The organism is Mucilaginibacter pocheonensis (genome assembly GCF_031456535.1).
GTDB lineage: Bacteria > Bacteroidota > Bacteroidia > Sphingobacteriales > Sphingobacteriaceae > Mucilaginibacter > Mucilaginibacter pocheonensis.
Genome location: NZ_JAVDUU010000002.1, coordinates 749,731 through 807,401, shown reverse-complemented (window position 1 = coordinate 807,401; position 57,671 = coordinate 749,731). Strand labels below are relative to the sequence as shown.

Sequence of the window (57,671 nt, the reverse complement as noted above, 5' to 3'; positions counted from 1 at the left end):
CCGGCTGCCATCGCAACCCACGAGCCATTTGCCTTCAAAAGATTGCCCGCCTGATTGAACAATTACTCCATCCGCTGTTTGATGAAAACCGGTTACGGCAAGCCCGCGCCTGATCTTTACACCCAGGGTTTCCGCACGACGGGTCAGCACCGTTTCAAGTTCCGCCATTTCAGAAATTAAACTTGTATCGGTTGAGCCTGGCAGGCGGTACGCCCACTGTGAGGTGTCAATATCGCTGTCATGAAACGGGATGCCTGCAAAGTGCCCCACCTGCCGGCGAGGCCCCTTTATGGCATTTTGATGGGGATTTTTAAGGTGTTTATGTATTTCAAGTTCATTTAGCAATCCCCGGCGGTAAAACGCTTCAATAGTAGGCGCCGAAAGCCCCCGTATCCCAAAAGGAAGTTGCTTTAATGGCGAGTGCGGATCCACTGCCTTTTCCAGTATCAGGACCGAGCATTTAGCCAGGGCCAGTTCACAGGCGAGGAACAGACCTACAGGACCTGCGCCGGAAATGATCACATCGTAAATAATATCAATTTGCTCGGGTTTATTGCTTTCAAGTGTTGCTTTCATATAAAATGATTGAAACACAAAATTGTGGAATGCACCCGTGTCAGGCTTGTATAAACGCGACAAAATCTTTGCTTACCGCCTGTTTGCCTTTTTTGGCTTTCCGCGCGAAGGCGGCCGGTGTAGTGCCACTGTAACGCTTGAATTCCCTGCTTAGGTGGGATTGATCGGTATAGCCCAGCTCATGAGCTAAGCCGGCTATGTTAGAATCTGGATAAAGCCATAACCGGTTTCGTACCTGCTCAAAGCGCATTAAACCCGACACATCTTTAACCGTATAGCCCGAAGATTGCTTGAAGTTCCTTTCCAGCGTACGAACCGTTGCATGGGCCGCCGCCGCTACCTGGCTCACCGGGATGCTGCCGTTTGCTTCACGCATAGCAACTCCAGCTTTGAATAACATACTGTCAACAGCGATCGTTGAACGCGCATTCACAAAATACTGTTTTACCTGTGCCAGCGCTTCATCTATCCTGCCAGCATGAATCCACTTGTTCAACAGGGGTTGGAGTTGGGCGATGGGATGCTCAAATATGCGCACCTCGTCTTTACCAGACAGCAGCCCGAGCAAATCAAACACCGTCCACGGGAAGCATCTGATGCCGATGATCTCCAGGCGGTTTTTAGTGTAAAAAACAACCGGCTGATTGAGCAGCCCCATCATAAATGGTGATGGCAATGAGTGCACTTCTCCATTGTAAGCAACGCTGCAGCCGCTTCCAAAATGAAAAATAATTTCGGCGTAGCCATCGGGCTGCACCTCAAAACTTGATTGCATTTCTCCAAAATCGCCTGTGTTGTACCAAAAGCATTTTATAGTATCCCGCAGCTCTTCAGGAGGTTCAAATTCTTGGTGCTGCATTTTGAAAGGTAGCATATCGGGACGTGTTGGATACAAGTACGCAGAAAAGTAACAATGCAGTATTTCAGACCTTATTCCGAAAACCTATTGGGGAATCTTGACTGTAACGGAGTTAAATAAACTTTGTAAAGAATAAAACCACGTTAGCGGTTCGGTCTTTCTTTTATTAATTCCAAACACCATTCATTTCTGTCAAAATAATTGGCTTTCCATCGGTAACTATAATAGTATGTTCGTGTTGTGCCATAAAGCCGCCTTTATTTCCCACCATTGTCCAGCCGTCATTTAGGGTTTCAGCATAGGTTGATGTTGTTGAAATAAATGTTTCAATTGCAACGACAGCGTTTTTTCTGAATCGTGCCTGGTTAAACCTGTTTTTATAGTTTGCTATTTCGCCTGGTTCTTCGTGAAGGCTTCTGCCTATTCCGTGCCCTGTTAAGTTTTTAATTACTTTGTAACCACCTTTCTTGGCCTCCGTTTCAATCAGGTGACCTATATCTGAAATGCGAACGCCGCCTTTTATATTATAGATTGCTTTACGCAGGATCTGTTTTGAAGCGTCTACGAGTTTTTGATGTTGGTTAATGTCCTCCCCAAGTACAAAAGAGCTGCCATTGTCTGACCAAAAGCCGTTAAGTTCGGCCGAGACGTCGATATTAACCAAATCACCTTCTTTCAGTATTCTGTTGTCGGACGGGATACCGTGACAAAATTCATTGTTTACGCTTATGCAGGTACACCCCGGAAAGCCATAGGTTAGGTATGGTGCAGATTTTGCCCCGAAATCCATAAGGATCTTCGCCCCATAGTTGTCTAATTGCTTTGTTGTCATACCGGGTTGAGCATAGTTTCTCATTTCTTTTAATGTACAGGCAACGGCTTCACTTGCCTTTTCCATCCCGAGTAATTCAGTTTCCTTTGTGATTGACATATTCGTTTTTGTTACTGAAGTTCAAATTTAGCTCAAAAATTCTAATAGGAATTTCAAATTTCATTAAAAAGCACAACCAATTGAATGCTGCTGATCTCAAGCATCTTATACATTTTGAAAAGCAGTACATAGCATGTGGCTTTTAGATATATATATTTATCTTCGCTAAATCACCAGAAAACTTAAAAATAAAGTCAGTATAGAGCCTTATATTATATGTATCATCACGAAAGCTATAAGAAACATGAAGAATGGTATAATAAGCATTTTCCATCAGAAGAAGCAAAGGTTGCAGTGCTGAAGAGCATTAACCAAGGCACTATCAACAACTGGTTACAAAGCATATTTTTTTCGTGTATTGATCCTTTATTAAAAGCCGGGGAGTTAAGCTGGCTTACAATAGGTGATGCCTATGGATTTGATGCAAACTATATTTTAAACGCCGGAACAAAAAATGTAGAAGCAAGTGATCTGAATGACGATTTTTTGAAAATAGCGAAAGAAAACAATATCATTGACAGGCACTCGGCTCAAAATGCCGAAAATCTTGCTTTTCGGGATAATACATTTGATTATGTGCTTTGTAAAGAAACCTATCATCACTTTCCAAGGCCATACGCTGCTTTATATGAAATGATTAGGGTTGCTAAAAAAGGGATGGTTATTATTGAGCCTCAGGATCCTATTATCAAGATGCCTTCGTTATTAGCGATGCTTAATATCGTAAATAAGTTTAACCCTGCTCTGATGAAAAAGATATGGAAAAATCAAATTTCATATGAGCCGGTTGGCAATTTTATTTATAAGGTGAGCGAGCGTGAGTTTATCAAATTTGCAGCCGGGCTTAATTTGCCCGCGGTCGCCTTTAAACAGATAAATCCACACTTTTACTCGGAAAAGACCGCTAATTTAAAAGCCTCAAATACAGAAAAGGGATTCAGGAAAATAAAATTCAGGAAAAATATTGCGGACTGGTTAGTTAAGCTTACAATTATTCCCGGGCAGGTACTATCTACCATTGTTTTTAAAGAACTTCCTGATGCCGAATTGACTCATACTTTGGAAAAATCCGGGTACCGTATAGTAACCATTCCTAAAAATCCGTATTTGTAAGTTAGGTAGTACGCTGTTCTATTTGTTAATAATTGTTCAATTCTTTCCACTCGTTCAATTATTAAAATCCCGGCGAATTAAGTTGCTTATTTTGAATCTTTTTGTATTCGGCAATCTGCTATTTAACATAAATCTGCATTGGTTGGTAAAAGGTGACGAAGATCACACCAGAACCTATAGTACCATCATCCCATGAGCTAATCATACGGTATAATTTTGTTTAACCGATGAATGAAGGATTTCAATTTCGATAAATGCGGCGGCGGTTTCCAGCAATGAAAGAAACCCTGGTTGACTGAACCGGAAGGCCCGGTTCCGTTTTTTGAAAGGGAACTTTTATTCTCATAAAATCATGGTCATGTTAGGTACACTCAATGAAAGCCAGATTGAAAGCTTATTAAAGGAACAGGTTATTGGAAGAATAGCCTGTCATCTGCAAGGTGAAACGTACATCGTTCCGATAAACTATGTTTACAAGGACGGCTATATCTATGGTCATTCCGCGTTAGGAAAAAAAATCAGAATGATGCGTGCGAACCCGGCGGTTTGTTTTGAAGTGGAGCACATTTACAACGTTTTTCGCTGGCAAACCGTAATCGCCAAAGGAATGTTTGAGGAAATTACGGATATGGAAGAAAAACAACAGGCAATGCAAGGGATCATCCACCGCATCATGCCCCTCGTTTCCAGCCCTGAAGGACATCCTTCACATGGAATCACCGAAAAAGATAGTGATGTGGGAACAACGGTTGAACTTATCCTGTATCGTATCAAACTGAGTGAGATGTCCGGGCGGTTTGAACAAAATTGATTGCTTTCGATTTATCTTTTAGCACTTCCGATACTTTTTAAAGCTCAATCGAGTCCTGCTCGCGCTACTGAAAGGTGTTGACGAAGGCGCCCCCCTATTTCTTTTTATATCCGGTAGCTCTTCGGGCTTATATCCGCTGGTGAGCGGACGTAGGCTTAGTCCTGCTCTTACTACAAGTTGATTTAGAGGATGTTAGGAAATATTTTCATTAATTTGGTTATATTAGCGTTGCCCACTAAATCCGGAGCGGGATATAAGAATTTGTTATCGGTTGTAGAATAGCCATTCGACAATTATTAAACCTTGCAAGAGAAATGTTTCAACAATTTTATAAGCCCCACCCGGCATTAAAGGAGTTTGTCAACAACATCATGATCCACGAGGTTAAGCTTGATGCTATCCACACGCCCCGCGCTTTTCCGATCCCTCCACTCCCTGAACATTGCCTGATGTTTTATGTACGAGACGCGATTGACGTAGAAGATCCTATTACAAAAGAAAGGAGATCTATGCCTTCTTCCATTGTGATTGGCCCCAATCTCAATAGACATATTATGATTCCGGGGCGTCATCATTTAATGATAAAGGTTGGATTTCAGGCCGGGGGATTATACCGTCTTCTGGGTATTCCTATGAGTGAGCTGTTATGTAACGATGAATTTGACGGGTTGGATTTGCTGGGGAGCGAAATGAACGAAGTGAATGACCGGTTAGGGGAGGCTGTTTCTTTTTTCGAAATGAAAACGATCGTTGAAGAATTCCTGCTTAGGCGTTCAGCTAAGCTAAAACAATTGTTACCTATTGATCATGTTCTCCCGTTGCTAATTAAAGAACAGGGATTACTCAAAATAGACCTACTGGCATCCGAGGCCTGTTTAAGCATCCGCCAATTTGAAAGGGTATTTCAGCAACGAATAGGATTATCGCCCAAACACTTTTCGCGTCTGGTAAGATTTGCGCAGGCTTGGATCATCAAAGAACAGCATCCAGGCATTAGCTGGATAAAGGTTGCAAATGAATGCAGGTATTTTGACCAAATGCACCTGATTCGCGACTTCCGTGAATTTGCCGGTGCTAACCCTTCCGTTATTGAACAAGAGCTTTTGGAATCACAGACGAAATTTTTTAACAGACTCTTTCATTAAGATGTCGTTTTTATACTATGCTTTGCCGAATCAGTAGGGTAATTTTACGAAAAAGCATCAGATATGAAAAAAACATTGTTAACCATTACGGTCTTATTGACTAACGGGCTCATTTTTGCTCAGGATCGTTCAAAAGATGAAGCAGCTATCAATAAACAGGTTGATGCTATAGTATATAGTTGGAACCATCACAATTACAATGATTTGAAAAACTATGCGACAGAACATACCGACTGGGTGAACGTTGTGGGCATGTGGTGGAAAGGTAGAAAGGAATCACAATACGCGCACCAGGCATATCATAATACGATATTTAAAACATCGGTATGTGAGAAAAGATCTGTTGAAATCCGGTTTTTAACAAAAGATGTGGCTTTAGCACACATCGTGTGGCATTTTTACGATCCGCAGAATACTCCGTTGCCCGACGGGAAAAATCCCGGTCCCACCGATGGCCTGGCAACCGTGGTGTATGTGAAACAACACGGGAAATGGTTAATGGAGGCTGGCGAAAATGTTGTAATTGACACGGCAGCACAACAGTTTGATCCGGTGAAACAAATGCCGAAGAATTAAGAATAATAAAGTATTGTTCTAACAATCTTATGATCATCTTACATCCATCACAGCAAAAAGATAAGTACATAGGACGGACTGATCATTAAATAGCCATCAACAATATCATATCTTCCACACGCCCCGCACACAAACCTAAGAATGTCCGAAAAAGTTTCATCTCTTGTAAAATCACAAACAAACTTTCAATTTACATAGCTTTAATTGACAATATACATGAAAACGAAAGGCTTCTGCGTATATTCTACGTTGTGTTAACCCCTCTTTGAAAGCAGTCCGGGCGTGAACAGGCATGGTTTTTCGCCCATCAAAATACACTTAATAAATTCTATCTCCTATATTTGCTTTATGAAGCTATGGATCAGCAGAATATTCTTAATGACAGGACTTGTCCTGTTGCTGTTCCATAATATTGTTGCTCATCACCATGATGATGACCATGAAGATCATATCACCCATCATGACAACGATGTGCTGGAGCATGCAAAGGTAGATCATATCTTTTCTCCGCAGGTTTACCATTTCGACGGCTTGCAAGCCATCATACCTGATTTAGCTTATCGACCGGAATATAGCTTTGTGCGGTTCCCGCTGGTGCTTCACATTCAGCCAATGATTTTACCCGACGAGCCATATCCGCCCGGCTGGACTACGGATCAAACCATTCTTCGCGGCCCTCCTTCCAACTGTTAATCTTGCTGTCTATACAGCAATAGGCTATGCCTTGTCTTTTCTGAACATTAACAGCTAAATCTTCTCCTTCATGTTGAATAAAATAATCGAGTTTTCCGTAAGGAATAAACTTATCATCGGTCTGTTTATCCTGGGGCTTATTGGCTTTGGTATTTACGAGGTCAGCCGCCTGCCCATAGATGCCGTCCCGGATATTACCGATAACCAGGTACAGATCATTACCCGTACACCCTCATTGGGAGCTCCCGATGTAGAACGGCTCATTTCTTTTCCTATAGAACAAAGCTGCCGTAATATCCCGGACGTTAAAGAGATCCGCAGCTTCTCCCGCTTCGGCTTATCCGTGGTCACCATCGTATTTGAAGACAAGGCCGATGTGTATTGGGCGCGTCAGCAGGTGAGCGAGCGGCTGAACGACATTGCTACGCAAATCCCTATCGAATTTGGTAAGCCCGAAATGGCACCGGTAACAACCGGTTTAGGGGAGATCTATCAATACGCGGTACGCGCCAAGGCCGGTTACGAAAAGAAATATGACGCGATGGCTTTGCGCACCATACAGGACTGGATCGTACGTAAGCAATTGCTTGGCCTGCCCGGCGTAGCCGATGTCGGCAGCTTTGGCGGCTACCTCAAGCAATATGAAATATCGGTTAACCCCGATAGATTGAAAGCTCATAACGTAACCATCACCGACGTCTTTGCGGCACTACAAAAGAACAATAACAATACCGGCGGAGCTTATATTGAGCGCGGGCCAACAGTATTGTTTATCCGTAGTGAGGGACTGGTGAGCTCGCTTGATGATATTGGCAGCATCGTTGTAAAAAATCTGCCGAACGGTACTCCTTTGCTGATCCGGGATGTAGGCGAAGTTGGTCTTGACCATGCCACCCGCTACGGTGCCATGACCTGGAACGGCAGGCAGGAAGTGTCCGGCGCGGTGGTGATGATGCTCAAAGGAGCAAACAGCAACGAAGTGATCAAAAACATCAAGGATAAGGTAGCTCAGATTCAAAAGACCTTACCCGAAGGTGTCGTGATCGACGCATTTTTAGATCGCACCAAAATGGTGAATAATGCCATTAGTACGGTAGAGCATAACCTGTTGGAAGGGATGGCTATCGTATTGATCGTACTGATCATCTTCCTGGGTAATTTCAGGGCAGGTTTATTGGTGGCCTCTGTAATCCCGCTGGCTATGCTGATCGCGGTTATCTTAATGAACGTATTTGGCGTTTCAGGAAACCTGATGAGCCTGGGCGCATTGGATTTTGGCCTAATCGTTGATGGGGCGGTGATCATCGTGGAAGCGATCATGCATGAAGTTTATGGGAAAAAGCAGGACAAGATCAATCCCGATGAAATGAATACCGAAGTAATTACCGTATCCACACGGATGCAGAATGTCGCTGTATTTGGCGGCTTGATTATCCTCATAGTTTACATCCCCATTTTTACGCTGCAAGGTATTGAAGGCAAAATGTTTAAGCCAATGGCGCAAACAGTGTCCTTCGCGCTTATCGGGGCGTTCATTCTCTCATTGACCTATGTGCCGATGATGAGCAGTATATTCCTGAGCCGTAAAGGCAAACACGAAAAGAACTGGTCGGACAGGATGATGGATTTTTTATTGAAGCACTACCAATACCTGCTGCAAAGGGTGATCAAACATCCCAAAATGGTGATAGCTATTGCCTCAGTTTCCTTTATCATTGCCGTATTTGTGCTAACCCGGTTAGGTGGCGAGTTTATTCCCAAATTAGAAGAAGGCGATTTTGCGGTAGAAACCAGGGTACTGACCGGCAGTAGCCTCCAAACATCTGTAAAGGCGGTATCAGCAGGCTCCCGTATCCTGTTGAGCAAATTTCCGGAAGTGGAGCAGGTGGTTGGTAAAACCGGTAGTTCGGAGATCCCGACCGACCCGATGCCGATTGATGCCAGTGATATGATGGTGATTCTGAAAGACAAAAGCCAGTGGACATCCGCCAAAACCTTTGACGAACTGACCACTAAAATGTCTAAAGAACTGGAGGCGGTACCGGGTGTAACTTTTGGTTTCCAATACCCGGTGCAGATGCGCTTTAACGAGCTGATGACTGGTGCCCGGCAGGACGTGGTTTGCAAGATCTTTGGCGATAACCTGGATACCCTGGCGCTTTTTGCAAAAAAGCTGGGCGCGATCGCGGGTGGTATTAAAGGAGCACGGGATATTTACGTGGAAAGTATCACAGGTATGCCGCAGATCGTGATCAGGTATAACCGGGCATCCATTGCCGAATATGGTCTGAATGTGGAAGATATAAACCGCGTGGTGAATACCGCATTTGCCGGGCAGAGCAGCGGTACGATTTACGAGGGTGAAAAAAGATTTGACCTCGTGGTACGCCTGGCTGGTGAACAGCGCAAGCAATTGAGTGATGTTCAGGATTTGCTCATCCCTACACCCAGCGGATCACAGGTGCCCCTACAACAAGTAGCCGATGTAAAGATTGAAGAAGGCCCCAACCAGATCCAGCGCGAAAATGCGCAGCGGCGGATCATTATTGGCTTCAACGTATTAGGTCGGGATGTGCAAAGCATGGTAGAAGAATTGCAGCAAAAGGTAAACACACAGATCAAACTGCCGCCGGGTTATTATACCACTTACGGCGGTGCCTTTGAGAACCTGAACGCAGCTAAACAACGGCTGACCATCGCTGTTCCGGTATCTTTATTATTGATCTTACTCATGCTCTACCTGGCCTTTGGTTCGGTCAAACACGGGCTGCTCATTTTTTCCGCCGTTCCCCTATCTGCTATCGGTGGTATCCTGGCCTTAGTGGTCAGAGGAATGCCGTTCAGCATCAGTGCCGGGGTCGGCTTTATAGCCTTGTTTGGCGTAGCAGTATTGAATGGATTGGTACTGATCTCCGAGTTTAACCGTCTGCGGGCGGCCGGTTGGGATGACCTTCGGGCTATTGTATTTGAAGGCACCAAAATGCGGTTGCGTCCCGTACTCATGACCGCCTCGGTAGCTTCATTGGGTTTTCTGCCAATGGCGTTAAGCAATGGTTCAGGCGCTGAAGTGCAGCGGCCCCTGGCCACCGTGGTAATAGGTGGTTTAATGACCGCCACCTTGCTCACCTTGTTTGTCCTGCCTATTTTATATATCCTGTTTGAGAAAGGAAAGTCTATGAAAATTCCTGTTAAGCCTGCCGTTATTCTGCTACTGGGTTTTTGCGGCCTGTTTGCCGGAAAAGCGACAGCACAAACACCCATCACGCTGAAAGCGGCCATTGATACGGCAATTAAAAACAACCTGAACCTGAAAAGCGAAAGGCTGAATGCCGACTACCTAAAGAAGAATACCGGAACAGCAGTTGCAATTCCCAAAACCAGCATTTCAGGGGAATATGGTAACATCAACAGTGCCTATACCGATAACCGGCTGTCGGTGGTGCAATCTGTTAATTTCCCTACGGTTTATACCCGGCAGAAGGCTTTGCTGAATGCCGAATTTCAGGCCGGCGAACTCAATGTAAACCTGCAGCGGCACGAACTTGAACGGATGGTTACCGAAAGCTTTTATCAGATCCTTTACCTGGAACAGAAACGACAATTGCTGCTGAGTATGGACAGCACGTATGCCGTGTTTGTTAAAAACGCGACCCTGCGTTTTGAAAAGGGAGAAAGTAATATCCTGGAAAAAACAACAGCCGAAACCCAGCGGGGGCAGATAGCAAGGCAAACCGAAATGGTGGACGCGGATCTGGCTGTTGCCCATGACCGTTTCCGGGTTTTATTAAATACCCCGGCGAATTACCGGCCGGAAGCTGCGGCATTTAAACTGCCATTACCTGTAATTACAGATACCGCATTGAGCCGGCATCCACAGGTATTATACCTCAGCCAGCAGCAACATATCTCCAAAGCCCAAACACAATTAGAAAAATCAAAACTATTGCCGGATCTCAACCTCGGTTATTATAATCAAAGTTTCAAAGGGACGCAGCTGATCAATGGTGTTGACCGCTATTACGGTAACAGTAATCGTTTTTCATCTGTCCAGCTTGGCGTTTCCGTGCCACTGTTCTTCGGCGCACAAAAAAACAAGGTCAGCGCGTCCCGTATCAAAGAACAGCAGGCGCAGGTGGATTATCAATCCGGCGTACAAGCCCTGCAAAGCCGTTATAATCAGGCGGCGGCGGAGGTCGGCAAGTATCAAAAGCTGGTTGACTATTATGAAAAGACAGGACTGCCCAGTGCCGGACTGATCCTGAAAACAGCTAACCTGCAATTCTCCGGCGGACAGATCAATTACCTCGAATACGTATTGCTCATTAACCAGGCTACCGCGCTCCGCAGTGAATACACAGATGCGGTTAACAACCTTAACCAGGCCATTATTCAAATCAATTCCCTTCAAAACAAATAACCATGAACCCAACTATAAAAACATATATACATCAGTCGGCTATAATGCTCGTAACATTAGCACTGTTTTCCTGTGGTTACCAACCAGATAAAACGGAAACCAAGACTGCTGAAACAGCGGCAAAGACGAACAGCACAACAGTAACGTTGACCGATGCCCAGCTGAAAACAGCGGGGATTGATACCGGCCATGCGGGTAAACGTGCGGTGGCTACCACCCTGAAAGTAACCGGGGCAATTGATGTACCGCCACAAAATATGGTGAGCATCAGTTTCCCGATGGGCGGCTATTTAAAATCCAGTCAGTTATTGCCGGGGATGCATGTGAGCCGTGGTGAAACCATTGCCCTGATGGAAGACCAGCAGTTTATCCAGTTGCAGCAGGATTACCTGACGGCTAAAGCAAAGCTGAATTATGCGCAAAAAGATTTTGAGCGCCAGCGTGACCTGAACCAGAGCAAGGCGAACAGCGACAAGATATTCCAGCAGGCCCAGGCCGATTATGAAAGCCAGAAGATCCTGGTCAGCGCATTAGCTGAAAAGCTGCGTCTGATCGGCCTGAATCCGGCGAAGGTAACGGATGGTAATATCACCCGCAGCGCGGCAGTCCGCTCACCGATTGATGGCTATGTGAGCAAGGTGAATGTCAACATAGGTAAATATGTGAACCCAAGTGATGTATTGTTTGAGATTGTTGACCCGAGAGATATTCACCTCGCTCTGGATGTCTTTGAAAAGGATGTACCTTTATTGCACAACGGCCAAAAAGTGATCGCTTATACCAATAGCAGCCCTGATAAAAAGTATATCTGTAAGATTGTTCTGATTGGTAAAGACCTGACCGACCAGCGCAAGACAGAAGTGCATTGCCATTTTGAGCAGTATGATAAGAACCTGCTTCCGGGAACTTTTATGAATGCGGAAATTGAGGTGACCGAGAATAATGCACTGACCCTGCCGGAAGAAGCGATAGTGAACTATGAAAACAAAAGCTATGCTTTTAAGGTAAAGGGTAAGAACAGTTTTGAAATGATGGAAGTAAAAACAGGGATCATAAAAGATGGCTTTGTAGAATTGAGTGCAAGCAGTGCAGAATTACGCAGCCAGATCTTTGTGACCAAAGGCGCTTATAGCCTGCTCATGAAAATGAAAAATACCGGGGAGGATGAATAATAAATTCTCCGCATCAACGGAGCCTTTCGTAGCTGAAGAACCAGGTATTTGCCGGGCTTTATTTGCGGGATCCATCAGCCTATGGGTGACGCTTTACCGGGTGGGACACACATCCGGCATAAATATCCCTGAAAGCTGGATTGGTGATGCTGCCTGTATAAATAGCATTATTGTTTTTTAAGACCATAATTCCCATTTTCCTACAGATTTAGAACGTATTTATGGTCGGCTCATTTGCTGTAGTGATCTGGCCATATCAACAGGCTGCATCAATGCGACTACAGTTTTAGATTTTTAACTTTGATCATTATGAAATGGATCACCCGTGAACGTCCCAAGATTGACCGCATCGCCTGTCCCTGGCTCATCAAACGTTTCATTGATCCCGAGGCGGAGATTATCTATGTACCCGTGGACCAGGTAATTGCGCAGGCCGCTGTTCTGAATGCTGTTCCCTTTGATTTGCCGGGTGTGGAATACACCCATTATGATGACCAGTGCAGCTTTGATTATTTTATCAAAAAGCATGAGCTAAAAGATGCTGCGCTTGACCGTATAGCGGCAATTGTGCGTGGTGCAGATACCGACCGGCATGATTTCGCACCGCAGTCATCGGGCTTGTCTGCTATCTTTTTAGGACTGTCCAAAAATATCCCGGATGACCATGAACTGCTGGAGTTGGGCATGAAAGTTTATGACGGTTTATACACCTGGGCCAAATACCTGTATGAGCAAAAACATATCCAGGAACCTGTGGAACACCTTTTACTGGAGGTTTTTAATAAATACCTGAAACAGCAGGGTTCCAAAAAAGCACCGGCATGGGCCGGGGAGATCAGGGAGATGATCCAGGACCAGATCGATACCAATATGTCCCTGAGCCTGCAACAGGTATCGGAAGAACTGAAGATCAACCCGGCCTACCTGTCGCGGGAGTTTTCCAAGTATTTTGAGGATCTGTCTTTTGGAGAATATATCCGTAAAATGAGGCTTGAAAAAGCAATTCACCTGATGGAAACCACCAATTATTCCTTAACCGAGATCGCTTACCTGACCGGCTTTTCCGACCAGAGTCATTTTAACCGGATCTTTAAGAAACAAATGGGTATGAAAGCCTCCGAATACAAAAAAAATCTGCCTAAAAAGTAAAATAGGTTCTACTTCAGTAAAATTCGTTCTATTTTGCAGGCTGAAATTCTTATAGCATTGTGATTACAAATACAGTACTGGATTTCCAGCTATGAAATATTCCGTTTTAACCGCCTCTCCCAAGATCAGCCTGATCTCAGGTCTGCTCATTTGCTTTTTGCTGTCTGAGCGAAGTTACGCGCAAAATAAGCCTTACCTTGATTCCCTGCTCCATACCGCAACAGCCAATTACCCCCTGATTAAAGCCAAAAGGCTGCAAACCCAGGCTTTGCAATACGCGGTAAAGTACAAGCAAAATGGCTTGATTCCTTCGCTGAATGCTTCTTACCAGGTAGATTATGCGACCGCGAATAACATTACCGGCATGATCTATCCGCAGTATATCACGCCGATCAGCGGCCCGCCCAGCAAGGGCAATGATTATAGCGGCGTGCCCGGCAGCGCAGCGGCGCTCAACCTGCAATGGGAACCGATTACTTTCGGCCAGCGAGCTGCCGACATTGATCTGGCCAAAGGTAAACTGCAATATGGCCAGGCCGATGAGAATTTAACCTTATTCCGGCACCAGGTTTATGTAATAAATGCCTGGTTAAATTATTTGCTGGTCAGCGACCTGATCAAAGTTTATCAATCCAATATTGATAAATCGGCTTTTAACCTGAAGCAGGCGCAAACTTTAGTCGTTAGCGGTTTAAGGCCGGGAACCGATTCTTCTTCTTTTCATTCCGAATATACCAGGGCAGAAATGCAGCTGATCAATTTTGAACGGCAAAGGGATTCCACGTTGATCGCCTTAAAAGAATTGGTAGGCGGCAAATTGCCGTCTGGTTTACCCGCGGATTCTTCGCTATTCAGCCATCTTCCGGTTGTTGCTTTGGCTGATACTTTAACAGCCGATCACCCGGAGGTGCAATTGGGGAAGGCTAACATCACTGCAAATGAGCTGGCTTTAAAGTCTTTAAAGAAAAATATCCTGCCACGCCTAACCCTCTGGAGCACCGGTTATGGCCGGGGTTCAGGCATTGGTGCTGATGGTTCAGTTAATTCCGGTGACGGCTGGCGTTTTCAGCGGTATAATTACGGAGTTGGCGCGCAGATCGCCTTCCCGATACTGGAAATTTTCAGGCAAAAGCCGCTATGGAAACAACAGGAACTCATAACAGCATCCACCCGGGAGCAGCTGGCACAAACAGAACTGCACCTGAACTCCCAGAAGGAGATCGCGGCATCCAACTTTCAAAAAGCGGTACAATCGGCCAGGCTGGCACCGCAGCAGTTCCATTCCGCCGAGTATTCCTATAAAGCCATTCAATCCAGGTATAAATCGGGGCTGATCAACTACTATGACGTGATCCAGGCGCAGCAACTTTTGTTTCAGTCTGCGGCTACCATGAAGATCGCTTATTATGGTGCCTGGCGGGCTTTGTTAAATGAGGCAGCTTATAGCGGCAGCCTCAACCTGTTTTTAAATCAATACGGCAAATGAACATCATCCAGTTTCTATACAGCTCCCTGAGAAAGCCGGTTACGATCATAGTAGCCGTCATTGCCATTGTTTTCTTCTCTGTCGTTTCGATCCGTAACATGCCCATCGATATTTTTCCGAAGCTGGGGACACCGGCCATTTACGTGGCCCAAACTTATGGCGGTTTATCAGCCGAACAGATTGAAGGTTTTGTGACCTCTTATTATGAATACCACTTTTTGTACGTAACCGGCATTAAATCCGTAGAAAGTAAAACCATACAGGGCGTCACGTTATTAAAGCTGAACTTTTATGAAGGCACCGATATGGGGCAAGCCACCGGCGAAGTTGTTTCGATGGTGAACCGGGCACGGGCCTTTATGCCGCCGGGAACGGTATCACCCTTTGTTACCCGTTTTGACGGCGGCAGTGTCGCCGTGGGCCAACTGGTTTTCAGCAGTCCAACGCGGTCTTTAGCCGAAGTGTCTGATCTGGCATTATTTAAGGTCAGGCCTATGTTCTCCACGCTGCCGGGTGTTTCCGCGCCGCCCCCATTTGGCGGTAACCAGCGCTCTGTGCTGATCAAAGCCGATCCTAATAAATTGCGCAGTTATGGCATCAGTCCCGAGGAACTGGTCACCGCCATTGCCAAAGGGAACACCATCCTCCCCGCAGGTAACCTGCGGGTGAATGACCAAATGCTCATAGCACCGCAAAATACGGTGGTAGATAATATTCAGGACCTGGGCAATATTCCGGTGAAAACCGGCAGTGGTCCCTCTATTTATGTGCATGATTTGGCGCAGGTGGACAATGGCGCTGATATTACCGCAGGGTATGCGCTCATTAACGGCAAGCGTTCGGTTTATATTCCGGTAACTAAAAGGGCCGATGCTTCTACCTGGGATGTGGTTCAAAAGGTAAAAGCCGCTATACCGGATATGCAGGCCGCGATACCTGCTGATATTAAGGTGAGCTATGAGTTTGACCAATCCGGTTATGTGATCAATTCCATAAAAAGCCTGATGACAGAAGGTATTTTAGGGGCATTATTAACCGGTTTAATGGTGCTGTTGTTCCTGCGCGACTGGCGCGGTTCACTCATTGTTGTTTTAACCATACCGCTGGCTTTGCTTTCAGCGGTGATCTGTCTGAAGCTTTTCGGGCAATCCATCAATATTATGACGTTGGGTGGGCTGGCGCTCGCCATTGGCATATTGGTAGATGAGGCCACAGTGACCATAGAAAATATCCACCATCACCAGGAGAAGGGCGAACTGAAAGGCCGGGCCATATTGGAAGCCTGTAAAGAGATCGCCTTACCCAAATTATTGATCCTGATATGTATTCTGGCTGTATTCTTCCCCGCTTTCTTTATGTCGGGTATCCCCAAAGCTATGTTCCTGCCGCTTTCCCTTTCGGTTGGCTTTGCGATGATCGCCTCTTTCCTGTTATCGCAATCCTTTGTGCCGGTCATCGCCAATTGGTTATTTAAAGATAAATTGGCCGGAGTGGCCAAAGAAGGTAAACGGATGACCCGTTTTAAAGAAAGCCATGAACAGCTGATACATCGTTTGTCACCTGGGAGGACTGTGCTGATACCCGCTTACCTTATAATTTCCATGGCCCTGGCGGCGCTGCTTTTCTTCACCGTTGGTAAAGAGCTGTTCCCCAAAGTGGATGCCGGGCAGTTCCAGGTGAGGCTCCGGTTACCGGAAGGAACGCGTATTGAGCGGACAGAGCAAAGTACAAAACAGCTGCTGCACCTGATCGACAGCCTCTCCGGCGGTGATAAGATCGCCATTTCCTCTGCCTACGTCGGACTGGTAGGTTCAAGCTACCCGGTGAGCGTAATCCATCTATGGACCAGCGGGCCTGAAGAAGCTTTGTTAAAAGTTAAATTCATTTCAGGTGCGGGTGTCCATCTGGATGATTTTAAGGAAAAGGTACGCCAGGCGGTCAACACGCAAATGCCCGGAATGCACATTTCTTTTGAACCGGCTGATCTGGTGGAACAAGTAATGAGCCAGGGAACAGGTACACCGATTCAGGTACAGGTGTTGGGTAAAAGCCTGGCGCAGGATCGTGAGTTTGGAAAAAAGATCGTTGAACGGCTGAAAACATTACCATACCTGCGGGATGTAGCCTACAGCGCACCACAGGGTTACCCTGCCATGAAAATTGAATTTGACCGGGTGAAACTGGGACAGTTAGGCCTGACCGTAGAAGATGCCGGTAAATCACTGGCTGCAGCTACCTCATCCAGTCGTTTTACACAGCCTAATTACTGGGTAGATAAAACAGCCGGGACGGCTTACCAGGTACAGGTACAGATACCTGAGCTGGTCATGAATGATCCGGGGCAGGTAGATAATATCCTGTTAAGTTCCAACAATGGTAAACAGGTATATATGCGGGACGTAGCGACCTGGAAAATGGGGAATACGGAGGGTGAGTTTGACCGCCTCAATCAAAAACGCTTTATTACGATTACCGCTAATCTGCAAGGTAAAGCGCTAGGCTCAGCCATCCACGATATTGATAAGATCATTGGTGAAACAGGTAAGTTGCCGGAGGGTATGAAGATCCAGCAATCAGGACAAGCAGAAGTATTTTTGCAAACTTTTCAGGAATTGCAAAACGGCATTTTACTGGCTATCGTGGTGGTCTTCCTTTTACTCGCGGTAAACTTCCAGTCGTTCCGGCTGTCGTTCGTAATTATTTCAGTAATTCCCGGCGTTTTAGCAGGCAGCCTGCTACTGCTTTGGATCTGCGGCAAAACGTTAAATATACAATCTTATATGGGTTGTATCATGGCGATTGGGGTGGCAGTGGCCAACGCCATCCTGTTTGTAACGCAAGCGGAAAAACATAGAAGTGAAAAACTCAATGAGCCCTATTTACAGGGGATCAAAGACCGGATCAGGCCGATCCTGATGACCAGTCTGGCGATGATCGCCGGGATGATCCCGATGGCTTTGGCTTTAGGCGAAGGCGGCGATCAGACATCACCTTTGGCAACAGCGGTGATCGGCGGCCTGATCTTTTCCATGTTCTCCAGCCTGATCATATTGCCCTTAATTTACCAGTCATCCATCGGGAACCGCCCTGTGCCGATGATCTCTTTAGATCCGGATGATCCTGCAAGTAAGTATCATCTCTTAACCGAAAATCAATCATGAAAGCTATCTATTATATATTCTTAGTTCCGGTTTGCCTGTCAGCAGCTTGTGGCGGCAATCAGGCCGAAAAAGCCGCCCCGCAGGGTTTGCCTGAAAAACCGGCGGTTAAACTGATCACGCTGAAACTGGAACCGGTTTCCAATAAACTAAATTTAACCGGCGAAATTATCCCCTTTGACCGTGCCAACATTTATGCCCGTACACCGGGTTATGTCAAAGAGGTTAAAGTAGACATCGGTTCAAAAGTCAGTAAAGGACAGATTTTGTGTATCCTGGATGCGCCTGAATTAAAAGCGGCACAAGCGCAAAGCCAGAGCAACAGCATGGGTACGAAGTCTAAATATGAGTCGAGCAGGTCAACCTATTTAAGGTTATTGAAAGCAGCACAAACACCTGGTGCCGTAGCAGATAATGAACTGGAGATCGCGCGCAACCAGATGCGGACAGACAGCTCGGTTTACCAGGCTTCACGTTCGGCAGCGCTGGCAACTGGGGCTATGCAGGACTACCTGGTCATCCGTTCGCCCTTTAATGGTGTAGTAACCGAAAGAAATGTTTTTAAAGGAGACTTTGTAGATAATACCGGCAAAACACTGTTATTCCGTGTGGAGGATAACTCATCTTTAAGGGTGGATGTAGCCGTGCCGGAAGTTTATAACTCAACTATACTTAAAGATAATGAAGCTTCATTCACGGTTTCGGCCAATCCCGGGCAGCTCTTTAAAGCAAAGCTGGCCAGAAAATCGGATGCGATTGATCCGCAGACCCGCAGCGAAACCTGGGAACTTACTTTCCCAAATACAAATGGCCTGCTGAAGCCTGGCATGTTCGCGCAGATCGTGTTTCCTGTCAGCCGCCCAAAAGAAGGCTTTCTTGTTCCTTTTAAAGCCGTTGTGACCACACAGGAGCGCAAGTTTGTGATCAGGGTAGAAAACGGAAAGACCAAATGGGTGGATGTCAAAACAGGGTTCACCGGCAAGGAAAAGACCGAGATCTCAGGCGATTTGAAACCCGGCGACCAGTTGGTGGCACAAGCAAATGAAGAACTGAAAGAAGGAACAACCGTTCAGGTAAAATAGTAGCACAATTAATGCGCATGTAGACGGCCATAGGGCCGCCTTTGTAGTTTTTTTGCTTTCTCAGGTAAAAAAGCAGATGGAAATTACTTTTCATAATTACAAGCTTAAAAGTGAAACAAAAGTAAGTTTGCAGCCTGCTATTATCAAGACGTTTAATTATTGAACATCTTGATAGTCAATTAATTATGGGCAATTCGGTGCGTAGCATTTTTCCATTTAGGTACGCACCGAATTACTACCTTTTTGGTTGCGAATTGGTGCATAAAATGGTATTTTGACATAAACAAAAAAACCTGCAATCATTTGATTTGCAGGTTTTTAGCATCTTTCGATATCGTTTTTAGTAGCCCGTAGGGGAATCGAACCCCTGTTTCAAGAATGAAAATCTTACGTCCTAACCCCTAGACGAACGGGCCTTTTTTATTTTGTTTCCCTTGTTTTGGGATTGCAAAGATATAGCTTTACTGATAATTTAAAAATAAAATTTAAAAAAAATATTTTAACCTCAATTGCGGGTATTTTACCGGCCTTTCAAACAAAATCAGGCACTATACATTGCAAATTTTATATTGTTAAAGCTATCTTTATAAATAAATAAAATCCACACCTCATGAAAGCAATTTGGAATGATCAGATCATAGCTGAAAGCAATGATACTATTGTAGTTGAAAATAATCACTACTTTCCACCAGAAAGCGTAAAAGCCGAATATCTGGAAAATACCGATACTCATACAGTGTGCCCATGGAAAGGCCTGGCCTCTTATTATACGCTTAATGTTAATGGCGAAAAAAACCAGGACGCGGCCTGGTTTTATCCACAACCTAAAGAAGCAGCCAACCATATTACCAATTATGTTGCTTTTTGGAAGGGCGTTAAAATAACCGCGTAACATGAAAAAATACGATGTCATTATCATAGGCGCCGGTCAGGCCGGCGCGCCCCTGGCCAAAAAAATGGCCCTGGCAGGCAAAAAAACCGCCATCATTGAAAAACGATTTTACGGGGGCACTTGCGTAAATGATGGCTGTACGCCAACCAAAACCATGGTGGCATCGGCAAAAGCTGCTTATATGGCGGGTAAAAGCGCGGAACTTGGTGTGCCGGTAGCGAAATTTTCGGTTAACATGGAGCAAATAAAAAGGCGCAAGGATGAGATCGTACTCAAGTCAAGAAATGGGGGGTTACGGGCTGCCGAAAAAACCGAAAATCTTGACGTTATACATGGAGAGGCTACTTTTACCGGTAATAAAATCGTTTCGGTACGTCTTAATGATGGCACAGAGCAGACCTTGGAAGCCGACCTTATATTTTTAAATCCGGGTGGCAAACCATTTATTCCGCAAATTGAAGGATTAAATGATATTGAATACCTTACCTCAACCACCATACTTGATCTGGATTATGTTCCCGAGCACTTATTAATTCTTGGGGGGAATTATATTGGGTTAGAGTTTGGACAAATGTTTCGTCGGTTTGGGAGCAATGTTACCATACTTGAAAAATCAGGAAGGATAGTATCTCATGAAGATGAGGATATCTCCGTCGAAATGAAAAAAATACTGGAATTGGAGTCGGTTACCATATACACCAATACGCAAGCTACCAAATTTGAACAGCAGGCCGACGGTAAAATAACCGTTACCGCCTCAGGTAATGGTGAAGACAAGCAGATCAAATGCTCACACGTGTTAATTGCTGTCGGCCGTACGCCGCAAACCAATGACCTAAACTTACAGAAAGCCGGTATTCAAACAGATGAAAGAGGGAACATTAAAGTAAACGATATGCTGGAAACCACTGCTTCAGGTGTTTATGCCCTGGGCGATGCAACAGGCGGCCCTGCATTCACGCATATTTCCTACAACGATTATACTATTGTTTATCGCAACCTCATTGAAAAGCAGAACCTGAGCACCAATGACAGGCCCGTACCCTATTGCATGTTTACCGATCCGCAATTAGGTAGGGTGGGTATCAACGAAACTGAGGCCCGGGAACGGGGGCTTAATTACAAAGTAGTCAAGCTTCCAATGGCGCATGTGGCCCGGGCTATTGAAACCGGCGATACCCGTGGTTTTATGAAAGCCATTGTTGATACCAAAACTAAAGAAATTTTAGGAGCTACAGTTTTAGGGCCGGAGGGGGGCGAGATCATGACCGTGCTGCAAATGGCTATGGAAGGTGGTATTACTTATGACCGTATACGTTATTGTGTTTTTGCTCATCCGCTTTATTCCGAATCATTGAATAACCTGTTTATGACTTTGGAAGATTAGCTTCATATTATGATAAAGGCCGATAACATAAGCAAGCATTTTGGTAAGGTTAAAGCTGTCGACAACATTTCTTTTGAGGTTAAAGAGCAGGAAAACCTGATATTGTTAGGTACCAGCGGCTGCGGCAAAACCACCACGCTTAAAATGATCAACCGGCTCATTGATCCAGCCAGTGGCAATATTTTTATTAACGGTAAAAATATTGCCGATGAACAACCTGAGATATTAAGGCGGGGTATTGGTTATGTTTTGCAGAACAATGGCCTTTTTCCGCATTATACCGTGGCCGAAAATATTGCCATTGTACCAAACTTATTAAAATGGGACAAAAAGAAAATTGCCGGCCGGACAGCCGAGTTACTTGAAAAACTGCACCTGTCAACGGACTACCTTCATGTTTATCCTAATGAATTAAGTGGCGGGCAGCAACAGCGTGTTGGCCTTGCCAGGGCCCTGGTATCTGATCCTCCGGTGCTGCTAATGGATGAGCCATTTGGCGCATTGGATAATGTTACGAGGGCAAACATCCACAAAGAATTTAAGGCGCTTGATGAGCTTAAAAGGAAAACCATCATCATGGTTACTCATGATGTACAGGAAGCCTTTGAATTGGGTAATCGTATATGCCTCATGGATAAGGGCAAAATCATTCAATCAGGCACGCCGGCCGATCTGTTATTTAAACCTGCCGATAAATTTGTTGAAACGTTTTTAAAAGATCAACGCCTGCAGCTGGAATTTAAGGCTATCAGGTTAACAGATATATGGGAATTATTGCCTGATCAGCATACAAAAGGCAATTCCACGTTGTCTGCCGATACCGATGTATGGACCGCGCTTGAAAATTTCAAGTTTGTTAATGCCGAAACTATCAATATCAGCAAAGGGCATAATCAGGTGAAAACCATTGGTTTTGAACAACTCATGGCAGCTTTTAACCAATATAAAAACAAGCAGCGGCATGAATGAGCGTCAGCAAACATTGTTTGAGTTTATGCAGCAACAGGCCGATAAGCTTGGCATGCAAACGCTGCAGCACATCGGGCTTACGTTTATATCGCTTTTTATAGCGGTGCTTGTAGGCTTACCACTGGGTATTTTCATTGCCCGTAAAAAACGTCTTTCGGGTTCGGTTTTAGGCGTTGCGGGTATATTACAAACCATTCCAAGCATAGCACTGCTGGGTTTTATGATACCGGTTTTGGGCATAGGCGCCAAACCGGCTATTGTTGCTCTATTGTTATACGCCCTGCTTCCCATTATACGTAATACGTACACCGGTATTACCGGCGTGGATGCTGCCGTAAAAGAGGCCGCTGTAGCTATGGGTATGAATAAATGGCAAATATTGTTCAGGGCAGAGCTCCCGCTGGCTATGCCGGTGATTTTAGCCGGTATTCGTACTGCTACGGTGATCAACGTTGGTGTTGCCACACTGGCCTCCTATATCGCCGCTGGAGGCCTTGGTGAGTTTATTTTTGGCGGTATATCTCTTAACAATACCAATATGATACTGGCAGGAGCTATTCCGGCGGCTTTGCTGGCCATTATTTTTGATTTCCTGTTATCAAGAGTACAGCGGCTCAATTTTAAAAAAATAAAGAGTAGTAGTTATGCTTTACCTGTAGTACTGGTATTATTGTCCTCATTCTATTTTATACCAACTGCTTATGGCGGCAAGCTCACCGCCGGTTTTACGCCCGAGTTTATGGGCAGGCAGGATGGCAACCTTGGTTTGGAAAGTAAATACGGCTTAAAGATCCATACTATCGTGATCAGCGATGCGGTGATGTATAAAGCGGCTTATGAAAAACAACTGGATGTTATTAGCGGTTACTCAACAGACGGGCGGTTAAAAGCATATGACCTGATAGTTTTGGATGACGACAAGCACATTTTCCCGCCATATTACGCGGCGCCTATTGTACGGGAAGACGCTTTGAAAAAATTTCCCGAGCTTGAAAAAACGTTGAATTTACTATCGGGCAAAATAAATGATTCCGTAATGACGGATTTAAACTACCGGACTGACTATCTTCACCAAAGCCCCGAACGCGTGGCTAAGGATTTTTTAGTAACCAATAAACTGTACAGGCCTGCCCAGGGTGGCACTGCGGGCATGGTTCGTATAGGATCAAAAATTTTTGGCGAACAATACATCCTGACCAATATGTATAGCATACTCATAAAGGGATATACCAATTATGATGTATCAACAAAAACCGGGTTGGGCGGTACTAAAATATGTTTTGATGCCCTTACTAATGATCAGATAGATTTTTACCCGGAATATACCGGCACAGGTCTGCTGGCCATTTTGCAGGCTTCGCCGGATATAATTAATAAGGTAACAAAAAATAAAGATAGTACTTACAGTTATGTGCAGCAGGAGTTTAAAAAAAGATATGAGATAAAGTGGCTAAAGCCTATTGGTTTTAACAATGCTTATGCTATAATGATGAGAGAACAGCAGGCAAAAAGTTTACATATTAAAACAATTTCTAACCTTAAACGATATTTGAATAGTAAGTAGTTTCATGAATTTAGCCGATTGTTATAAAAAAGTTCGTCAGCGTACGGAATATATTTGCAGTCCTTTGCAAACAGAAGATTACGTTGTACAGCCTGTAGTTGATGTTAGTCCTCCTAAATGGCATATAGGGCACACTACCTGGTTTTTTGAAACTTTTATCCTGAAACCTTATTTTATGGGCTACCAGGAGTTTAACCCAAGCTATAATTATGTATTTAACAGCTACTACGAAACCGTTGGCAACCGCGTAATCCGTACCGACAGGGGAAACTTAAGCCGCCCAACGGTTAATGATATTTATCAATACCGGGCGTATGTAGATGAGGCTATGGAGAAATTTCTGAGTGTGGCACCCGCAGACGATGTCAGGGAACTTATTATCCTGGGCTTTAACCATGAGGAACAGCACCAGGAACTATTACTCACTGATATTAAATATATCCTTGGGCACAACCCGCTGTTCCCGCCTTATTCAACAACTTATGTATCCCCAAAAGTTGAAACCGATGATGCCCGGTTTATTGACATGCAAGAGGGCGTATATAATATAGGGTTTTCCGGCGAGGGCTTTTGCTTTGATAATGAGCTTAACCGTCACAAAGTTTATTTAAACAGTTATAAAATAAGCCCCAATCTGGTAACCAATGCCGAATATCTGGAATTTATCAATAGTGGTGGCTATCATGATTTTCGCCATTGGCATGCCGAAGGCTGGGACTGGGTTAGAAACAATAAAGTTGAGGCCCCGCTTTACTGGCACCTGATTGATGATGAATGGCACAATTACACTTTTCATGGTCTTGAACCCATTAAATTAACAGAGCCGGTATGTCATATCAGTTATTTTGAGGCCTATGCCTATGCGGCATGGAAAGACCTGAGGCTCCCTACCGAATTTGAATGGGAAGCCGCCGCAACAAAATTTAGCTGGGGTAAAAGCTGGGAGTGGACAGAAAGCGCCTATTTGCCATACCCTGGCTTTGCCAAAGCGCCCGGGGCCATTGGCGAATATAACGGCAAATTTATGGTGAATCAGAAAGTGCTGCGTGGCGCATCCGAAGCTACATCGCCAGGACATAGCCGCATTACTTATCGCAATTTTTTTCAAACACATTTACGCTGGCAATTTACTGGCATAAGGCTTGCAAAGTAAATAGCAATAAAACACAAAGATATGGGCTCAACCTTAACGCAAACTGAATTGAACGACTCATTAAAAACAAAAATCGACTTGTTTTATGATGATGTGATAGCCGGTTTAAGATCAACACCCAAGCGGTTAAATTCAAAATATTTTTATGATGCTAATGGCGATAAGCTTTTTCAGGAACTAATGAACAGTCCTGAATATTATCCAACCAATTGCGAGCTGGAAATATTTTCAGAAAAAACCGCCGAGATCGCCAACGCAATTATTGCCGATGGCGATGCTTTTGACCTGATAGAGTTAGGTGCAGGCGACGCCATGAAATCAACTTATCTGCTCAAGTATTTATTGTCAAAAAACGCTGATTTTACCTACCTGCCTATTGATATTTCTGAAAATGTAATATCATACCTCAATATAACTTTACCGGTTACCCTGCCTGGCTTGCAAATAACCGGGCTTAACGGCGAGTATTTTCACATGCTAACAAAGGCCGCCTCTATTTCATCACGGCGCAAGGTGGTTTTGTTCTTAGGGTCAAATATTGGCAATATGCCCATAAATGACGCCATTGAATTTTGCCGCGAACTGCGAAAACATTTATCGCAGGGCGATATGGCGCTGATAGGAATGGATCTGAAAAAAGACCCCAAAGTTGTGCTCGCTGCCTATAATGATAAAGCAGGCATCACCAAAAAATTTAATCTTAATCTTTTAACACGTATCAACCGCGAGTTAAACGCAAATTTTGATATTACCAAATTTGATCATTACCCGACCTATGATCCTGAAACAGGAGCCTGCAAAAGCTATCTTATCAGCACTGTTGATCAGCAGGTGACCATAAATGGTAAAGAAACCTTTACATTTTTAAAAGACGAGTATATTTATATGGAGATATCTCAAAAATTTACCGTAACGCAAACGGATCAAATAGCAACAAACGCCGGTTTTACGCCGGTAGGCCAGTTCTTTGATTCCAAAAAATGGTTCATTGACGCTATCTGGGTAGCTGCATAATTTAAAGCAGTTTTGGGTTCAGCTCAGAATCTATTATACCGCCGATCGGTTTACCCATCAGCCATTTATGATGGTCGTTCTTTTGCCATTCATTTTTGTATGGAGTGATCCTTGCGCCATCTGCTACGTAAATAATGGTCATTATTTCGCGCATTTTATCAGAATTATTTCCTGGCGCATTGTGTATGGTGAAACCACGGTGCCAGGTGGCGTCGCCGGCCTTCATGGTTTGAGCTCTGCTGATCTCAAATTGTTTGTCTTTCACATAATCATCAAACAATGTTTCAGATTCATCAGATATTTCATGGTTAAACACAGCCCCGTTCACGTATGATCCTGATGCAAAGGTTAGCATGCCCATATTTATATCAATATCAACCAACGGCATCCACATGGTAACTGTATTATGGGTATCAATTGGCCAGTAATACTGATCCTGGTGCCAGGGTGTTGGCCCGCCTCCGGGTTCCTTAAACAGGGCCTGATCATGATATAACCTTACATTCTCAACACCCATTAAATCGGCAGCCATTTTTGCTAAACGTTTGGCTGTCACAAACCTTTTCGCGCCTTCATCAACCTGCCATAAATTCATGATCTGCAAAAATGCTTTTCCGTAAGTATCTCTTTCTTCAAGCTTGCGCTTTTCGGTATTGTACCTCTCGGCAGCGCCAACAAGTACGGGTCGATAGGCATCAATTTCTTCTTTCGAAAGCACATTTTTAACCAAAGTATGGCCCTTTTCGTGAAACTCCCGGATGAGTTCCTGAGGCAATTTTTTTAAATTATCTAACGCGGGTAAATGGGCAACCTGTGTATTCATAATTTTATTAGTTTATTTCTCAAAGTAAGTTTATCTTTATGTTAAGAAAAATGAAACGAATGGCGTAATTATGGCGTATTTTATCCCATTTTTGCCAAAATTTGTTTTTTATGTTAAAATAAGCAATGATAAAGGCCTCGTACGAAGTTGTTCAACCCGCAAATAGTCAATCATTCCTGGTTCGGAAATTTGATAAACTGGCATTTGATGCCCCCTATCATTTTCATGAAGAATATGAACTGACTTGCGTTATAAAAGGCAGTGGCAAACGCTATGTTGGCAGCCATATGGAGGACTTTGTCTCAGGGGATCTTGTACTGCTTGGCCCAAACCTGCCCCACTGCTGGAAGCTTGAACCCGGGGAGGTATCTCCCGAAGAAGCCTGTGCTATAGTTATACAGTTTAATGATGCTTTTTTGGGCGATGATTTTTTTAACAAATTTGAGCTGCAGCACATAAAAAAGCTTTTTCAAAGAAGCGGATGTGGAATTTTGTTTCATTCGGACACCCAGGTAGAGGTAAATCACCTGTTGCGGGAACTTGTTGAAGAAAAAAGCAATTTCAGGATATTGATATGTTTGTTGGAAGTTCTACAGCGCCTGGCATCGTCAGACGAGTACATACTTCTTGATCAGCACCGGGTAATAGCTGAACGCACTTTAGCCGAGCGCGAGCGGATAAACCCGGTACTGGCTTATCTGGTTGAAAATTTCAGGAAGCAGGTTTCGCTTGATGCTGCCGCAAGTATAGCCAACATGACCACCAACGCGTTTTGCAAATACTTTAAAAAAGTAACCCGCAAAACATTTATGGAAACTATCATTGAGTACAGGTTAAATTACGCCATACAGCAATTGGTTCAAACTGATAAGCCAATTTCAGAGATCTCGTTTGAAAGCGGCTTTGGCGACGTATCGCACTTTTATAAGATGTTTAAGGCTAAAATGCAGTTAAGTCCGCTAAATTACCGTAAAAGGTTTATGCGCAACCTTATCAACGGCGATAAAAAGCAATCTGCCTGAAAGGGCTCAGGATACATTGATTATGCCACGTTTTATAGCGTAAATAACCAGGCCTACCAGGTTTTTTGAACAGGTTTTTTCAAACAAACGGGCGCGGTAACCCTCAACAGTGCGTACGCTCAGAAAAATCTTATCGGCTATTTCCTGGTTTGAGCATTCCTGGCATACCAGTTTCAACACCTCTATTTCGCGTTCATTAAGATCTGCCTTGTTATTGGAGATCTCGGCATGGTCATTAACAACCAATTGTTTAATAAGGGTTATTGACAGGTGTTCATTAAAATAAAACCCTTTGTGATAAACGGTTGATATCGCCTCAATAATTTCCTCCGGTTCGGCATTTTTAAGTAAATAGCCAGACGCACCTGCCTTCATCATATCAACAATATATTTATCCTCATTAAACATGGATAGTGCCAATATTTTAACATGTTTGTAATGCTGGTGCACATAAGTGGCTGTTTGAATGCCATCCATCTCGGGCATTTTTATATCCATTAACAGCACATCAGGAACCTTGTCAGTTAGCAAACCTATCAGCTCTTTGCCATTGGAAGCTTCAAGTATCAGGTTAAAATCCTCACAATCTTCTAAGGTTGCTTTTAAACCATTCCTAAAAATTTTATGATCATCTACGATGCCTAATTTAATTGTACCCATTGTATACCAAATAGTTGGCTAAATATAGTTTAAAGAAATAAACTATGCTATTTTTAATTTTATAGTTGTAAGTGTGCCGCCTAAGGGCTTACTGTAAATGTTGATCTCGCCATTTATCAGCTGTACCCGGCTTTCAAGGTTTTTAATACCGAACCCTTGCTTTACTTCATTTAACTTAAAGCCCACGCCGTTATCTTTAAACTCCATTACCATATAGCCGGCTTCCTGGCTAACAGACAGGTGTATTACCGTAGCGTCGGAGTGTTTGATAGCGTTTCCAAAAAGCTCCTGCGCTATACGGTAAAGGGCCAGTTCAATTTCATGGGGAAACCGCTGGTCGGTGATCTTTTTGTCGAACTTTACCTTAATGTGCGTGCCTTGTTCTACTTTATTGCTCAAAGCTTCAATTGCTACTAAAAAACCATAGTCAGTAAGTACGGGGGGCAAAACGTTATGAATAATGTTGCGTATTTCCTGTATGCACTCATCAGTAAGTTTACGGGTATCGGCCAGTAAAGGCTGGGTAGCCTCGCTTACACAATTTTTATCGAGCCGGTGCAAATTAAGCTTTATGGTTGATAGTACCTGCCCAACACTGTCATGTAAATCTTCGGCAAGACGCTTGCGTTCGCTTTCCTGTGTTTCAAAAACAGCGTTCATCAAATCGCCCTGCCGTTGGTCATGCAATGCGCGTAATTCTACCTGACTTTTTATCATTCTGCGCTGGTAAATGATCACGAAGAAAAACAAACAAGTAATTAATACAACAACTACCAAAGTCCCAATAATTAATACCGGGATCAGGTTGTTTTCTGGGGTTTGCAAAATAATCCTACTGAAAATAAAATGTTGGCAATAATGTTAGTTATACTGTTAATAATGTAATAGTTGTGCCGGTCATCAACTGGTATTTGTGTAAATATCATAAAAAGAAAGATATTAACCGAGTAATATATAAGCACTCCTGCATTTATCCAGAAAAGACTTTGTTTTTCAATATCAATAAACTTTAAGGGATTTAGTAACTGATAGAAATAGATCAGTGATAACAATATCATCTGTACACTTAATGTTGTGTTTGATACTGACGGATACTCATCCAAACTTCTGTTAAAATACAGCATAATAAATAAGGTTATTATTGCTACCGCGATGGTGATCTTTTTATGAATAGGCTTAATAAATAACTTATAATAAATTATGGTATAAAAGGAGAGGGACACTAATACATTAAGATGAAGCATCCACATGGTGTTTCTTGAACCGCTTTTTGCTAACAACCACATAGCAGGATCAAAAACAGATGTTATAAGAAAAAAAAGAGCTGCTATTTTCAATACGTTATCAAGATGCCTATAGTTATACCATGCCGTGACAACCGGAAAAAAACCCGATATCGAGGAAATCAAGACAAGTATTAACCCTACTGACATTTTATAGTTATTGATTTCCGGTTAACACATTTTTAGGGCAGCCCTCAGAGCCGGGACAAGGGTAAGATTGATCGCCCACTACGCTTGTCTGAGCCGCGGCCATAAGCTTAAACGTTTTTTCTGTGGTCGAAAAAGTTGTTGAAATAGCGGTTCCGCCTTTCATATCAGCAGGCAGCATATCTTCGCCGTCTTCGGTAACGCCGGATATTACAAAGCGCATATCCCCATTGGCATTCGCAATTGTTTTTATAAAGAAGTTACCTATTGCTACAAAAAAGCGCTGGAAACCGTTCAGGTATTGCCTGTTAGCATAATAAATGCGAATACCCAAGCACCCTGGCTGATCAAGTATTTTATGTAATATAACCTGACCAAAAAATTGCGAAATGGCCGCTCCTTTAGGGCTCCGGCTCCTGTGATTGGCTGTAAATGCGGCGGCATCCTCAAGGCTTATTACCGCGCCTTCATTACCGGTTATTAGTCCTCTTTGTTGTTTTACTTCTGTTGTTGTTTCCATAATGATTTAATTAATGTAGGTATGGGGTTTAATATTCATAAAACTAACACTAATTAGGAGTTATTTCAACAATCACAAATACCAGCGCAAGCCTAATTTTCTTCTTCGTTTTGTATTATTACATTGATAATAAATCAGTTATGAAAGACAGGCAATAAGTAGCGTAATAATATCACGTAGTTTTACGCATTAAAAACTGTAGTATTACGCAAGCTAATATTGATACTTATTATGCTGATTATTAAATACAGTATTTGATATACAATACTTGTTAGTGTTGTAAATAGTTGGCATTTAATTATTAGTGAAGATTATATGGACAGTAAACTAATAGCCGCCATAAAAAACAAAAGGAGCCGCAGCGTTACGGCCCTTTTAAAATAATCGTAATATATACGAAAACTCATATACTATAAAAGTGATCACCAATACGGAGTGAAATATTCTGTTGTTTACCTTCATAGCTACCATACACAGCACAAAGTGACTAACATTACGAATAGGGTATTCAATGCCATAATGATGTATATAAGCCTCGCCCTTGATCAGCGTGTCAATTATATCCATTAAATAACTAAACCCCAGTATGCCGAATACCCATTTTCTGCGGGAGTAAAAGTAGTCTTCATAGTCCTTATAATCTTTCAGATCGTCTGGGTACAATAAGGCACAAACGCTATAATAAATTACAATGTAAATAATTACAAAAAGGTACTCTGCAAATACCCAATGCTTAATATCATGCAAGTTAAATTCCCACCACCAAAAATGAAGCAGTAAAATAAACAGGTAAAACGACCACATGGAGTGTACCCAATAGGGTTTACTACGCCCGGGATGCTGAATTTGCTTGGCCGCCCCTCTTAACAGGTGTGTTATACTAAGACCTAAAATAATACCAATAACAGATTTGATATGGCTAAAAATGTCCATGGGTAAATATTATAAAGGATAATAAATTAAAAATATAAATTTTTGATCAGTTTATCCTCCAAATAGTTACAGTATAGCCGTTTAAAATATTGCTTCGGCTATGCGCCTGGTAGGGCCGGCGTTACTCATGGTATAAAAATGCAATACCGGTACGCCAAACTTTATTAGTTCCTTACATTGGTTTATCATCCACTCTATCCCCATGTCTTTTACGTCTTTTTCCGACTTGCAGCCATTTATCGCATCGCATAGGTCTTCGGGCATATCAATGTGGAATGTTTTTGACAGATTAACCAGTTGCTTTGATGTTGTAATGGGCTTTAACCCCGGTATAATAGGCACATTGATACCGTTTGCCCGGCAATTATTTACAAAATCAAAATATTTCTGATTGTCAAAAAACATTTGGGTAACAATAAAATTGGCGCCCATATCAACCTTTTGTTTCAGGAACTTAAAATCGGTTTTAAGATTGGGAGCCTCAAAGTGCTTTTCGGGATAACCGGCAATACCAATACAAAAATCGGTTTTAAGGCTGCTGTCGCTATGCTCATGAAGATAAATCCCGTTGTTCATATTTACCACTTGTTGCAGCAGGTCAGTGGCGTAATTGTGCCCGTTAGGCGTAGGTACAAAGGAGGCATCGCCCCGCCTTGCGTCGCCACGTAATACCAACACATTCTCAATACCTAAAAACTGCAGGTCAACCAACCCGTTCTCCGTTTCATCTTTGGTAAAGCCGCCACACAATAAATGCGGAACCGTATCAACCTTATACTTATTCATGATGGCGGCACAAATAGCTATAGTGCCGGGACGCTTACGATAGCTCAGCTTTTCCAGTAAGCCATTCGAATGCTCTTTATAAATATAATCCTCACGCAGTGATGTTACATCAATAAACGGCGGCTTAAACTCCATCAAAGGGTCAATAGCATCATAAATACCCTGTATGCTTTGTCCCTTTAAAGGCGGTATCAGTTCAAAAGAAAAAAGTGTTTTGCCGTTGGCGTTTGCGATGTGTTCTGTTATTTTCATGGTTCGGGTTGCGTGTTTCGGGTTGCGTGAAACTTCCCTATTTCGCTAAGTTTGACTTGTAATAATTAATGAGTCCAGCTAATAATCTTCTTACCTTTTCAAGTTGATTTAGTAAAACATCCAATAACTCCTTTGGTATAAAATTAAGATCAAAAGAAAGATAAAACTGTGTTTCTAATTCATAAGCTGAACCTCTGGCAATATAAAAAAATTGTAAGGAATCCTTTCCGTGATTTCTTCCTGATCCTTCCGCTATGTTAGATGGAATAGATATAGCAGCGCGTTTAATTTGTGATTGTAAAGCAAATATTTCGTCCTTTGGAAAATTAACTAAGCTTGTATAAACAAGTTTAACTAAAGCTCTTGCTTCTTTCCAAACGTCTAAATCAGTATATACCATTTTTTTCTTTTCCACGCACCCCGAAACACGAGCCGCGCAACAAATTTAATAGTTTATATTAGGCCCAAGCCAGCGTTCTACATCTTCCAGCGGCATATTCTTCCGCACAGCATAATCTTCTACCTGATCTTTGCTGATTTTTCCTAATCCAAAATATCTGGCCTGCGGATGTGCGAAATAGAAACCGCTTACTGATGCAGCCGGCATCATGGCCAGGCTTTCCGTAAGATGCATATGGGCGTTATCCTCGGCCTTCAGCAGCTCAAACAACGTGGTTTTCTCTGTATGGTCAGGACAGGCGGGATAACCCGGCGCCGGGCGGATGCCCTGGTACTCCTCTTTGATCAGCTCCTCTGCGTTCAATTGTTCTCCCCTTGAATAGCCCCAATATTCTTTACGTACCAGTTCATGCATTTTTTCGGCAAATGCTTCGGCCAGGCGGTCGGCAAGGGCTTTGGCCATAATGCTGTTATAATCATCATGGTCGCGTTCAAATTCAGCAACCAACTCATCGCATCCAATACCCGTAGTTACGGCAAAGCCCCCAAAATAATCGGGCACGCCGCTTTCTTTTGGTGCTATAAAATCGGCCAGCGCATAATAGGGTTCGCCTTTTACTTTTTCCGACTGCTGGCGCAGGGTGTGTATACGGGTCAGCAATTGTTTACGGCTTTCGTCTGTATATAATTCAATATCGTCACCAACGCTGTTGGCAGGCCAAAAACCGATAACTCCACTCGCTTTTAACAGCTTTTGATCCACGATCTTTTTTAACAGCTCCTGGGCATCGTCATATAATTTTTTTGCTTCATCTCCAACAAACTTATCGGCAAATATTTTAGGGTAGCTGCCGCGCAATTCCCAGGTGTGGAAAAACGGCGTCCAGTCAATATAAGGCACCAGTTCTTCCAGCGGATATGATTCAAACACTTTAGTACCTGTAAATGTTGGTTTCGGTGCAACATCTCCATCCAAACTGATCTGGAATTTTGATCTGCGGGCGTCCTCAATACTCACAAAGCGCTTATCTGATTTTTTGTTCAGGTGTGCCTCCCTGGCTTTTGCGTATTCATCTTTTATCCCCTGTATATAAGCCTCCCGGTTATCTTTGCTCATCAGGCTGCTGCAAACAGTAACACTTCGCGAAGCATCCAACACATGTATAGCAGCGCCAGAATAATTAGGAGCAACCTTTACCGCGGCATGTATGCGCGATGTGGTAGCACCGCCAATAATAAGCGGGATGGTAAAGCCCTCGCGCTCCATTTCTTTAGCAAAATGAACCATCTCGTCAAGCGAAGGGGTGATCAATCCGCTAAGGCCAATAATGTCTACATTTTGCTTTTTAGCCTCTTCAATGATCTTCTGAGCCGGAACCATCACGCCCAGGTCAATCACCTCAAAATTGTTACAGGCCAATACTACGCCCACTATATTTTTACCAATATCGTGTACGTCGCCTTTTACCGTCGCCATCAATACCTTTCCGGCATTGGCGCGCTGATCGGCATTAACATTATTTTTCTTTTCCTCTTCTATAAAAGGCAACAGGTATGCCACCGCCTTTTTCATTACGCGTGCAGATTTTACTACCTGCGGTAAAAACATTTTACCTGCGCCAAATAAATCGCCCACAATGTTCATTCCGTCCATCAGGGGGCCTTCTATTACGTCAAGTGGTTTGTCATAAGCCTGGCGAGCCTCTTCCACATCATCGTCAAGGTACTCAATTATTCCCTTTACCAGCGCGTGCGAAAGCCTTTCAGACACCGTACCTTTGCGCCATTCTTCATCACGCACAACCTCTTTACCCTTGCTTTTTATGGTATCGGCATATTCAACAAGGCGCTCTGTAGCATCATCACGACGATTAAGCAGTACATCCTCTACCAACACCAGCAGGTTCTTATCTATCTCCTCATAAACTTCCAACATGCCGGCATTTACAATTCCCATATCCATACCCGCTTTAATAGCGTGATAAAGGAAGGCAGAGTGCATTGCTTCGCGTACTACATTATTCCCTCTGAAAGAGAAAGAAATATTACTTACGCCGCCGCTTACTTTGGCATGGGGCAGGTTTTGTTTTATCCAGCGCGTGGCTTCTATAAAGTCAACAGCGTAATTGTTATGTTCTTCGAGCCCGGTGGCTACGGTTAATATATTAGGATCAAAAATGATATCCTGTGGCGGAAAACCAACCTCATTAACCAGAATATCATAAGAGCGTTTACAGATCTCGATACGACGCTGCAAGGAGTCGGCCTGACCGGTTTCGTCAAAGGCCATCACAACGGTGGCTGCACCATAGCTTAATATTTTGCGGGCCTGCTCCTTAAACTTTTCTTCGCCCTCTTTAAGTGATATGGAGTTTACGATACCTTTGCCCTGTATACACTTTAAGCCGGCCTCAATAACCGTCCATTTTGATGAATCTATCATGATAGGCAGCCTGGCTATATCGGGTTCAGAAGCTACCAGGTTCAGGAATTTCACCATCACCGCCTCTGAGTCTATCATCCCCTCGTCCATGTTGATGTCGATCACCTGGGCACCGCCTTCAACCTGCTGACGGGCAACCGTTAATGCCGCTTCGTAATCTTCGGCTAATATCAGTTTGGAAAATTTTGGCGACCCGGTAATGTTTGTACGCTCGCCTACGTTCACAAAAATGCTTTCGGGAGTTATGGTAACTGCCTCTAAACCGCTCAGGCGCAGGTGAGGGGCTACTTCAGGCAATAATCTTGGGGGATATTTAGCCGCTTTCTCCGCGATACATTTAATATGCTCAGGTGTGGTGCCGCAGCAACCACCTACAATATTAACCAGTCCTGCTTTTATAAAGTCATCAACCTGGTGGGCTGTTTCATGTGCTGTTTCATCATACTGGCCAAATTCATTGGGCAAACCCGCGTTGGGATAGGCTGATATAAATACATCGGCTTTTTCCGAAAGCTCGGCAAGGTGCGGGCGCATTTCCCTGGCACCCAAAGCACAGTTTAAACCTACAGAAAGCAGATTGGCGTGACGAATAGAGTTCCAGAATGCTTCTACCGTTTGCCCGGACAAGGTACGGCCGGATGCGTCGGTAATAGTACCTGAGATCATAACAGGCAGTTCCCTGCCCGATTCGTTCGCATAACGATTGATGGCAAACAAAGCGGCTTTGGCATTCAGGGTATCAAATATGGTTTCTACCAATAGCAGATCGCTTCCTCCGTCAACCAAACCGCGTACCTGATCATAATAAGCGTTAGCCAGGTCGTCAAATGTTACCGCACGATAGCCCGGATCATTTACATCAGGCGATAAGGACGCCGTACGGTTGGTAGGACCAATTGCGCCCGCCACAAAACGTGGTTTATGCGGTGTTTTTTTATTGTATTCGTCAGCTACTTCGCGGGCCAGGCGCGCGCCTTCATAGCTTAGCTCATAGGCCAGCGCTTCCAGGTTATAATCGGCAAGTGAAATTATCTGGGTGCTAAAGGTATTGGTTTCGATAATATCGGCACCGGCATCCAGGTACTCCGCGTGGATGGCCTTTATAATATCCGGGCGGGTAATGTTTAGCAGGTCATTATTACCTTGCAGATCTGTTAAATGATCCTTAAAACGTTCCCCACGAAAATCCCGTTCGGTTAACTGGTACCGCTGTATCATGGTACCCATTGCCCCGTCAATAACCAGTATGCGCTTCTCTAATTCTTTTCTAATATCCATGTTTGAGATGTGAGATATGAGATGTGAGGTGTGAGACCAGGATGAAAAACATCATGATCTTTAACTCGTTCCCATATCTGGTAAAACAAGGTATTAAGTGTGTGATAAATGTAAGCCGAAGCCATCTCATATCTCACATCTAATATCTCAAATCTATAATACAGCTTACTCGAAAAGTCGGGTGTATGACTGACTTTCGCTTATCTGTCCCAACACGTTGTGAGTTGTTGAGTAGAATGTAGCACCTTGTGAAGTACAGGTTGCTAAGACATCGCAGGGTCTAATCCCTCCGCCTTTCTCTATAAGCAATGCAAAGGTGCACAATAATGCTTTAATATGCAATAGTTTTGTCCCCTTCAAAATGTGTACGCTAAGTAAATTTTGCAAATAAAAAAAGCTGCCTTTGCGGGGCAGCTTTAATAATAGTTCTTTATTTGATCATTATCTTCTTCTGCCGAATAAACGCAGTATCATCAGGAAAAGGTTGATGAAATCGAGGTATAAAGTTAAGCCGCCCATTAGCGCCATTTTTGAGGCAGATGCGTCACCGTACTCCAAACCTGCACCAATGCGTTTCAATTTTTGCACATCATAAGCGGTAAGGCCAACAAATACCGCTATTCCTACATAGCTAATGATATAATCTAACTGGCTGCTGTGCATAAACATATTAACTACCGAAGCTATGATAATACCAATCAGCCCCATCATCATAATAGAGCCAAATTTAGTAAGGTCGGTATTGGTTGTATAACCGGCAACCGCCATTATACCAAAAACAGCCGATGTAGTTATAAACACGCCTAAAACCGAGCCGGCGGTAAAAACCAAAAGTATATAGCTTAAGCTTACACCCATTATTGCCGAAAATGCGACAAACAGGAACGCTAACACTCCGTACGATAGCCGGTTAAAGCCAAAGGAGATTATTAACACAAATGCAAGCGGAGCAAACATTACGACAGTTCCCAAACCGGTGTTACGGCCTGTTGCCGGATCAATCAGCGTATTAAGCAGCGCCTGGTTTTGGGCAAAAAGAAATGCGCAAAAAGCAGACAACCCTAAGGCCACAAACATCCACACAAATACATTGGCTATAAATTTACGGGATGCATCTTGTTCATTTAATTGTATTACGTTTTTATAAACGTATTCAGGATCTTTAATTTCCATTTTATTAAAATAATTTAATATACGAATTTACGAATAAAATGTGAATATAGTGTGAAGAGCGGCAAGCTTAGTATCAGGAAACAGACCGCCGGTAAACTTACTTGCTGTCAGCAGGTTTAAGTTGGCTTTTTATTTCCGGGTGCTGAAGCGGCAGATCTTTTACATGCTGTTCCACTTCGGTATGCCGCACATATACGGCATACTCCGCCGGTTCAATGTGGCTGCCTGTAGCCTCGGCATAAACCTGCGTAAACTCTGCGCCTATGTATAGTATTGCCGCCGTATAATATATCCAAACTAAAATAACAATGATAGAACCCGCGGCGCCATATACCGATCCCTGGGCTGTGTATTGAATATAGAGCCCTATGAGGTACTGGCCAAGCATAAATAACAATGCGGTGAAAAGCGCACCTGTGCGCACATCTTTCCACTTGATGTTTACGTCGGGCAAAAATTTAAATATAATGCCAAATAAAACGGAGATAACTATTAATGTTACACCAAGGTTAACGCCTTGTACAAGCAATTTGGTGATCCTTAACATCGGTAAAAATTCTTCTATTTTTGAGCCTATAGCGTCTATAATGAAATTGATGAGTAATGATGCTAAAAGCAGGAAGCCTAAGCTTATGATGAGTGAAAAAGAAATAAAACGGTTCTTAAGCAATTTGAGCAAGCCGCTTTTGGGCTTTGCTTTTACCCGCCAAATAATATTTAAAGAGTCCTGGATCTCAATAAATATACTGCTTGCGCCAATTAATAAAGTAACAACGCCTACGGCAAAGCCAAAACCACTTTTACCATTCAATTTAAGGCTTGCCACTGTGCTGTGTATCTGGTTAGCAGCATCCGTACCTATATAAGTACCTATTTCCTGGTACAGGGTATCAGTTTTAGCTATAGGAATTAAACCAACCAGGGCGATCAATAAAAACAGCAGCGGCGCTATTGAAAAAATAGTATAGTAAGCCAATGACGCGCTTAGTTTCAGGCCGTTATCGCTTGAAAAACCGCTAAACGTAGCTACCAGTATCTTCCACAGTTTCTTAAGGTTTTCTTTCCTGAAAAATTTCATCCCTTATAATTTATATACATAAGCTTACTTAGCAATTTTAGTGCCTTTACCGCCAGGGCGGAGAATTAAAGCGCCGAAAAAGGAATATCGAGCAATTCGTAATTTGCCCATCCGTTAAAATCATAATGCCACCACTCTGTATTCAATACGGTAAATCCATGGCTTTGCATTATTGTTTTAAGCAATTCGCGGTTTTCAAACTGTTGCCTGGTAATAGCCGGATAATTGGCTGCGGCTTTTTTGCTAAAACTATCAAACCCGGTGGGCATATCCAATTCTTTATCTGTTTTAAGGTCAATAAGGCTAAGGTCAATAGCACAGCCCCGGTTATGCTTAGACCCCTTCCTGGGATCGGCTACAAAATTAGTGTCGCTGGCCATTTCATAAAATTTAACGGTGACAGAATAAGGGCGATACGCGTCATAAATTTTAAGGCCCAGGCCGCGGGTTTGCAGATCGGCCTCAATTAGCTGTAAGGCCTTTACCACCGGCAAGCGTGCGTATGCTTTAGGTTGTGCGTACATACGCCTGTGCATAAAATTGTTGGTGGTAGCGTACCTTATGTCCAAAACTATAGCAGGAATATATTTTTTTATTTCGACGAGCTGCTTATCCGGATTGGCTTTTATCTGTCTTTTATAGCGGGCAATGCCGCTAACTTTTGTACTGTCAATATATTTATAATGCTGCGCCTTAACATTAATTGCTGTAATAATGAAAAAGAGTGCAATCAGGTAAGGGCGCATATATTATTGTTTTACCGATGCGATACAATAAGCAGGTCGAGATCTTTACATGGGATAGAAAAACGCTCGGCAATGTGTTTATTGGTCAAATGCCCGTGGTAAATGTAAACCGCGTTACGAACGCCCGATTTTTGCCATATTACGTTTTTTATACCACCCTGATCGCCAATATCCAATAATATGGGCGTGAATATGTTGGTAAGCGCATAGGTGGCAGTACGTGCCACACGCGAGGCTATATTGGGGACACAATAATGTATCACATCATACTTACGAAACACCGGATGGGTATGGTTGGTTACTTCTGATGTTTCAAAACATCCGCCCTGGTCAATGCTCACATCAATAATTACAGAATCGCGTTTCATATGGCTTACGGTAGCTTCTGAAATAATGCAGGGACTGCGGCCATCTTCGGCCCGCATAGCGCCTATGGCTACGTCGCACGTAGTAATGGCTTTTTCCAATACAATAGGCTGCACTACAGATGTAAAAACGCGGGCGCCAATATTATTCTGCAAACGGCGTAATTTATATATCGACGGATCAAAAACCTTTACTTCGGCACCTAATGATATGGCAGTCCGGGCAGCATATTCGCCCACCGTACCTGCGCCTAATATTACGATCTCTGTGGGCGGAACACCAGTAATGCCTCCCAGCATGAGCCCTTTACCCTCAAATACGTTACTCAAATATTCGGCTGCTATAAGTATTGACGTTGCGCCTACTATCTCACTCATGGCCCTTACTACACTGAGCGTATTGCCCTCATCGCGCAGGTGTTCAAAACTAAGCGCGGTTATTTTTTTATTCATCAGCGCTTGCAGGCATTCGGCTTTGAGGGTTGACAGCTGCAGGGCTGATATCAATATTTGACCGGCTTTCATAAATTCAATTTCCTGCATGGTTGGGGGAGCAATTTTTATGATGATATCTGCCTCATAAACAGATTTGGTGTCATAAACAATGCGTGCACCCTGGTCGCTGTAATCTTTGTCTGAGAAATTGGCTGCCTGCCCAGCATTACTTTCTAAAATAACATCGTGCCCGTTATTAACTAATAACGCTACGGATAATGGGGTTAACGGGATCCTGTTTTCCTGAAAGGAAACTTCTTTAGGAATACCAATGTATAGCTTGTTTTTCTTATTCTTTACCTCAAGCATTGACTCCTGAGGCTGCATCATTGCCTGTTTGGCAACATCTGAAAACCCACTGTATATCCCTGAACTCATGATGTATTATTTTGTGGCTGTTGAAGATAATAAAAAAGGACTTACCATTAAACTAAAAATTTTCGACACTGATTTGCCGCGAACCATCATTTAAAGCTTTTATGCTGATGGTGGTATGATGTGCCGGTATAAGGTCGGGTATTTTTTCGGGCCACTCAATAAAGCACCAGGCGTCTGCATAAAAATACTCCTCATAACCCATATCCAGGGCTTCGGTTTGATCTTTAAGGCGATAAAAGTCAAAATGATAAATTTTATCCTTTTCAGTACGATACTCATTCACTATAGCAAAAGTGGGGCTTGTAACGGTATCGGCAGTGCCTATAAAGCTGCACAAGCTTTTAATGAGTGTGGTTTTACCTGCACCCATATCGCCATAAAAAAGAAATATCCTGTTATTTGCCGCGTGGGTTAATATTGCCTGAGCTGCGGCAGGCAGGTTGGTTAATGATTGAACGGTTAATAACACTTATTTATGATTGTTTAGTCAAAGTTACCATGTCATTGAGAAGGAACTATGAAGTAATCGCGACTTATACATATCCCTCTTTAATGTATGCTCTTGCCCGCAATGGCATATTATTTTATGAAGCCAAAAATAACTAAAAACCCGGCCCTATAGATCATTAAACCATCAAATATTCTCAATCAGGGCCTTTAAGAATTTTTCGCTTATTTCTATATGCGGGATATGGCCGCAATTTTCAAATTCAATAAGCTTGCATCCGGGTATCTTTTTGGCGGTTTCAGGACCTAATATTTTGTATTGACCGTGTTTGGCTTTCTCCTCATTGCTGAGCAAAGCCTTACCTACAATGGTTTTATCCTCCTTGCCAATAAATAATACCGCGGGCACTTTGATCAGGCCAAATTCATAGCATACCGGCTGTTCATAGATCATTTCAAAAGTAAGTGCTGCAACTTTCGCATAACGCGGAAAATCACTGCTGTTGCTTACACCCGCGGCTATTTTAACCAGGTAGTCATACGCGGGTTTCCACGTTGTGAAATAAGAGTTTTGGTAATATTGCTTTACGGATCCGAAGCTTGTTTTCAATTCGGTCTTATAATCATCTTCTGCACTCTGGTAAGGCACAAAAGTGCGGTAGTCTTCTAAACCTATGGGGTCTTCCAATAAGAGCTTTTCAACCTGGTCGGGGTACATCAGCGTAAAGCGGGTAGCCAGCATGCCGCCCATAGAGTGCCCCAATAATGTTACTTTTTGTACGCCCAATGTATCAAGCAGCTTTTTGTTAAACCGGGCCAGTTGGTGAAAGCTGTAATGTATAAATGCTTTTGACGATTTGCCAAAACCAACTTGGTCAGGCACTATTACCCGGTAACCTTTAGCTGTTAGGGCCTGGATCACGTTTGTCCAGTAATACCCGCCGAAATTTTTGCCGTGAAATAGCATTACCGTTTTACCATTGGCAGTAGCCGGTTTAACATCCATATAGGCCATGCGGATATCCTGCCCTTCAACTCTGATAGGTAAAAAGCTTACCGGATACGGATATTTTACATTTTCAAGCGTAATTGACAGCGTATCTGACTGTGCCCGGGCAGCTGCAGATGCAATTAGTATAATAAACAATAATATTATTTTCCGGTGCATGATATTAATACAAGGGCAAGCTTTAAATGTTTAGTAAAATTACAAAGCAGGTTTATAAGGCGAATGAATTAAGCCCGTGCCCAAATAAAAAGCACCCTGCCCGGATGTATGGCAGGGTGCGTTGCATAGGTAAGTGCAGGGCTACAAACTTAACGGCAAATACACACCAAAGGTGATATTACGTCCCATATTGTATATGCCGAAAGTAGGGTCTTCAGAGCTTATTCTGCCCGGCTTAAAGCGGCTTAAGGCATCATAATATTTTTTGTTGAGCAGGTTATTGCCTGATACATAAAGCTTAACAGGTTGCTTGCCAAAGTTAATGGTAGTGCCTAAGCCCGCGTTCAGTAAGGTATAACCTTCTGTACCGGTTTCAAATGCGCTGTCAAAACGGGTTTGGTTAAAAAAGTTATCAATACCTACTGAAATGTATGATTGTTTTAAACCTTTAATGGTGGGTTCAAACCGAAGCGTGTTTTTAAGCGTACCTGCCGGTATAAAAGCCAGGGGCCTGTTTAATGTAATGTTGCGGGCGTAGGTATACCCAAAGGTGTTTTCAAAATGTATAAAGCTTACCGGGTGCAGCGTAAAGTTACCTTCAAAACCATACAGATTGGCATTTACCTGCCCGTAGCGGTATATATCAAAATTCTGGATGTTCCCGTCTTCACCTTCAGCTGGCGCCACATCGCCCTGAACATGTGAAGCATAAATATAATTATGGATGTAATTTTCATAGATACCCAAACTTGCGCTTACTACATTATTATCATATTGCAGGGTTGCATCGGCCTGGTAACTTCTTTCGGGCGATAGGTTAGGATTGCCTATCTCATAACGGAATGTGCCTTCATGCACACCGTTTGAACCCAATTCTGCCGGGTTTGGCGCCCTGAATGCCGAGCCTGCGTTAGCTTTAAAGTTCAGGTTGTCCGTAAACTCATGGGTATATCCCAGTGCGCCGCTCACATTTGAAAATTTATTGGTAAAAGGGGTAAATTTTGCTTCACCGTCTTCCTCTAAACCCTTGCCGTTGTTTTTGCGGTAATCATAACGGATACCGGCGTTGATTGTATTTTTGTCCCATGTTTTTTTAATATAAGCAAAAGCGCCATAGCCATAAGTATCATAGGCTGGTATTAAAAATTCGGTTCCTTTGTTCAGGCTATGCCCAATCTCGGTACTTACCCCAAAAACCGGCTGCCAGCCGTTTGACTCGGTTATATAGTATTTAGCATCGCCAGAGTAGGTGTTCAGGTCAAAGAAAAGGCTGGGGTCGGGTCCGTCAAGCTCGCGGCGCTGATTTTTCTGATAACCCAGGTTAACCTTCAAGTTACCATTGTTCATAATAAAGTTGTTATCCCAATTTATTTTGTAGTGCCTGATATCTTGCTTTGGATACTCCATTGTGCGGCTTTTATATTCATCCTGTGTAAAGGGAGTGCCATCGTCATGAACAAAGTTTAAACCGTTTGCCGGGTCGGGATCATAAAAACCGATGTTATTTTTAAAATACGAAAAATTAATATGCGAGTAACCCCAGGTTTTATTTAAGCCCACCATACCGCTCAGGTCGGTTTCGTTAAAGCCCGAATTGGGGAAATAATAGTCGGGTGTTTTAAAGGAGTAAGCATTTTTATAGCTTCCCCGCGCTCTCCAAACAAAACCATTCTCGGCTCCTGTGAGCATTAATGACGATCCGGTTAATCCGTTATTGGTAGAGTAGTTGGTCAGGAACTCGCCTTTTACCTGTCCATCAGGAGGGGTAAGGGGCTCAAGCAGGTTAATAACGCCGCCCAGGGCATCTGAACCATATAATAACGATGCGGCTCCACGTAATACCTCAACACGATCGGCGCCATATTGATCAATTTCGATACCATGTTCATCGCCCCATTGCTGGCCCTGTTGTTTTACACCATCGCTCAGGGTGACCACGCGGTTATAGCTTAACCCGCGGATAACCGGTTTAGAGATAGACGGCCCGGTTGTAATTTGCGATACACCCGGTACCTGGTGTGCAAGCGCATCAATAAGGTTGGTTGAAGGGCGCAACAGATTTTCGCGGCCAACGGTTGATACGGAGGTACTGTTCTGCTTGTTATTGGCGCTAACAGCTGTTCCGGTAACAATAACTTCGCGCGTTTCAATGATACTTGGCTGCAGAGAGAAAGTGATAGAAGCGGCCGCTCCCAGGTCAATGATCTGGGTAACGGTTTTATAACCTATATACTCTACCGAAACCAGGAACTTGCCCCTTGCAGGAACCGATTTGAAAGTAAACTCTCCATTTGCATCTGCAATGGCCGAGGTTTTTAACTCAGGAATTGTAATAACCGCACCCGGAAGGCCTTGCTTTGTACCGGAATCAACAATTTTTCCTTTAAATATATTGGTATCTGCAAATACAGAAAAACCTACAAACAGCATTAATAAGCTACTAATTAGCTTTAATTTCATAATAAAATAATTTTTGATCAATAAATACCACACAATTGGTGGCGTAGTTTTTACAGGAAAGATATTATTATGAAAGTACGGGAGGGGCGCGGCCGGCGGCAAGCACAAGGCCCATACTTACAAAACTGTAAACCGGGGCTTTAAAAAAATGCAATGCGATTACCTGCGGACTAAAATAAGAGGGGTTATCAATTACCGCGGCCTGGTGGTGCATGACATCGCACATGTAGCATTTCTCTTTAACGGTTTGATGCTGCTGATGATCATGAACAGCAGAATTTGCTGTTTTGGCAATCCCCTTTATAAACAGGTGCTGGTGAGTATAAACCATATACTGCCCGGCAATGAAGCAAATTAGCAACAGCCACGAGTATATGATATGTAATTTGTTTTTTTTCACCTTTAGCACCTTTTTTTAAAAAGATCACGCAAAAATAGCTAATAAAACGTTAAAACTAATGCAACTTTGTAACATTAATGATAATATTACCGCATTTTACGCTCCTAAAAGACCACCGGATTTTATCCGGGATTAAATGATCGGGGCTATTCTTTGGTTCTGTTTGTAAAGGTTCAGCCAACTATTAATTATCTTTGTAGTTATGACACCTGCCGAAATTAATGTGAAATGGGATGCCCTGCAACAGCGCATTGCTGAAGATTTTGATAACGAAAAGCCTGATATTAAAGTAATGCTGTTTTTAATTGGCGTGCAGGAACTGGGACAGGGCCCGCGCAAGTTCAGCAAACGCCAAAAAGAGGAATTGATGCATATAGCCAATTGCAGGTTGTTCAGTATGCTTGGTTTTTATGAGCTTGAAGGATTAGACCAGGATGGATGGCCGCATTGGAAAAGAACAAAAGTTATCCCGAACTATACTTTGCTTGAACAGGAAATGCTGATCAAATCATTAATAATTAATTATTTTGAAGAGCAGGGGGTGGTATAACCCGGGCAGCATAATCTTAATATAGTAAAGCAAACCTCATTTTAACTCTTTTTGCTAAACGATGAAAAAACTCATTACGCTCACGTTGCTTCTTTTAAGTGCTGTAGCGTTTGCTAAACCACCTAAAAACCAATACGTTCGCATCCGGACTACATATGGCGATTGTATTATACGCCTTTATAATGAAACCCCTTTGCACCGCGATAATTTTATTAAACTGGCAAAAAAGGGATTTTACAACGGCACATTATTTCATAGGGTGATACAAAACTTTATGATACAGGGTGGTGATCCCGATTCCAAGGATCCTGAGAAAACAAAACTTGATGCTGAGCTTGGGAATGGCGATGTTGGCTACACAGTGCCTGCTGAGTTCAGAGACAGCCTTTTTCATAAACGTGGTGTGCTGGCAGCTGCAAGGGATGATAATCCACAAAAAGCGTCAAGCGGATGCCAGTTCTATATTGTGGAGGGTAAACGTTTTACGGATGGAAAGCTGGATACGCTTGAGAAAACACGATTAAAGGGCCGCAAAATACCCGCCTGGCAAAGAGAATGGTATAAATCAGTTGGAGGGGTACCTCATCTGGATCAAAACTACACCGTTTATGGTGAGGTAATTTCGGGAATTGATATGGTTGACCGTATTGCTGCTGTAAAGAAAGACGAATGTAACCGCCCTTTAGCCGATGTGCCTATAACTGTAGAGGTGCTCAGCAAAAAAGAGTGCAGCCAACTGGATAAACTACTGTTTTGATTTCTGATTTTGGGCCTCAGTGCATTATTCAAAACAAATTAATATCTAATCAAAACAAATTAATATCTAATCAAAACAAATTAATATCTAATCAAAACAAATTAATATCTAAATAAACCTTTATTGCTAAAGCCAAAATACTGTACTTTAGCGCGTTTAAAACCGAAATGAAAATAATCACTTATAACGTTAACGGCATCCGTTCGGCTATAAACAAAAACTGGTTGGCCTGGTTACAAGCTACTGATGCTGATGTAATTTGCCTGCAGGAAATTAAAGCAACACCTGATGTACTTACTGACCTGGGCCTTGTTGATCAGTTAGGATATAAGCACTACTGGTTCCCGGCCGAAAAAAAAGGTTATAGCGGCACTGCCATTTTTTGCAAACAAACGCCAAATCATATTGAATATGGATGCGGTATTTCCGATTTTGATCGCGAAGGCCGTAACATCAGGGTGGACTTTGATGAGGTGTCCGTCATGAGCGTTTACTTTCCGTCGGGCTCAAGCGGCGATGAGCGCCAGGTATTTAAATACCGCTTTTTAGATGAGTTCGGCAAATATCTTACCCTGTTAAAGGCAACCTGTCCTAAACTGGTTGTATGCGGCGATTATAATATTTGCCACAGGCCGATTGATATACATAATCCAAAATCAAACGCCAACTCATCCGGTTTTTTGCCGGAAGAACGCGAATGGATGGAAAAGTTTATAGAAAGCGGTTTTATTGACACGTTTCGGCATTTGAACAAGGAGCCGCATAATTATACCTGGTGGAGTTTCAGGGCCAATTCGAGAGCAAAAAATTTAGGCTGGCGTATTGATTATGCCATGGCCAGTACAGAACTGGAAGCCAATATTAAACGTACAGCTATATTGCCCGAAGCACGGCATTCAGATCATTGCCCAGTATTGCTGGAACTGGAGTTTTAATTCTAAAAGAGTTATGTGCCTGAAGCTTTTTTGTTTTGCTATAAAAACAACTTGATGGTGTAGGAACAAGCCCCTCGTACTCGCCTGGGATGACAAAAGAAGATGAAAAAAAAGGAGGTCTATTTTCGAACCTCCTTTTTTTCCTTTCAGCAGGATTAAACCTGCAAATCAAAAATCTCTTGTTTAGAAAGTTGAGATTTAGCTTTTTACCCGCTCTACATATGAGCCAGTAGCTGTATCAACCTTTACTTTGTCACCAATGTTGATAAACAATGGCACACGTATTTCGGCACCGGTTTCAACGGTGGCGTTCTTTAAAGCTCCGCTTGAGGTGTCGCCTTTAACAGCAGGCTCGGTGTAGGTAATTTCCAGCTCGGCAGAACCCGGGATAGATCCCATGATAGGCTCTTCGCTTTCAAAGGCAACAATTACGTTCATGCCTTCTTTTAAAAATTTTACCGCCGACCCAAATAAAGCCTTTGGAACACTATGCTGATCATAAGTGGTGTTATCCATTACTACTAATGAATCACCTTCATCATATAAATATTGATAATCATTGGTCTCAACACGGGCAATATCAACCTCTTCGTCGGTACGGAAACGGTATTCAACCAATTTTCCTGATTTTACGTTACGCATACGGGCCTGGTAAAACGCGCGTAAGTTACCTGGTGTACGGTGTAAAAACTCTTCAACCTGCACTAATTCGCCGTTAAAGCGAAGCACATTTCCATTTTTAACATCTGATGCTTTAGCCATAAAATAATATTGAGGCGCAAAACTAAATATTAGATATGAGATTTGGGATAGGAGACAGAAGATTTTTTACTTGCAAGTTTAAAGCACGGAACATTAAGCGTTTGATAATCACCCGTGTCAAACCACATATCTGATAGTTTAACTTATATTTTGTAATCTGAAATGCTTAACCGTTTATCACAAAAGCCATATTCTTGTTCCTGATTTGAGCAGATAATGGTAAGCCTGTTGTGGGCAAACTGTTCAACCAGGCTTAAATACCAGTCTACACCCTGCGTATCCAGGTTTGATGTGGGTTCATCCAGCATGAGGATGGGCGTATCGGCGCAAAATGCCAGTATGAGTTTAAGCCGTTGTTTCATTCCCGATGAAAAATACCGGATAAGCTTGTTCTCGCTTTTTGACAGGTTAAGTAAATTTATCAGTTCTTTTTTGTTTAGCTCGTTTCTGTATTTTTTAAATTTGAAGTGAAAATCAACCATTTCATTCAGCGTAAACTCTTCTATCAGCTCCAGGTAAGGTGCGGCAAGACTCAGATAATTAAAGACCTGATCTGCCTCAACAGGCTTTCCCTGAAACGTATAGCTGATAGTACCGGCCGATGGCGACAGGCTTGCATTAAGCACCTGTAATAAAGTAGATTTCCCGGAACCGTTAGGCCCAAGAATGGCATAAGATTGCCCGCTGTTAAAAGTATAATCAATACCTCTGAATATCCAGTCGCGGTTAAATCTGCGGCCGATGTTTTGGAGGGTGATGTTCATTTTGTATGAATAGAGAATTTACAGCGTTGTGGATATTGAGAAGGCAATGGGCAGACGCCTGTTTACGTATTCCCAAACCCTTTCATGATACCCCTTTGTGAGTTTTGCAAGAAGTTGATGATCTCATCGCGCTCGATGCTCGGGGTAAATTCGGCCTCAATAATATCGAGGGCCTTGCTTACATTATATTTTTTGAGGAATATGATGCGGTATATTTCCTGTATCTCATTTATAGTGGCAGCCGAAAACCCGCGACGGCGTAACCCTACAGAATTGATACCCACGTATGATAAAGGTTCGCGCCCGGCTTTGGTAAAAGGAGGGACATCCTTTCGCACCAATGAACCGCCCGATATCATGCTGTGAGCGCCGATCTCCACAAACTGGTGTACTGCAGATGAGCCGCCAACAAAAGCATAATCATAAATATTGATATGCCCTGCCAGTTGTACCGAATTTGCAATGATCACATTATCGCCAATTACACAATCATGAGCTACGTGCACATAGGCCATCAACAGGCAATTACTGCCAATAGTGGTTGTATTTTTATCAAGTGCGGTACCCCGGTTCAGGGTAACGCACTCGCGTATGGTTGTATTATCTCCAATAGATACAGTACTTTGCTCGCCCTTGTACTTGAGATCCTGTGGTGGAGCTGATACTACAGCGCCCGGAAATATGCGGCAGTTTTTCCCTATACGGGCGCCATCCATAATAACAGAGTTGGAGCCGATCCAGGTACCCTCGCCAATTTCCACATCCTTGTGGATAGTTACAAAAGGCTCTATCACCACATTGTCGGCTATTTTAGCCTGTGGATGTATATATGCTAATGGCTGGATCATGCTTCGCTTTCTTTTACTTTTACAATTTGTGCCATCAGTTCGGCTTCAACAACAACTCTGTCGCCTACCATGCCGATGCCTTTCATCGTGGCTATACCCCGTCTTATCGGCGCTATAAGGTCGCAAATATAAATAATAGTATCGCCGGGCACCACCTTGCTTTTAAAGCGGGCGTTCTCGATCTTTAAAAACAGGGTTAAATAATTTTGTGGGTCAGGTACGGTATTTAACACCAGTATGCCGCCGGTTTGTACCATACCCTCAATTTGAAGCACACCCGGAAATATAGGAGCCCCGGGGAAATGACCTTTAAAAAACTCCTCATTTATGGTTACATTTTTGGCACCTACCACATGGCTTTTGGTAAGCTCCAATATTTTATCGATCATTAAAAAAGGCTGTCTGTGCGGCAGCATCCCCATAATTTCCACTGTGTCATATATAGGTTTGGCATTGGGGTCATACACCTTAACCTGCTTGCGGCTCTTCTCTTTTTTAATGAGCGACTTTATTTTTTTGGCGAAGGCTACATTGGCCGCGTGGCCGGGTCTTGCGGCCATGATGTGCCCTTTGAGCGGAACACCAACAAGGGCAAGGTCGCCTATCATATCCAGCAGCTTATGGCGTGCAGGCTCGTTTTGATGGCGCAGTTCAATATTATTTAAAATACCCTGGGGGGCTACATTAATGTCTTTACGATTGAAAAGCTTGGCTAAATGTGCCAGTTCATCCTCATCCACATCCTTATCAACTACCACGATAGCGTTGTTGAGATCGCCGCCTTTTATCAGGTCGTGTTTTAACAACATTTCAAGCTCGTGCAAGAAACAAAAAGTGCGGCACGATGCAATTTCTTTTTTAAACTCGCTTATGGTTGATATACTGGCATGCTGACTGCCCAGCACCTGCGAGTTGTAATCAACCATACAGGTAAAGCGGTAATCGTCAAGCGGCATAGCCACCATCTCTACTTTACGGTCGGGTTCTGAGTAGTGTATATTATAGGGTATATGGTAGTATTCGCGATCAGCGTCTTGCTCAGCAAGACCGATTTCGTTAATTACATCAACAAATTGTATGGAACTGCCATCCATAATGGGCGTTTCGGGGCCATCAACATCAATCAGTACATTGTCAATCTCCAAACCAACCAAAGCTGCCAGCACATGCTCAACCGTATTTACGGTAGCGCCGTTTTGGCTAATTGATGTACCCCGGGAGGTGTCGGTTACATTATCAACATCGGCGTCGATAATTGGTGTACCGGGCATATCAACCCTTCTGAATTTATAGCCATGGTTTTCGGGTGCAGGGTTAAAGGTCATGGTTACGCTTTGACCAGTGTGTAAGCCTGTACCCGAAACTGATACCGGCGCTTTAATAGTTCTTTGTTTTACATTCATAGTTATTATAGTTGGCTGCCCCTATTTTGCAGGGTTACCATTACGCAGTTCTTCAATTAATTTTTCAAGCTCATATACCTTTTTATCCAGATCAGGCAGTTTCCTTAATTTGGAATGCGCGCGAAGATAGTCTTTATAAGGCATATAAGGAGAGCCTCCCCAGGCCTTACCTTCTTCACTAATGGAGCTGTTGATACCTGCCTGCGCAGACAGTTGAGTGCCATTGGCTATGTTTAAATGCCCTGCAATACCTACCTGCCCTGCAATAAGCACCTTTTCGCCTATTTTGGTACTGCCGGATATACCCGCTTGCCCCGCAATTACCGTATGTGCCCCAATTTCTACATTGTGCGCTATTTGTACCAGATTGTCTATTTTAGCGCCTTTACGTATAATGGTTGAACCCATTGTGGCACGGTCAATAGCAGTATTTGCACCCACTTCTACATCATCTTCAATAATTACATTCCCTATCTGGCTTATTTTATTATAGGTGCCATCGGGGTTAGGGGCAAAACCAAATCCGTCGCTGCCTATCACTGCGCCGGCATGAATGACTACATTATCGCCCAAAACGCAATCAAAATAAATTTTTACGCCCGCAAACAAGGTAACGTTATTACCAACGGTAACATTGTCGGCAATGTAAGTATTGGGATATATTTTGCTGTAATTGCCTACTTTGGCATTTGGGCCGATGTAAGCAAATGCACCTATATATACATTTTCACCTATCTGAGCTGTGGGGTGTATAAAGCTGGGCTGTTCAACCCCCTGCTTATTGAGTTTAACCGTATTATACTTTTCAAGCAGTACCGTAAACGCGCTGTAGGCATTTTCAACGCGTATAAGTGTTGCTTTTACCGGCGCGGTAAGCTGCAGGTCGTTATTTACTATAACAATTGAGGCATTGGTAGTATACAAAAACTGTTCGTATTTTGGATTGGCCAAAAACGTAAGGCTACCGGTGTCTCCCTCTTCTATTTTGGCAAGCCTGTCAACCTTCACAAAAGCATCACCCTCAACAGTTCCGTTGAGCAACAAACTTATTTCCTGGGCAGTAAATTGCATCGACAAATTTAAATGTTAATATTAAAGCAGCAAATTATTAATAAGTTACAAACTCACTATTCATAACGCTCAACTTATAGTAAACCCTTACTGTAACAAAGAATATATTTTTTTACGGTTTTAGCCAATGCTTCCAAATTTGAATTATCACTGGCTGTAGTAATATCGCACACATGGCCGTCCTTCATCAGGATGCCAATATTTCCATCGCCGGCAGTATATGCATTGTTACGAATGGATGTTGTAAATACAAAATACGACGCCTCATGTTCACTTATGCCATACTTTTGAACAGCCCTTTGTATAAGACTGCTAACAAAAGCCTTATCCGGCTGTTTGTTGGTAATATCTACGTGGAAAAGATTACGCTGCACCAGATTTTGTGATAGTTTGGATAACACGAAATCAGGGTGTGCGGCCCAAACCTTTACGGCCGACATGATATCGGCATCATCCAGGCTCGCAAAAATTTCCAGGTGATGATCCTCCTTCATAAATGCATCCCGGCCGATGTTGTTTTTAATAAAGTGTTTGAGGGCCGGGGTGGCAAACAAATCCTCACCTTTTAACGTAAGCTCACGGCAGCGTTTAAAAACCTTACCCAGCAACTCTTCTCCCGCAATTACTGTTTTGTGCAGATAAACCTGCCAGTACATAAGCCTACGGGCTATTAAAAATTTTTCGATAGAGTATATGCCCTTTTCTTCAACTACAATATGATCGTCTTTTACATTGAGCATTTTAATAATGCGGTCTGAGCTGATCACCCCTTCGGATACGCCGGTGAAAAAACTGTCGCGGTTCAGGTAGTCAAGCCTGTCCATATCCAATTGGCTTGATACCAGCTGGTGCAGGAACTTACGCGGATAAGTGTCATTAAAAATGCTAATGGCTGTAGATAATCGCCCGTCGAACTGCTCATCAAGCTTGTTCATGAGCATGGTAGATATATCTTCATGAGCTATGCCCTCAATAATGGTGCGCTCCAAAGCATGTGAAAACGGGCCGTGGCCAATATCATGCAATAGTATGGCAATAGTTAGGGCTTCCTCTTCCTCGTCGCTTATATGGTGGCCCTTATTACACAGGGTTTCAATGGCCATATCCATCAGGTGCATGGCACCCAGCGCATGATGAAAACGGGTATGTAATGCCCCCGGATATACCAGGTGTGTCATACCCAACTGCTTGATATATCTTAGCCGTTGAAAATAAGGATGCTCAATGAGGTCAAATACCAGCTCGGTTGGGATGCTGATAAAGCCATAAACCGGGTCATTTATAATCTTCTTTTTGTTCAATGTGGGTGTTTACGGTGCAAAAATGTAAAACAAAGGTAAAATAAGCGCATGATGTTTGTTAAATTTTGTTAATACCTTTACTCATTAACAACAAAAGTATTGCTTTGAGGTTTATTAGGTCTGGATCAGAATTGCTGAATTTTAAAATTAACAGGATCTCATCACTTATAAAACGATAGATAGTTTTTCATCTTATTATCCTGAAATCTATTATTTCTGAAAACTCTGATACAGGCATGTACTTTTAATACAGATATTATTATGCAAGATACCACCATTTTATGGGCCGATGACGAAATTGACCTTTTAAAACCACATATACTTTTCCTTAATGAAAAAGGATATAAAGTTACCACTGTAACCAACGGTAACGACGCTGTTGACGCGTTTAAGCAACATTATTTTGATTTGGTTTTCCTTGATGAGAATATGCCGGGCTTAACCGGGCTGGAAACTCTGCAACAGATCAAGAATATTAATATTGATGTGCCTATTGTGCTAATCACCAAGAACGAGGAGGAATACCTGATGGAAGATGCCATTGGGTCAAAGATCGACGATTACCTGATCAAGCCGGTGCATCCCAAACAAATATTGCTCACTATTAAAAAGCTTACTGAAAATAAACGCCTGGTTACCGAAAAAACAACCATGGCCTATCAAATGGATTTCCGTACGCTCGGCATGACGCTTAATGATAACCTGAGCCACCAGGAATGGGTTGATGTATATAAAAAACTCATATACTGGGAGCTGGAGCTTGAACAGCTGGAAGATGCCGGCATGCACGAAATACTTACCCTGCAAAAAGCCGAAGCTAATGTGCAGTTTTGCAAATTTGTAGAGCGCAATTATTTAAACTGGATCAAAAACCCCGAATTTGCACCTACCAGTTCGCCGCAGTTGTTTAAAAAGAAGGTATTTCCTAAGCTTGACGGTAACGGGCCATTGTTCTTTATCCTGATTGACAACCTGCGGTACGACCAGTTTAAGGTAATAAATCCCATCATCTCCGAGTATTTCAGAATGGAGGAGGAAGATACTTATTACAGCATACTGCCTACCGCTACCCAGTATGCCCGTAACTCCATTTTTTCGGGATTAATGCCTTTGGAAATGGAAAAACGTTATCCAACTATGTGGCAAAATGACGAGGATGAAGGTGGTAAGAACCTATATGAATCTGAATTTATTGCCGATCATTTAAAACGGGTATTGCGTAAAGACTGCAAATATTCATATCACAAAATACTGAACATTGACGAGGGCCGTGCGCTCAACGAATCAGTTAATAACCTGTTGAGCAATGAACTGAATGTGGTAGTATATAATTTTGTTGATATGCTGTCGCACGCCCGCACTGATATGCAGATGATCCGGGAGCTGGCAAGTGATGATGCAGCGTATCGGTCTTTAACCCTTTCGTGGTTTGAGCATTCTCCTTTATATGATTTGCTTAAATTTTTGGCCCAAAAACAAGTAAGGGTGATTATAACTACCGATCATGGTACTATCCGTGTTAAAAACCCAAGCAAAATTGTGGGCGACAGGAATACTAATACCAACCTGCGCTATAAACAAGGCAAAAACCTGAATTATAATGCCAAAGAAGTATTCCACATCCGCAATCCGCACGATGCTATGTTGCCTAAACTGCACTTAAGCTCAAGCTTTGTATTTGCCAAGGAAGACAGCTATTTTGTATACCCGAACAACTACAACCACTTTGTAAATTTTTACAATGAAACTTTCCAGCACGGCGGTATCTCGTTAGAAGAAATGATCATACCGATAGTTACCTACGGGCCTAAATAGGATTGAGGCCTAAGAAGGATCGAAATATTAACGGCCATTCTTTAAAAGAATGGCCGTTTTTGTAACTTATACCAGGAGGATGCAAAACACCCTTTTGGCTTAACGGTTTATTTACTTTTTCTGTGCAAATTGCAGCCAATGTAAATTATAGCCACCTTTATCAGCGTATACTTTCACTTTGTTTTTACTTCTTTTTAACCGGATATCTTTTAAAGTGATCACTTGCCAGTTTTTTGAACTGCCGGTATTGGGTATAGCTATTTCTTTAGCCTGGCTTGCTCCATTAACGTTTAGCGAAAGTTTTGCATCATCTGTTGCCGATGCCACTTTTAACCTAACCGAATAAACTCCTGCTGTTTTTACCTGCACGGTATATTGCAGCCATTCACCGGTTTCAATATGATCTACATAAAAGCTGCTGTAGGCTGCGGAGTCCTTACTAATATCCACCCCATCGTTGCGATAAATTCGTCCACGGTTGCCTTGCCCATATTTGCCTGTTGATACGTGATAGTCGGCAGTGTCTGTATCAAAATAGGCAACTCCATTACGCCCAAGGTCATAATCAACCGCATTTATGATAGTGCCATTTGTAATCTTATTAGCCCTAAACGGTTTGGCTACGGCCGAAAATGGTTGTCTGAAAATGGCATCAATTACATCGTGATGAATAATGGCGTTCTCTAATTTAGCGTGTATGGCCATTTCGAGCGTGCCGCTGTATACATTGCTTTCTCCTGGTTTATGTTTGCCGGTGTTCAGGTAGTTGGCGACATCATCATAATTGGGATTTGATGGTATTTCAATAGGGTTATTGTTTCCCATCTTTTTAAGCGGCCATAGCGCCCATCCTAAATTATTTTTTTCCAGCAGGCGGATCTCTTCAGTAAGCCAAACATTAGAATTTTCGCCGGTTTCACCTATCCATGCCGGTATATTGTACTGATCGCGTGTTTTAACAATATGTTCTATGGATTTTTGGTCGTTATAATTCCAGTATTTATGAAAGCTCAGTACCATGTTTTTATCCCATGTGGGTAATATCCCGTTATAGTTATTTCCCCAGCCATTGCCTTCAATAATAATGATGTGTTTTTTGTCAACCTCCCGAATGGCGGCTGTAATATCAACCATCAATTTTCGCAACGGCGCGTTTGTTTTTTCCTTTAAGCCATTTTTGTCATTAACCGGATCATCAAAACCCCAGTTAGGCTCGTTAATGATGTCATAACCACCTATGTATGGTTCATTTTTATAACGATCGGCCAGTTTGCGCCAAAGGGCTATCATTTTTTGTTTGTTTGCCTCGCTATCCCATAAAGAAGGTAGGTCGGGATTGCGATCAGCTATGTTGAGGTCATTACCTTGCCCGCCAGGGGTGGCATGAAGGTCAAGTATCAGATACATATGGTTGGCTTTACACCAGGCCAACAGGTCGTCGGTCATTTTAAAGCCTTTATCCAGCCAGGTGTTTTGCCCCGCAACAGGTTCTTTTTCAACAGGCAGCGTGTATAGGTTATAATGCATAGGCAGGCGTACAGAATTAAAACCCCAACGATGCATAGAGTCGATGTCTATTCTACGGGTATTGTTGGCCAGCCAGGTATCGTAAAATTCACGGGTTTCGGCAGGCCCCATTAGCTTCTCCAGCCGTTCACGAATACGATACTGACGGCTGTCCTTGTTAATATGCAACATATAGCCTTCCTGCAGCATCCAGCCGCCAAGGCCCATGCCGCGCAGCAATATGTTTTTTCCGCTTTCGTCAACTATCTTTTTGCCATCGGCCCTTAAAAATCCCTGGGCATTGCCGTTTATTGAAATAAAGAAAACAGCTAAGATCATCAGCATGACCCTTGCCGTTATATTTTTAAAAGCTTGTTGTAACATCATGTATCAGGTTATTGATATGAACAATCGTTTTAATATTTTACCAGATATAACTACCTACAGAACCTTTATCCAAGGTAGCAGCCACGGCTTTGCCTTTGTATTTGATGTTAAAATCCTGAGACGATTGGCTGACATTGGCCACAATGAGCACTTTTTTACCGTCGGGGGT

Annotated in this window: 50 protein-coding genes, 1 tRNA gene and 1 riboswitch (2 of these 52 only partly in view); of the genes, 22 read left to right on the top strand and 29 right to left on the bottom strand. The window is 43.1% G+C overall.

Annotation, left to right across the window (positions count from 1 at the left end):
* From J2W55_RS10415 to map, 3 genes are all read right to left on the bottom strand, one after another.
* On the bottom strand, positions 1 to 576 hold the beginning of the coding sequence (locus tag J2W55_RS10415) for an FAD-dependent monooxygenase (protein ID WP_310095293.1). The gene continues 987 nt to the left of window position 1, outside the view; 576 of the gene's 1,563 nt are visible here — the first part of the coding sequence; its start codon is at positions 574 to 576; its stop codon lies off the left edge, out of view.
* A 40-nt stretch (positions 577 to 616) separates the two neighbouring features.
* The gene (locus J2W55_RS10410; protein WP_310095290.1) at positions 617 to 1,435 is read right to left on the bottom strand and encodes a helix-turn-helix domain-containing protein; all 819 of its coding nucleotides are present in this window, start codon (positions 1,433 to 1,435) and stop codon (positions 617 to 619) included.
* 166 nt (positions 1,436 to 1,601) lie between these two features.
* Complete coding sequence (map, locus tag J2W55_RS10405) at positions 1,602 to 2,366, bottom strand: type I methionyl aminopeptidase (RefSeq protein ID WP_310095287.1); 765 nt, start codon at positions 2,364 to 2,366, stop codon at positions 1,602 to 1,604.
* Between the two features lie 216 nt (positions 2,367 to 2,582).
* Here map and J2W55_RS10400 point away from each other — a divergent pair, with 216 nt between their 5' ends.
* From J2W55_RS10400 to J2W55_RS10350, 11 genes are all read left to right on the top strand, one after another.
* On the top strand, positions 2,583 to 3,479 hold the full coding sequence (locus J2W55_RS10400) for a class I SAM-dependent methyltransferase (RefSeq protein ID WP_310095283.1): 897 nt from the start codon (positions 2,583 to 2,585) through the stop codon (positions 3,477 to 3,479).
* 358 nt (positions 3,480 to 3,837) lie between these two features.
* The gene (locus J2W55_RS10395) at positions 3,838 to 4,290 is read left to right on the top strand and encodes a pyridoxamine 5'-phosphate oxidase family protein (RefSeq protein ID WP_310095280.1); all 453 of its coding nucleotides are present in this window, start codon (positions 3,838 to 3,840) and stop codon (positions 4,288 to 4,290) included.
* A gap of 314 nt (positions 4,291 to 4,604) precedes the next feature.
* The gene (locus J2W55_RS10390; RefSeq protein WP_310095277.1) at positions 4,605 to 5,435 is read left to right on the top strand and encodes a helix-turn-helix domain-containing protein; all 831 of its coding nucleotides are present in this window, start codon (positions 4,605 to 4,607) and stop codon (positions 5,433 to 5,435) included.
* Between the two features lie 63 nt (positions 5,436 to 5,498).
* Complete coding sequence (locus J2W55_RS10385) at positions 5,499 to 6,011, top strand: SgcJ/EcaC family oxidoreductase (protein WP_310095274.1); 513 nt, start codon at positions 5,499 to 5,501, stop codon at positions 6,009 to 6,011.
* Positions 6,012 to 6,293: 282 nt separating this feature from the next.
* Positions 6,294 to 6,704: a hypothetical protein gene (locus tag J2W55_RS10380; RefSeq protein ID WP_310095271.1), complete on the top strand. Its 411-nt coding sequence runs from the start codon at positions 6,294 to 6,296 to the stop codon at positions 6,702 to 6,704.
* Between the two features lie 70 nt (positions 6,705 to 6,774).
* A complete protein-coding gene (locus J2W55_RS10375; protein ID WP_310095268.1) occupies positions 6,775 to 11,121 on the top strand; it encodes a CusA/CzcA family heavy metal efflux RND transporter in 4,347 nt (1,448 codons plus the stop codon).
* Positions 11,122 to 11,123: 2 nt separating this feature from the next.
* Positions 11,124 to 12,293, top strand: a complete 1,170-nt coding sequence (locus J2W55_RS10370; protein ID WP_310095265.1) for an efflux RND transporter periplasmic adaptor subunit — start codon at positions 11,124 to 11,126, stop codon at positions 12,291 to 12,293.
* 309 nt (positions 12,294 to 12,602) lie between these two features.
* Positions 12,603 to 13,442 carry a chromate resistance protein ChrB domain-containing protein gene (locus tag J2W55_RS10365; RefSeq protein WP_310095262.1) on the top strand — a complete coding sequence of 280 codons (840 nt, stop codon included), beginning with the start codon at positions 12,603 to 12,605 and terminating at the stop codon, positions 13,440 to 13,442.
* 91 nt (positions 13,443 to 13,533) lie between these two features.
* Positions 13,534 to 14,928 carry a TolC family protein gene (locus tag J2W55_RS10360; protein WP_310095260.1) on the top strand — a complete coding sequence of 465 codons (1,395 nt, stop codon included), beginning with the start codon at positions 13,534 to 13,536 and terminating at the stop codon, positions 14,926 to 14,928.
* Positions 14,925 to 18,089: an efflux RND transporter permease subunit gene (locus tag J2W55_RS10355; protein ID WP_310095258.1), complete on the top strand. Its 3,165-nt coding sequence runs from the start codon at positions 14,925 to 14,927 to the stop codon at positions 18,087 to 18,089. Before J2W55_RS10360 ends, J2W55_RS10355 begins: the two co-directional genes overlap by 4 nt.
* The gene (locus J2W55_RS10350; RefSeq protein ID WP_310095256.1) at positions 18,086 to 19,168 is read left to right on the top strand and encodes an efflux RND transporter periplasmic adaptor subunit; all 1,083 of its coding nucleotides are present in this window, start codon (positions 18,086 to 18,088) and stop codon (positions 19,166 to 19,168) included. The genes J2W55_RS10355 and J2W55_RS10350 overlap by 4 nt, the downstream gene beginning before the upstream one ends.
* A gap of 344 nt (positions 19,169 to 19,512) precedes the next feature.
* Here the strand turns inward: J2W55_RS10350 and J2W55_RS10345 are convergent.
* A tRNA-Glu gene (locus tag J2W55_RS10345) sits at positions 19,513 to 19,584 on the bottom strand.
* Positions 19,585 to 19,778: 194 nt separating this feature from the next.
* Here J2W55_RS10345 and J2W55_RS10340 point away from each other — a divergent pair.
* From J2W55_RS10340 to J2W55_RS10315, 6 genes are read left to right on the top strand one after another with little or no spacing between them, the layout of a single operon-like run.
* Positions 19,779 to 20,060 carry a DUF427 domain-containing protein gene (locus J2W55_RS10340; RefSeq protein WP_310095254.1) on the top strand — a complete coding sequence of 94 codons (282 nt, stop codon included), beginning with the start codon at positions 19,779 to 19,781 and terminating at the stop codon, positions 20,058 to 20,060.
* Between the two features lies 1 nt (position 20,061).
* Positions 20,062 to 21,447, top strand: a complete 1,386-nt coding sequence (locus J2W55_RS10335) for a mercuric reductase (RefSeq protein WP_310095251.1) — start codon at positions 20,062 to 20,064, stop codon at positions 21,445 to 21,447.
* Positions 21,448 to 21,456: 9 nt separating this feature from the next.
* Positions 21,457 to 22,416, top strand: a complete 960-nt coding sequence (locus J2W55_RS10330; protein WP_310095249.1) for an ABC transporter ATP-binding protein — start codon at positions 21,457 to 21,459, stop codon at positions 22,414 to 22,416.
* On the top strand, positions 22,409 to 23,980 hold the full coding sequence (locus J2W55_RS10325) for an ABC transporter permease/substrate-binding protein (protein WP_310095248.1): 1,572 nt from the start codon (positions 22,409 to 22,411) through the stop codon (positions 23,978 to 23,980). The genes J2W55_RS10330 and J2W55_RS10325 overlap by 8 nt, the downstream gene beginning before the upstream one ends.
* 4 nt (positions 23,981 to 23,984) lie before the next feature.
* Positions 23,985 to 25,133, top strand: coding sequence for an ergothioneine biosynthesis protein EgtB (gene egtB, locus J2W55_RS10320; protein WP_310095245.1), 1,149 nt, complete (start codon positions 23,985 to 23,987; stop codon positions 25,131 to 25,133).
* A gap of 21 nt (positions 25,134 to 25,154) precedes the next feature.
* On the top strand, positions 25,155 to 26,147 hold the full coding sequence (locus J2W55_RS10315) for an L-histidine N(alpha)-methyltransferase (protein WP_310095242.1): 993 nt from the start codon (positions 25,155 to 25,157) through the stop codon (positions 26,145 to 26,147).
* A 1-nt stretch (position 26,148) separates the two neighbouring features.
* Here the strand turns inward: J2W55_RS10315 and J2W55_RS10310 are convergent, their stop codons facing one another.
* Positions 26,149 to 26,970, bottom strand: a complete 822-nt coding sequence (locus tag J2W55_RS10310) for a phytanoyl-CoA dioxygenase family protein (protein ID WP_310095239.1) — start codon at positions 26,968 to 26,970, stop codon at positions 26,149 to 26,151.
* A gap of 125 nt (positions 26,971 to 27,095) precedes the next feature.
* Between J2W55_RS10310 and J2W55_RS10305 the strand changes: the two genes are divergently transcribed.
* Entirely contained in the window at positions 27,096 to 27,992 is an 897-nt protein-coding gene (locus J2W55_RS10305; protein ID WP_310095237.1) for an AraC family transcriptional regulator, read from the top strand.
* 6 nt (positions 27,993 to 27,998) lie between these two features.
* Here the strand turns inward: J2W55_RS10305 and J2W55_RS10300 are convergent, their stop codons facing one another.
* From J2W55_RS10300 to J2W55_RS10225, 16 genes are all read right to left on the bottom strand, one after another.
* Positions 27,999 to 28,652 (bottom strand): response regulator transcription factor, encoded by a 654-nt coding sequence (locus J2W55_RS10300; protein ID WP_310095234.1) that lies wholly within the window; start codon positions 28,650 to 28,652, stop codon positions 27,999 to 28,001.
* 42 nt (positions 28,653 to 28,694) lie between these two features.
* Positions 28,695 to 29,369, bottom strand: a complete 675-nt coding sequence (locus J2W55_RS10295) for a sensor histidine kinase (protein WP_310095232.1) — start codon at positions 29,367 to 29,369, stop codon at positions 28,695 to 28,697.
* An 83-nt stretch (positions 29,370 to 29,452) separates the two neighbouring features.
* Complete coding sequence (locus tag J2W55_RS10290) at positions 29,453 to 29,938, bottom strand: hypothetical protein (RefSeq protein ID WP_310095230.1); 486 nt, start codon at positions 29,936 to 29,938, stop codon at positions 29,453 to 29,455.
* A gap of 154 nt (positions 29,939 to 30,092) precedes the next feature.
* Complete coding sequence (locus J2W55_RS10285; RefSeq protein WP_310095228.1) at positions 30,093 to 30,602, bottom strand: hypothetical protein; 510 nt, start codon at positions 30,600 to 30,602, stop codon at positions 30,093 to 30,095.
* A gap of 375 nt (positions 30,603 to 30,977) precedes the next feature.
* Positions 30,978 to 31,535 (bottom strand): hypothetical protein, encoded by a 558-nt coding sequence (locus J2W55_RS10280; RefSeq protein WP_310095226.1) that lies wholly within the window; start codon positions 31,533 to 31,535, stop codon positions 30,978 to 30,980.
* Between the two features lie 81 nt (positions 31,536 to 31,616).
* Entirely contained in the window at positions 31,617 to 32,573 is a 957-nt protein-coding gene (gene metF / locus J2W55_RS10275) for a methylenetetrahydrofolate reductase [NAD(P)H] (RefSeq protein WP_310095224.1), read from the bottom strand.
* Between the two features lie 37 nt (positions 32,574 to 32,610).
* Positions 32,611 to 32,988: a four helix bundle protein gene (locus J2W55_RS10270; RefSeq protein WP_310095222.1), complete on the bottom strand. Its 378-nt coding sequence runs from the start codon at positions 32,986 to 32,988 to the stop codon at positions 32,611 to 32,613.
* 30 nt (positions 32,989 to 33,018) lie between these two features.
* A complete protein-coding gene (metH, locus tag J2W55_RS10265; protein ID WP_310095220.1) occupies positions 33,019 to 36,693 on the bottom strand; it encodes a methionine synthase in 3,675 nt (1,224 codons plus the stop codon).
* A gap of 197 nt (positions 36,694 to 36,890) precedes the next feature.
* Positions 36,891 to 37,001: riboswitch (SAM riboswitch) on the bottom strand.
* Between the two features lie 133 nt (positions 37,002 to 37,134).
* Positions 37,135 to 37,866 carry a Bax inhibitor-1/YccA family protein gene (locus J2W55_RS10260; protein ID WP_310095217.1) on the bottom strand — a complete coding sequence of 244 codons (732 nt, stop codon included), beginning with the start codon at positions 37,864 to 37,866 and terminating at the stop codon, positions 37,135 to 37,137.
* A 97-nt stretch (positions 37,867 to 37,963) separates the two neighbouring features.
* On the bottom strand, positions 37,964 to 38,944 hold the full coding sequence (locus J2W55_RS10255) for a YihY/virulence factor BrkB family protein (RefSeq protein WP_310095215.1): 981 nt from the start codon (positions 38,942 to 38,944) through the stop codon (positions 37,964 to 37,966).
* Positions 38,945 to 39,009: 65 nt separating this feature from the next.
* Positions 39,010 to 39,690: a M15 family metallopeptidase gene (locus tag J2W55_RS10250; RefSeq protein WP_310095213.1), complete on the bottom strand. Its 681-nt coding sequence runs from the start codon at positions 39,688 to 39,690 to the stop codon at positions 39,010 to 39,012.
* An 11-nt stretch (positions 39,691 to 39,701) separates the two neighbouring features.
* Entirely contained in the window at positions 39,702 to 40,928 is a 1,227-nt protein-coding gene (locus tag J2W55_RS10245; protein ID WP_310095211.1) for an alanine dehydrogenase, read from the bottom strand.
* Between the two features lie 52 nt (positions 40,929 to 40,980).
* Positions 40,981 to 41,397: a tRNA (adenosine(37)-N6)-threonylcarbamoyltransferase complex ATPase subunit type 1 TsaE gene (gene tsaE, locus J2W55_RS10240; RefSeq protein ID WP_310095209.1), complete on the bottom strand. Its 417-nt coding sequence runs from the start codon at positions 41,395 to 41,397 to the stop codon at positions 40,981 to 40,983.
* A gap of 165 nt (positions 41,398 to 41,562) precedes the next feature.
* Positions 41,563 to 42,543: an alpha/beta fold hydrolase gene (locus tag J2W55_RS10235; protein ID WP_310095206.1), complete on the bottom strand. Its 981-nt coding sequence runs from the start codon at positions 42,541 to 42,543 to the stop codon at positions 41,563 to 41,565.
* 141 nt (positions 42,544 to 42,684) lie between these two features.
* Positions 42,685 to 45,003, bottom strand: coding sequence for a TonB-dependent receptor (locus tag J2W55_RS10230; RefSeq protein WP_310095204.1), 2,319 nt, complete (start codon positions 45,001 to 45,003; stop codon positions 42,685 to 42,687).
* A 67-nt stretch (positions 45,004 to 45,070) separates the two neighbouring features.
* On the bottom strand, positions 45,071 to 45,403 hold the full coding sequence (locus J2W55_RS10225; protein WP_310095201.1) for a hypothetical protein: 333 nt from the start codon (positions 45,401 to 45,403) through the stop codon (positions 45,071 to 45,073).
* 202 nt (positions 45,404 to 45,605) lie between these two features.
* Between J2W55_RS10225 and J2W55_RS10220 the strand changes: the two genes are divergently transcribed.
* From J2W55_RS10220 to J2W55_RS10210, 3 genes are all read left to right on the top strand, one after another.
* Positions 45,606 to 45,953, top strand: a complete 348-nt coding sequence (locus J2W55_RS10220; protein ID WP_310095198.1) for a hypothetical protein — start codon at positions 45,606 to 45,608, stop codon at positions 45,951 to 45,953.
* A gap of 61 nt (positions 45,954 to 46,014) precedes the next feature.
* Complete coding sequence (locus J2W55_RS10215; protein ID WP_310095195.1) at positions 46,015 to 46,710, top strand: peptidylprolyl isomerase; 696 nt, start codon at positions 46,015 to 46,017, stop codon at positions 46,708 to 46,710.
* A 167-nt stretch (positions 46,711 to 46,877) separates the two neighbouring features.
* Complete coding sequence (locus tag J2W55_RS10210; RefSeq protein WP_310095193.1) at positions 46,878 to 47,645, top strand: exodeoxyribonuclease III; 768 nt, start codon at positions 46,878 to 46,880, stop codon at positions 47,643 to 47,645.
* Positions 47,646 to 47,843: 198 nt separating this feature from the next.
* Here the strand turns inward: J2W55_RS10210 and efp are convergent, their stop codons facing one another.
* The 6 genes from efp to J2W55_RS10180 form a co-directional block, all read right to left on the bottom strand.
* On the bottom strand, positions 47,844 to 48,407 hold the full coding sequence (efp, locus tag J2W55_RS10205; protein WP_310095192.1) for an elongation factor P: 564 nt from the start codon (positions 48,405 to 48,407) through the stop codon (positions 47,844 to 47,846).
* A gap of 143 nt (positions 48,408 to 48,550) precedes the next feature.
* The gene (locus J2W55_RS10200; protein WP_310095190.1) at positions 48,551 to 49,171 is read right to left on the bottom strand and encodes an ABC transporter ATP-binding protein; all 621 of its coding nucleotides are present in this window, start codon (positions 49,169 to 49,171) and stop codon (positions 48,551 to 48,553) included.
* Positions 49,172 to 49,233: 62 nt separating this feature from the next.
* Complete coding sequence (lpxA, locus tag J2W55_RS10195; RefSeq protein ID WP_076371333.1) at positions 49,234 to 50,019, bottom strand: acyl-ACP--UDP-N-acetylglucosamine O-acyltransferase; 786 nt, start codon at positions 50,017 to 50,019, stop codon at positions 49,234 to 49,236.
* Entirely contained in the window at positions 50,016 to 51,422 is a 1,407-nt protein-coding gene (locus tag J2W55_RS10190) for a bifunctional UDP-3-O-[3-hydroxymyristoyl] N-acetylglucosamine deacetylase/3-hydroxyacyl-ACP dehydratase (protein ID WP_310095184.1), read from the bottom strand. Before J2W55_RS10190 ends, lpxA begins: the two co-directional genes overlap by 4 nt.
* A gap of 21 nt (positions 51,423 to 51,443) precedes the next feature.
* Complete coding sequence (lpxD, locus tag J2W55_RS10185) at positions 51,444 to 52,493, bottom strand: UDP-3-O-(3-hydroxymyristoyl)glucosamine N-acyltransferase (protein ID WP_310095181.1); 1,050 nt, start codon at positions 52,491 to 52,493, stop codon at positions 51,444 to 51,446.
* A gap of 74 nt (positions 52,494 to 52,567) precedes the next feature.
* Positions 52,568 to 53,794 (bottom strand): HD domain-containing protein, encoded by a 1,227-nt coding sequence (locus J2W55_RS10180; protein WP_310095178.1) that lies wholly within the window; start codon positions 53,792 to 53,794, stop codon positions 52,568 to 52,570.
* A 261-nt stretch (positions 53,795 to 54,055) separates the two neighbouring features.
* Between J2W55_RS10180 and porX the strand changes: the two genes are divergently transcribed.
* Positions 54,056 to 55,609 (top strand): T9SS response regulator signal transducer PorX, encoded by a 1,554-nt coding sequence (gene porX / locus J2W55_RS10175; protein ID WP_310095176.1) that lies wholly within the window; start codon positions 54,056 to 54,058, stop codon positions 55,607 to 55,609.
* 111 nt (positions 55,610 to 55,720) lie between these two features.
* Here the strand turns inward: porX and J2W55_RS10170 are convergent, their stop codons facing one another.
* Entirely contained in the window at positions 55,721 to 57,502 is a 1,782-nt protein-coding gene (locus tag J2W55_RS10170; RefSeq protein WP_310095173.1) for a cellulase family glycosylhydrolase, read from the bottom strand.
* Between the two features lie 37 nt (positions 57,503 to 57,539).
* On the bottom strand, positions 57,540 to 57,671 hold the final stretch of the coding sequence (locus tag J2W55_RS10165) for a glycoside hydrolase family 30 protein (RefSeq protein WP_310095169.1). Its footprint extends 1,275 nt past the window's final position; the window shows 132 of its 1,407 coding nt (coding positions 1,276-1,407); its start codon lies off the right edge, out of view; it ends in the stop codon at positions 57,540 to 57,542.

Excerpts from the sequence above, each read along its gene's own strand:
- J2W55_RS10410 (WP_310095290.1), bottom strand. The coding sequence starts at position 1,435 with ATGCAGCACCAAGAATTTGAACCTCCTGAAGAGCTGCGGGATACTATA.
- map (WP_310095287.1), bottom strand. The coding sequence starts at position 2,366 with ATGTCAATCACAAAGGAAACTGAATTACTCGGGATGGAAAAGGCAAGT.
- J2W55_RS10400 (WP_310095283.1), top strand. The coding sequence starts at position 2,583 with ATGTATCATCACGAAAGCTATAAGAAACATGAAGAATGGTATAATAAG.
- J2W55_RS10395 (WP_310095280.1), top strand. The coding sequence starts at position 3,838 with ATGTTAGGTACACTCAATGAAAGCCAGATTGAAAGCTTATTAAAGGAA.
- J2W55_RS10390 (WP_310095277.1), top strand. The coding sequence starts at position 4,605 with ATGTTTCAACAATTTTATAAGCCCCACCCGGCATTAAAGGAGTTTGTC.
- J2W55_RS10385 (WP_310095274.1), top strand. The coding sequence starts at position 5,499 with ATGAAAAAAACATTGTTAACCATTACGGTCTTATTGACTAACGGGCTC.
- J2W55_RS10375 (WP_310095268.1), top strand. The coding sequence starts at position 6,775 with ATGTTGAATAAAATAATCGAGTTTTCCGTAAGGAATAAACTTATCATC.
- J2W55_RS10370 (WP_310095265.1), top strand. The coding sequence starts at position 11,124 with ATGAACCCAACTATAAAAACATATATACATCAGTCGGCTATAATGCTC.
- J2W55_RS10365 (WP_310095262.1), top strand. The coding sequence starts at position 12,603 with ATGAAATGGATCACCCGTGAACGTCCCAAGATTGACCGCATCGCCTGT.
- J2W55_RS10360 (WP_310095260.1), top strand. The coding sequence starts at position 13,534 with ATGAAATATTCCGTTTTAACCGCCTCTCCCAAGATCAGCCTGATCTCA.
- J2W55_RS10355 (WP_310095258.1), top strand. The coding sequence starts at position 14,925 with ATGAACATCATCCAGTTTCTATACAGCTCCCTGAGAAAGCCGGTTACG.
- J2W55_RS10350 (WP_310095256.1), top strand. The coding sequence starts at position 18,086 with ATGAAAGCTATCTATTATATATTCTTAGTTCCGGTTTGCCTGTCAGCA.
- J2W55_RS10340 (WP_310095254.1), top strand. The coding sequence starts at position 19,779 with ATGAAAGCAATTTGGAATGATCAGATCATAGCTGAAAGCAATGATACT.
- J2W55_RS10335 (WP_310095251.1), top strand. The coding sequence starts at position 20,062 with ATGAAAAAATACGATGTCATTATCATAGGCGCCGGTCAGGCCGGCGCG.
- J2W55_RS10330 (WP_310095249.1), top strand. The coding sequence starts at position 21,457 with ATGATAAAGGCCGATAACATAAGCAAGCATTTTGGTAAGGTTAAAGCT.
- J2W55_RS10325 (WP_310095248.1), top strand. The coding sequence starts at position 22,409 with ATGAATGAGCGTCAGCAAACATTGTTTGAGTTTATGCAGCAACAGGCC.
- egtB (WP_310095245.1), top strand. The coding sequence starts at position 23,985 with ATGAATTTAGCCGATTGTTATAAAAAAGTTCGTCAGCGTACGGAATAT.
- J2W55_RS10315 (WP_310095242.1), top strand. The coding sequence starts at position 25,155 with ATGGGCTCAACCTTAACGCAAACTGAATTGAACGACTCATTAAAAACA.
- J2W55_RS10310 (WP_310095239.1), bottom strand. The coding sequence starts at position 26,970 with ATGAATACACAGGTTGCCCATTTACCCGCGTTAGATAATTTAAAAAAA.
- J2W55_RS10305 (WP_310095237.1), top strand. The coding sequence starts at position 27,096 with ATGATAAAGGCCTCGTACGAAGTTGTTCAACCCGCAAATAGTCAATCA.
- J2W55_RS10300 (WP_310095234.1), bottom strand. The coding sequence starts at position 28,652 with ATGGGTACAATTAAATTAGGCATCGTAGATGATCATAAAATTTTTAGG.
- J2W55_RS10295 (WP_310095232.1), bottom strand. The coding sequence starts at position 29,369 with ATGATAAAAAGTCAGGTAGAATTACGCGCATTGCATGACCAACGGCAG.
- J2W55_RS10290 (WP_310095230.1), bottom strand. The coding sequence starts at position 29,938 with ATGTGGTTGTTAGCAAAAAGCGGTTCAAGAAACACCATGTGGATGCTT.
- J2W55_RS10285 (WP_310095228.1), bottom strand. The coding sequence starts at position 30,602 with ATGGAAACAACAACAGAAGTAAAACAACAAAGAGGACTAATAACCGGT.
- J2W55_RS10280 (WP_310095226.1), bottom strand. The coding sequence starts at position 31,535 with ATGGACATTTTTAGCCATATCAAATCTGTTATTGGTATTATTTTAGGT.
- metF (WP_310095224.1), bottom strand. The coding sequence starts at position 32,573 with ATGAAAATAACAGAACACATCGCAAACGCCAACGGCAAAACACTTTTT.
- metH (WP_310095220.1), bottom strand. The coding sequence starts at position 36,693 with ATGGATATTAGAAAAGAATTAGAGAAGCGCATACTGGTTATTGACGGG.
- J2W55_RS10260 (WP_310095217.1), bottom strand. The coding sequence starts at position 37,866 with ATGGAAATTAAAGATCCTGAATACGTTTATAAAAACGTAATACAATTA.
- J2W55_RS10255 (WP_310095215.1), bottom strand. The coding sequence starts at position 38,944 with ATGAAATTTTTCAGGAAAGAAAACCTTAAGAAACTGTGGAAGATACTG.
- J2W55_RS10250 (WP_310095213.1), bottom strand. The coding sequence starts at position 39,690 with ATGCGCCCTTACCTGATTGCACTCTTTTTCATTATTACAGCAATTAAT.
- J2W55_RS10245 (WP_310095211.1), bottom strand. The coding sequence starts at position 40,928 with ATGAGTTCAGGGATATACAGTGGGTTTTCAGATGTTGCCAAACAGGCA.
- J2W55_RS10235 (WP_310095206.1), bottom strand. The coding sequence starts at position 42,543 with ATGCACCGGAAAATAATATTATTGTTTATTATACTAATTGCATCTGCA.
- J2W55_RS10230 (WP_310095204.1), bottom strand. The coding sequence starts at position 45,003 with ATGAAATTAAAGCTAATTAGTAGCTTATTAATGCTGTTTGTAGGTTTT.
- J2W55_RS10220 (WP_310095198.1), top strand. The coding sequence starts at position 45,606 with ATGACACCTGCCGAAATTAATGTGAAATGGGATGCCCTGCAACAGCGC.
- J2W55_RS10215 (WP_310095195.1), top strand. The coding sequence starts at position 46,015 with ATGAAAAAACTCATTACGCTCACGTTGCTTCTTTTAAGTGCTGTAGCG.
- J2W55_RS10210 (WP_310095193.1), top strand. The coding sequence starts at position 46,878 with ATGAAAATAATCACTTATAACGTTAACGGCATCCGTTCGGCTATAAAC.
- efp (WP_310095192.1), bottom strand. The coding sequence starts at position 48,407 with ATGGCTAAAGCATCAGATGTTAAAAATGGAAATGTGCTTCGCTTTAAC.
- J2W55_RS10200 (WP_310095190.1), bottom strand. The coding sequence starts at position 49,171 with ATGAACATCACCCTCCAAAACATCGGCCGCAGATTTAACCGCGACTGG.
- lpxA (WP_076371333.1), bottom strand. The coding sequence starts at position 50,019 with ATGATCCAGCCATTAGCATATATACATCCACAGGCTAAAATAGCCGAC.
- J2W55_RS10190 (WP_310095184.1), bottom strand. The coding sequence starts at position 51,422 with ATGAATGTAAAACAAAGAACTATTAAAGCGCCGGTATCAGTTTCGGGT.
- lpxD (WP_310095181.1), bottom strand. The coding sequence starts at position 52,493 with ATGCAATTTACTGCCCAGGAAATAAGTTTGTTGCTCAACGGAACTGTT.
- porX (WP_310095176.1), top strand. The coding sequence starts at position 54,056 with ATGCAAGATACCACCATTTTATGGGCCGATGACGAAATTGACCTTTTA.
- J2W55_RS10170 (WP_310095173.1), bottom strand. The coding sequence starts at position 57,502 with ATGATGTTACAACAAGCTTTTAAAAATATAACGGCAAGGGTCATGCTG.